The organism is Mycobacterium sp., assembly GCF_035697385.1.
Taxonomy (GTDB): Bacteria; Actinomycetota; Actinomycetes; order Mycobacteriales; family Mycobacteriaceae; genus Mycobacterium.
Map to the genome: position 1 here is coordinate 1 of NZ_DASSCY010000072.1, position 55,933 is coordinate 55,933.

53 protein-coding genes and 1 pseudogene are annotated in these 55,933 nt (G+C 66.5%); 37 read left to right on the top strand and 17 right to left on the bottom strand.

The window, feature by feature from the left end:
- A pseudogene (locus tag VFH65_RS06750) lies at nucleotides 1-141 on the top strand (GNAT family N-acetyltransferase); the annotation flags it as partial.
- Between the two features lie 107 nt (nucleotides 142-248).
- Nucleotides 249-2,054, top strand: coding sequence for a penicillin-binding transpeptidase domain-containing protein (locus VFH65_RS06755; protein WP_353320382.1), 1,806 nt, complete (start codon nucleotides 249-251; stop codon nucleotides 2,052-2,054).
- A gap of 4 nt (nucleotides 2,055-2,058) precedes the next feature.
- Here VFH65_RS06755 and VFH65_RS06760 read toward each other — a convergent pair whose 3' ends face one another.
- On the bottom strand, nucleotides 2,059-3,246 hold the full coding sequence (locus VFH65_RS06760; protein ID WP_353320383.1) for a sulfotransferase family protein: 1,188 nt from the start codon (nucleotides 3,244-3,246) through the stop codon (nucleotides 2,059-2,061).
- Nucleotides 3,243-4,337, bottom strand: a complete 1,095-nt coding sequence (locus VFH65_RS06765; protein ID WP_353320384.1) for a DUF1214 domain-containing protein — start codon at nucleotides 4,335-4,337, stop codon at nucleotides 3,243-3,245. The genes VFH65_RS06760 and VFH65_RS06765 overlap by 4 nt, the downstream gene beginning before the upstream one ends.
- 19 nt (nucleotides 4,338-4,356) lie before the next feature.
- Here VFH65_RS06765 and VFH65_RS06770 point away from each other — a divergent pair, with 19 nt between their 5' ends.
- Both VFH65_RS06770 and VFH65_RS06775 read left to right on the top strand, forming a co-directional pair.
- A complete protein-coding gene (locus VFH65_RS06770; RefSeq protein WP_353320385.1) occupies nucleotides 4,357-4,959 on the top strand; it encodes a TetR family transcriptional regulator in 603 nt (200 codons plus the stop codon).
- Between the two features lie 27 nt (nucleotides 4,960-4,986).
- Entirely contained in the window at nucleotides 4,987-5,577 is a 591-nt protein-coding gene (locus VFH65_RS06775) for a DUF1707 SHOCT-like domain-containing protein (RefSeq protein ID WP_353320386.1), read from the top strand.
- Here VFH65_RS06775 and VFH65_RS06780 read toward each other — a convergent pair.
- Both VFH65_RS06780 and VFH65_RS06785 read right to left on the bottom strand, forming a co-directional pair.
- Nucleotides 5,574-6,020: a nuclear transport factor 2 family protein gene (locus VFH65_RS06780; protein WP_353320387.1), complete on the bottom strand. Its 447-nt coding sequence runs from the start codon at nucleotides 6,018-6,020 to the stop codon at nucleotides 5,574-5,576. The two genes, VFH65_RS06775 and VFH65_RS06780, sit on opposite strands and share 4 nt — an antisense overlap.
- Nucleotides 6,021-6,062: 42 nt before the next feature.
- A complete protein-coding gene (locus VFH65_RS06785; protein ID WP_353320388.1) occupies nucleotides 6,063-6,449 on the bottom strand; it encodes a PaaI family thioesterase in 387 nt (128 codons plus the stop codon).
- An 84-nt stretch (nucleotides 6,450-6,533) separates the two neighbouring features.
- Here VFH65_RS06785 and map point away from each other — a divergent pair, with 84 nt between their 5' ends.
- The 4 genes from map (at nucleotide 6,534) to VFH65_RS06805 (ending at nucleotide 10,246) form a co-directional block, all read left to right on the top strand.
- Nucleotides 6,534-7,391 carry a type I methionyl aminopeptidase gene (gene map, locus VFH65_RS06790; RefSeq protein ID WP_353320389.1) on the top strand — a complete coding sequence of 286 codons (858 nt, stop codon included), beginning with the start codon at nucleotides 6,534-6,536 and terminating at the stop codon, nucleotides 7,389-7,391.
- A 73-nt stretch (nucleotides 7,392-7,464) separates the two neighbouring features.
- The gene (locus tag VFH65_RS06795; protein ID WP_353320390.1) at nucleotides 7,465-8,952 is read left to right on the top strand and encodes a cobyric acid synthase; all 1,488 of its coding nucleotides are present in this window, start codon (nucleotides 7,465-7,467) and stop codon (nucleotides 8,950-8,952) included.
- A 9-nt stretch (nucleotides 8,953-8,961) separates the two neighbouring features.
- Nucleotides 8,962-9,618, top strand: a complete 657-nt coding sequence (locus tag VFH65_RS06800; RefSeq protein WP_353320391.1) for a hypothetical protein — start codon at nucleotides 8,962-8,964, stop codon at nucleotides 9,616-9,618.
- 64 nt (nucleotides 9,619-9,682) lie between these two features.
- Nucleotides 9,683-10,246: an alpha/beta fold hydrolase gene (locus VFH65_RS06805; protein WP_353320392.1), complete on the top strand. Its 564-nt coding sequence runs from the start codon at nucleotides 9,683-9,685 to the stop codon at nucleotides 10,244-10,246.
- Nucleotides 10,247-10,263: 17 nt separating this feature from the next.
- Here VFH65_RS06805 and ngg read toward each other — a convergent pair whose 3' ends face one another.
- The 3 genes from ngg to VFH65_RS06820 are packed head-to-tail and all read right to left on the bottom strand — an operon-like array spanning nucleotide 10,264 to nucleotide 15,419.
- The gene (gene ngg / locus VFH65_RS06810; RefSeq protein ID WP_353320393.1) at nucleotides 10,264-12,033 is read right to left on the bottom strand and encodes an N-acetylglutaminylglutamine synthetase; all 1,770 of its coding nucleotides are present in this window, start codon (nucleotides 12,031-12,033) and stop codon (nucleotides 10,264-10,266) included.
- Nucleotides 12,030-13,835, bottom strand: coding sequence for an N-acetylglutaminylglutamine amidotransferase (locus tag VFH65_RS06815; RefSeq protein ID WP_353320394.1), 1,806 nt, complete (start codon nucleotides 13,833-13,835; stop codon nucleotides 12,030-12,032). Before VFH65_RS06815 ends, ngg begins: the two co-directional genes overlap by 4 nt.
- A gap of 51 nt (nucleotides 13,836-13,886) precedes the next feature.
- Entirely contained in the window at nucleotides 13,887-15,419 is a 1,533-nt protein-coding gene (locus VFH65_RS06820; protein ID WP_353320395.1) for an amino acid permease, read from the bottom strand.
- A gap of 178 nt (nucleotides 15,420-15,597) precedes the next feature.
- Here VFH65_RS06820 and VFH65_RS06825 point away from each other — a divergent pair, with 178 nt between their 5' ends.
- The 6 genes from VFH65_RS06825 to VFH65_RS06850 all read left to right on the top strand — a co-directional run bounded on the left by VFH65_RS06825 (nucleotide 15,598) and on the right by VFH65_RS06850 (nucleotide 21,189).
- Nucleotides 15,598-16,965, top strand: coding sequence for a glutamine synthetase family protein (locus VFH65_RS06825; protein WP_353320396.1), 1,368 nt, complete (start codon nucleotides 15,598-15,600; stop codon nucleotides 16,963-16,965).
- Nucleotides 16,952-17,698: a gamma-glutamyl-gamma-aminobutyrate hydrolase family protein gene (locus VFH65_RS06830; RefSeq protein ID WP_414688371.1), complete on the top strand. Its 747-nt coding sequence runs from the start codon at nucleotides 16,952-16,954 to the stop codon at nucleotides 17,696-17,698. The genes VFH65_RS06825 and VFH65_RS06830 overlap by 14 nt, the downstream gene beginning before the upstream one ends.
- Nucleotides 17,695-19,059, top strand: a complete 1,365-nt coding sequence (locus VFH65_RS06835) for an aldehyde dehydrogenase family protein (protein WP_353320398.1) — start codon at nucleotides 17,695-17,697, stop codon at nucleotides 19,057-19,059. The genes VFH65_RS06830 and VFH65_RS06835 overlap by 4 nt, the downstream gene beginning before the upstream one ends.
- Nucleotides 19,056-19,832, top strand: coding sequence for a 3-oxoacyl-ACP reductase (locus VFH65_RS06840; protein WP_353320399.1), 777 nt, complete (start codon nucleotides 19,056-19,058; stop codon nucleotides 19,830-19,832). The genes VFH65_RS06835 and VFH65_RS06840 overlap by 4 nt, the downstream gene beginning before the upstream one ends.
- Nucleotides 19,833-20,591: a FadR/GntR family transcriptional regulator gene (locus VFH65_RS06845; RefSeq protein WP_353320400.1), complete on the top strand. Its 759-nt coding sequence runs from the start codon at nucleotides 19,833-19,835 to the stop codon at nucleotides 20,589-20,591.
- A 268-nt stretch (nucleotides 20,592-20,859) separates the two neighbouring features.
- Nucleotides 20,860-21,189 (top strand): ArsR/SmtB family transcription factor, encoded by a 330-nt coding sequence (locus VFH65_RS06850; RefSeq protein ID WP_353320401.1) that lies wholly within the window; start codon nucleotides 20,860-20,862, stop codon nucleotides 21,187-21,189.
- 232 nt (nucleotides 21,190-21,421) lie between these two features.
- Here VFH65_RS06850 and VFH65_RS06855 read toward each other — a convergent pair whose 3' ends face one another.
- Nucleotides 21,422-21,931: a hypothetical protein gene (locus tag VFH65_RS06855; protein ID WP_353320402.1), complete on the bottom strand. Its 510-nt coding sequence runs from the start codon at nucleotides 21,929-21,931 to the stop codon at nucleotides 21,422-21,424.
- A gap of 178 nt (nucleotides 21,932-22,109) precedes the next feature.
- Between VFH65_RS06855 and VFH65_RS06860 the strand changes: the two genes are divergently transcribed.
- The gene (locus VFH65_RS06860) at nucleotides 22,110-22,712 is read left to right on the top strand and encodes a sigma-70 family RNA polymerase sigma factor (RefSeq protein ID WP_353320403.1); all 603 of its coding nucleotides are present in this window, start codon (nucleotides 22,110-22,112) and stop codon (nucleotides 22,710-22,712) included.
- 24 nt (nucleotides 22,713-22,736) lie between these two features.
- Here VFH65_RS06860 and VFH65_RS06865 read toward each other — a convergent pair whose 3' ends face one another.
- Nucleotides 22,737-23,198 (bottom strand): ArsI/CadI family heavy metal resistance metalloenzyme, encoded by a 462-nt coding sequence (locus VFH65_RS06865; protein ID WP_353320404.1) that lies wholly within the window; start codon nucleotides 23,196-23,198, stop codon nucleotides 22,737-22,739.
- Between the two features lie 161 nt (nucleotides 23,199-23,359).
- Between VFH65_RS06865 and VFH65_RS06870 the strand changes: the two genes are divergently transcribed.
- From VFH65_RS06870 to VFH65_RS06880, 3 genes are all read left to right on the top strand, one after another.
- Nucleotides 23,360-23,629 carry a hypothetical protein gene (locus VFH65_RS06870; RefSeq protein WP_353320405.1) on the top strand — a complete coding sequence of 90 codons (270 nt, stop codon included), beginning with the start codon at nucleotides 23,360-23,362 and terminating at the stop codon, nucleotides 23,627-23,629.
- A gap of 105 nt (nucleotides 23,630-23,734) precedes the next feature.
- A complete protein-coding gene (locus VFH65_RS06875) occupies nucleotides 23,735-24,571 on the top strand; it encodes a class I SAM-dependent methyltransferase (RefSeq protein ID WP_353320406.1) in 837 nt (278 codons plus the stop codon).
- A gap of 149 nt (nucleotides 24,572-24,720) precedes the next feature.
- On the top strand, nucleotides 24,721-25,821 hold the full coding sequence (locus tag VFH65_RS06880) for a HoxN/HupN/NixA family nickel/cobalt transporter (RefSeq protein WP_353320407.1): 1,101 nt from the start codon (nucleotides 24,721-24,723) through the stop codon (nucleotides 25,819-25,821).
- On the opposite strand, the gene mtr is transcribed toward VFH65_RS06880, so the two are convergent.
- Nucleotides 25,822-27,237, bottom strand: coding sequence for a mycothione reductase (mtr, locus tag VFH65_RS06885; protein ID WP_353320408.1), 1,416 nt, complete (start codon nucleotides 27,235-27,237; stop codon nucleotides 25,822-25,824).
- 4 nt (nucleotides 27,238-27,241) lie between these two features.
- Nucleotides 27,242-28,261, bottom strand: coding sequence for an alpha/beta hydrolase (locus VFH65_RS06890; RefSeq protein WP_353320409.1), 1,020 nt, complete (start codon nucleotides 28,259-28,261; stop codon nucleotides 27,242-27,244).
- 193 nt (nucleotides 28,262-28,454) lie between these two features.
- On the opposite strand from VFH65_RS06890, the gene mqo reads away from it, so the two are divergent.
- The 10 genes from mqo to VFH65_RS06940 all read left to right on the top strand — a co-directional run bounded on the left by mqo (nucleotide 28,455) and on the right by VFH65_RS06940 (nucleotide 39,434).
- A complete protein-coding gene (gene mqo / locus VFH65_RS06895) occupies nucleotides 28,455-29,915 on the top strand; it encodes a malate dehydrogenase (quinone) (protein ID WP_414688372.1) in 1,461 nt (486 codons plus the stop codon).
- Entirely contained in the window at nucleotides 29,912-30,358 is a 447-nt protein-coding gene (locus VFH65_RS06900) for a GNAT family N-acetyltransferase (protein ID WP_353320411.1), read from the top strand. The genes mqo and VFH65_RS06900 overlap by 4 nt, the downstream gene beginning before the upstream one ends.
- A complete protein-coding gene (locus tag VFH65_RS06905) occupies nucleotides 30,355-32,196 on the top strand; it encodes a magnesium chelatase subunit D family protein (RefSeq protein WP_353320412.1) in 1,842 nt (613 codons plus the stop codon). Before VFH65_RS06900 ends, VFH65_RS06905 begins: the two co-directional genes overlap by 4 nt.
- Before the next feature lie 10 nt (nucleotides 32,197-32,206).
- On the top strand, nucleotides 32,207-32,821 hold the full coding sequence (gene cobO / locus VFH65_RS06910) for a cob(I)yrinic acid a,c-diamide adenosyltransferase (RefSeq protein ID WP_353320413.1): 615 nt from the start codon (nucleotides 32,207-32,209) through the stop codon (nucleotides 32,819-32,821).
- A 112-nt stretch (nucleotides 32,822-32,933) separates the two neighbouring features.
- Nucleotides 32,934-34,310 (top strand): cobyrinate a,c-diamide synthase, encoded by a 1,377-nt coding sequence (locus VFH65_RS06915; RefSeq protein ID WP_353320432.1) that lies wholly within the window; start codon nucleotides 32,934-32,936, stop codon nucleotides 34,308-34,310.
- A gap of 36 nt (nucleotides 34,311-34,346) precedes the next feature.
- On the top strand, nucleotides 34,347-34,601 hold the full coding sequence (locus VFH65_RS06920; RefSeq protein ID WP_353320414.1) for a type II toxin-antitoxin system Phd/YefM family antitoxin: 255 nt from the start codon (nucleotides 34,347-34,349) through the stop codon (nucleotides 34,599-34,601).
- On the top strand, nucleotides 34,598-34,993 hold the full coding sequence (locus tag VFH65_RS06925; RefSeq protein ID WP_353320415.1) for a type II toxin-antitoxin system VapC family toxin: 396 nt from the start codon (nucleotides 34,598-34,600) through the stop codon (nucleotides 34,991-34,993). The genes VFH65_RS06920 and VFH65_RS06925 overlap by 4 nt, the downstream gene beginning before the upstream one ends.
- A 55-nt stretch (nucleotides 34,994-35,048) precedes the next feature.
- Nucleotides 35,049-36,245: a uroporphyrinogen-III C-methyltransferase gene (cobA, locus tag VFH65_RS06930; protein ID WP_353320416.1), complete on the top strand. Its 1,197-nt coding sequence runs from the start codon at nucleotides 35,049-35,051 to the stop codon at nucleotides 36,243-36,245.
- A gap of 33 nt (nucleotides 36,246-36,278) precedes the next feature.
- Nucleotides 36,279-37,859 (top strand): MFS transporter, encoded by a 1,581-nt coding sequence (locus tag VFH65_RS06935; protein WP_353320417.1) that lies wholly within the window; start codon nucleotides 36,279-36,281, stop codon nucleotides 37,857-37,859.
- A 69-nt stretch (nucleotides 37,860-37,928) separates the two neighbouring features.
- The gene (locus VFH65_RS06940) at nucleotides 37,929-39,434 is read left to right on the top strand and encodes an MFS transporter (RefSeq protein ID WP_353320418.1); all 1,506 of its coding nucleotides are present in this window, start codon (nucleotides 37,929-37,931) and stop codon (nucleotides 39,432-39,434) included.
- A gap of 6 nt (nucleotides 39,435-39,440) precedes the next feature.
- Here the strand turns inward: VFH65_RS06940 and VFH65_RS06945 are convergent, their stop codons facing one another.
- The 3 genes from VFH65_RS06945 to VFH65_RS06955 all read right to left on the bottom strand — a co-directional run bounded on the left by VFH65_RS06945 (nucleotide 39,441) and on the right by VFH65_RS06955 (nucleotide 43,018).
- Nucleotides 39,441-42,044: a helix-turn-helix transcriptional regulator gene (locus VFH65_RS06945; RefSeq protein WP_353320419.1), complete on the bottom strand. Its 2,604-nt coding sequence runs from the start codon at nucleotides 42,042-42,044 to the stop codon at nucleotides 39,441-39,443.
- Nucleotides 42,045-42,095: 51 nt separating this feature from the next.
- Nucleotides 42,096-42,293: a hypothetical protein gene (locus VFH65_RS06950; RefSeq protein ID WP_353320420.1), complete on the bottom strand. Its 198-nt coding sequence runs from the start codon at nucleotides 42,291-42,293 to the stop codon at nucleotides 42,096-42,098.
- 143 nt (nucleotides 42,294-42,436) lie between these two features.
- A complete protein-coding gene (locus tag VFH65_RS06955) occupies nucleotides 42,437-43,018 on the bottom strand; it encodes a hypothetical protein (RefSeq protein WP_353320421.1) in 582 nt (193 codons plus the stop codon).
- Here VFH65_RS06955 and VFH65_RS06960 point away from each other — a divergent pair.
- Nucleotides 42,984-44,228, top strand: a complete 1,245-nt coding sequence (locus VFH65_RS06960) for a hypothetical protein (protein ID WP_353320422.1) — start codon at nucleotides 42,984-42,986, stop codon at nucleotides 44,226-44,228. The genes VFH65_RS06955 and VFH65_RS06960 overlap by 35 nt on opposite strands.
- 742 nt (nucleotides 44,229-44,970) lie before the next feature.
- Nucleotides 44,971-46,713 (top strand): proline--tRNA ligase, encoded by a 1,743-nt coding sequence (locus VFH65_RS06965; protein ID WP_353320423.1) that lies wholly within the window; start codon nucleotides 44,971-44,973, stop codon nucleotides 46,711-46,713.
- 7 nt (nucleotides 46,714-46,720) lie between these two features.
- Here VFH65_RS06965 and VFH65_RS06970 read toward each other — a convergent pair whose 3' ends face one another.
- Nucleotides 46,721-47,230, bottom strand: a complete 510-nt coding sequence (locus tag VFH65_RS06970; protein ID WP_353320424.1) for a ferritin-like domain-containing protein — start codon at nucleotides 47,228-47,230, stop codon at nucleotides 46,721-46,723.
- Nucleotides 47,227-47,736 carry a hypothetical protein gene (locus tag VFH65_RS06975; RefSeq protein ID WP_353320433.1) on the bottom strand — a complete coding sequence of 170 codons (510 nt, stop codon included), beginning with the start codon at nucleotides 47,734-47,736 and terminating at the stop codon, nucleotides 47,227-47,229. Before VFH65_RS06975 ends, VFH65_RS06970 begins: the two co-directional genes overlap by 4 nt.
- A 171-nt stretch (nucleotides 47,737-47,907) precedes the next feature.
- Here VFH65_RS06975 and rimP point away from each other — a divergent pair, with 171 nt between their 5' ends.
- From rimP to VFH65_RS07010, 7 genes are all read left to right on the top strand, one after another.
- On the top strand, nucleotides 47,908-48,441 hold the full coding sequence (gene rimP / locus VFH65_RS06980; protein ID WP_353320425.1) for a ribosome maturation factor RimP: 534 nt from the start codon (nucleotides 47,908-47,910) through the stop codon (nucleotides 48,439-48,441).
- Nucleotides 48,442-48,443: 2 nt separating this feature from the next.
- On the top strand, nucleotides 48,444-49,481 hold the full coding sequence (gene nusA / locus VFH65_RS06985) for a transcription termination factor NusA (RefSeq protein ID WP_353320426.1): 1,038 nt from the start codon (nucleotides 48,444-48,446) through the stop codon (nucleotides 49,479-49,481).
- 65 nt (nucleotides 49,482-49,546) lie between these two features.
- Nucleotides 49,547-49,915 carry a YlxR family protein gene (locus VFH65_RS06990; RefSeq protein ID WP_353320434.1) on the top strand — a complete coding sequence of 123 codons (369 nt, stop codon included), beginning with the start codon at nucleotides 49,547-49,549 and terminating at the stop codon, nucleotides 49,913-49,915.
- Between the two features lie 67 nt (nucleotides 49,916-49,982).
- Nucleotides 49,983-52,727 (top strand): translation initiation factor IF-2, encoded by a 2,745-nt coding sequence (gene infB / locus VFH65_RS06995; protein ID WP_353320427.1) that lies wholly within the window; start codon nucleotides 49,983-49,985, stop codon nucleotides 52,725-52,727.
- Nucleotides 52,728-53,225 carry a 30S ribosome-binding factor RbfA gene (gene rbfA / locus VFH65_RS07000; protein ID WP_353320428.1) on the top strand — a complete coding sequence of 166 codons (498 nt, stop codon included), beginning with the start codon at nucleotides 52,728-52,730 and terminating at the stop codon, nucleotides 53,223-53,225. It abuts the gene before it with no gap.
- On the top strand, nucleotides 53,218-54,201 hold the full coding sequence (locus VFH65_RS07005) for a DHH family phosphoesterase (RefSeq protein WP_414688373.1): 984 nt from the start codon (nucleotides 53,218-53,220) through the stop codon (nucleotides 54,199-54,201). Before rbfA ends, VFH65_RS07005 begins: the two co-directional genes overlap by 8 nt.
- Nucleotides 54,194-55,528, top strand: a complete 1,335-nt coding sequence (locus VFH65_RS07010; RefSeq protein WP_353320430.1) for an MATE family efflux transporter — start codon at nucleotides 54,194-54,196, stop codon at nucleotides 55,526-55,528. The genes VFH65_RS07005 and VFH65_RS07010 overlap by 8 nt, the downstream gene beginning before the upstream one ends.
- A gap of 97 nt (nucleotides 55,529-55,625) precedes the next feature.
- Here the strand turns inward: VFH65_RS07010 and VFH65_RS07015 are convergent.
- Nucleotides 55,626-55,933 (bottom strand): hypothetical protein (locus VFH65_RS07015; protein ID WP_353320431.1); only part of this gene is annotated, 308 nt, incomplete at its 5' end.

The window sequence follows — 55,933 nt, forward strand, 5'->3', positions numbered from 1 at the left end:
GTCAACGTCCGGATCTGGATACACCCGGACTATCGCAAGCACGGCTACGGCACTGCCGCGCTGCGCAAGTCACGATCGGAGATGGCCGCGTACTTCCCCGCCGTTCCGTTGGTGGTCCGCGCACCCGCCGCCGCGCCGTAATCGCGAGTTCTGCGTGACCGCTGTGGTTGCGCCGAAATCACAACCCTGGAGCAGAAATCGGTGCGCCTCCGCGGACTTGAGGTCTCGAGTTCGTAACATCTGTCTCAATGGCAACTTCAGTCTCACGTGTAGCTGCTCTTCTCGCCGTCGGGGTGGTGGTGGCGTCGTTGAACGCGTGCACGCCGAAACCCAACGGACCCGAACCGGCCGCCGAGAAGTTCTTCGCAGCGTTGGCGACGGGTGACACCGGCGCGGCGGCGGAGTTGTCCGATCGGCCCGCCGATGCCAGGGCCGACCTCAACGAGGCGTGGGCCGGCCTGCAGGCGACGCACCTCGACGCGCAAATCCTCGGCTCCAAGTACGCCGAGGACACCGGCACCATCACGTACCGCTACACCTGGCAGCTGCCCAAGAACCGCACCTGGACATACGACGGCCAGCTGAACATGATTCGCGACGAGGGCCGATGGGAGGTGCGCTGGAGCACCACCGGGTTGCATCCCAAACTCGGTGAGCACCAAACGTTCGCGTTGCGCGCCGACCCGCCGCCACGAGCGTCGGTCAACGAGCGCGGCGGCACAGACGTGCTGGTGCCCGGCCATCTGTACCACTACGCGCTGGACGCCACGGCAGCCGGCAGCCACCTGATGATGACCGCGCGGGCGGTGGCCGATGCGCTGCGTCCGTTCGACCACACGATGGACCCGCAGCGGCTCGCTGAGCAGGCCAGCTCGTCAAAGGAGCCGCTGAGCCTCATCACGCTGCGCCAGGCCGATCACGACCGGGTGGCAGCGGTCCTGGGCGCGCGGCCCGGAGTGGTCGTCACGCCGCAGGCCGAACTCCTGCCCACCGACGACTCGTTCGCGCCCGAAATCGTCAGCCAGGTCAAGAACGCGGTGATCGACGAACTCGACGGCCAGGCGGGATGGCGGGTCGTCACCGTCAATCAGAACGGCGCCGACGTCGACGTGCTCCATGAGGTGCCGGGCGCACCGGCGCCGTCAGTGACGATCAGCCTGGACCGGTCGGTGCAAACTGCGGCCCAGAACGCGGTCAACTTCACCGGCAAGCAGGCGATGATCGTTGTGATCAAGCCGTCCACCGGCGAAATTCTGGCCGTTGCGCAGAACGCGGCCGCCAATGCGGAGGGGCCGCTGGCCACCATGGGCCTGTATCCGCCGGGGTCGACGTTCAAGATCGTCACCGCGGGTGCGGCCATCGAGCGCGATATGGCCACGCCGAACACGCTGCTGGGCTGCCCGGGCGTAATGGATATCGGGCATCGCACCATTCCGAACTACGGCGGGTTCGACCTCGGCACGGTGCCGATGTCGCGGGCGTTCGCCAGTTCGTGCAACACCACTTTCGCCGAGCTGGCCAGCAGGATGCCGCCGCGCGGACTGACGCAGGCCGCCGCTCAGTACGGCATCGGGCCCGACTACCAAATCGAGGGGATCACCACGGTTTCCGGATCGGTGCCGCCGACGGTGAACCTCGCCGAGCGCACAGAAGACGGTTTCGGCCAGGGCAAGGTGGTGGTGAGCCCGTTTGGGATGGCGATGGCGGCTGCGACGGTCGCTGCCGGGAAAACCCCTGTGCCGCAACTGATTGAGGGGCGGCAGACGATCGTTACGGGCGACCGCACGCCGATCTCGCCCAAGATCCTCGACGGGCTGCGGCCGATGATGCGGCTGGTGGTTACCAACGGCACCGCCGACGACCTGCAAGGAGCAGGCGACGTTCGCGGCAAGACCGGTGAAGCCGAGTTCGCGGGCGGCTCGCACTCGTGGTTCGCCGGATATCGCGGCGACATGGCGTTCGCCGCGCTGATCGTCGGGGGCGGAAGCTCGGAGTATGCGGTGCGGATGCTCAAGGGGATGTTCGACGGGCTGCCCGCCGACTATCTCGCCTAAGCCGCTATTTGAGTGGCTCGCTTTCGACGCCGTAGCGATCTTGGTAGGCGCTGACCTGTTCGCGAAGAAGCTCCGCGTCCAGCCCGGTGTCCGCCCACGTGTATCGGCCACCGCCGCCGTCACCGGGATGGGCGGCCAGGTGATCACGCATCCGCTGCTCGGCGACGGGCGTCAACTCACGCTCGAGCCGAGCGTAGAGGGACCTGATCGTCGCGAACGGGTCGCGCACGAAATCGGCGAACTGCACATCGACCACCTGGTCTTTAGCTACCACGGTGTCGCGCAGCGTCATTCCGCGTTGCAGTCCCACCACGATCTCCTCGACCGACTGTTGCGCGCACTCGGCGACACTCGTTTCATCGGACGCCATCCGGCGCAGGTGGTTGGTCAACGCGCTGATCGACGAGATGACGTTCAGAGGGTCGCGGTGCGTTTGCACGATCAGTGCGTCCGGATACTCCGCCACTAAATCGTCGAGGTGCCACAGATGTGCCGGAGACTTCAACAGCCATTGGCCTGGGACTCCGGATTGCAAGTGCTGCAGGAATATTCGGTGATATCGGTATGCGGGCCGGTGGTCGGCCTCGTACAGCAGCCACTTGTAATAGCTCGGTAGCCGGTATTGGACCGAGAAGATCATGCTGCAGAACTGCCCGGCGGTGATGCGCACGCATTCCTGACCGACCAGCGCGCCCATCGGATGAAACGCCATGAACCCCGGAATGATCTGTTCGCTCATCTCGATGCCGGCCTGGGTTTCGGCGATACGCGGGTCGCTGTCGTATGTCTCGGGCTGCGGCACGGGCACCGGCGCGTCGACCTCCCACGTCAGCGGCGGACGCAGCTGCGGGTCCTGGGCGAGCAGGTCGAACAGGATCGTGGTGCCGGTGCGTGGCTGGCCGACGATGAAGATCGGCCTTTCTATCCGTTCCGCTGCGACGGCGGGATTTGCCTTGCGCCACTGGACGATCTGCAGCCGATTCTTCAACGCCCGCACGACATCCAGCGAAGCGATCTCCACACCCAAATCGTTGAGCCGTGCCTCGCTGACAAACCCGTCGAGCAGCCGGTCCAGTCCGTCGCGCCAGGTGTCGCCCGCGTCGAAATCGTTGCCGCCGAAGTCATCACAGCCGGCTAGCTCACACGCCTGCTCGATCAACACGGCAGCGTCGAACCGGTCGGCGGTATTCACCGGGAAGCCTCGCCGCGGCGCACGGTGACCGTCACCTCGGGCGCATCGGGGTTGTCCAGCCAGCGCAACACTACGAAGCCGCGATGCCGGCCGCCGGTGTCCAGCCAGTGGCCGTGACCAAAATCATTGGCGCCGATGGCGATACGCACAAGGCCGTCGGCGCCGGATTCGACGCCCTTGTTGGTGACCGAGCTGTGCCTGCGGCGCGGTTCGAGGCATTCGTGCCAGATGTTCTCCAGCGTCACATTCCAGTAGCGCGTATCCGGCGGCTTGAACTCCAGCACCAGCGACTCGTCGTCCGCCAGCCGGAAGGTCCCGATCATGTACAGGTTGTCGGGCGTGGTGTCGGCACCGCCGAGCTCGGCGGCCTCGGCGGTCAACAGCGTGTTCGGCTGTATCAGCAGCTCGGGCTTGATGGTGCGGTGCAGCGTGGTCAGCTTCATGATCGTCCACGCCATCGCGGTGAACTGTTCGGCCGCTTCGCCATCCGACATGGTGCGTGGCGGATGCGCGGCAAGCGGGTCGATGCGCAGGCTCGCCGGCTCTTCCGTCGTCGCGTCGGCAATGTACTCGCGGACGACGATCGACGATGCGTCCTCCGGAATCCGAACCCACTGCGCACCGTCGAGCTCGGCAGGCGACGGCTCGGCGGACGAGAACACCAACGCGAATTCGCCGGCGCCCAACTTCAGGTCTGTGTCGCTGACGTATGCAGCCATGCGTCGCGGAGTCATGCCGGTGCCGGCAAGCACCTGCACACCGAGATAGGCGGTGGTGCCACGGGTTCCGGTGACGCGGTAGGCGCGGTCGCCGCGGATCATCGCCAGCAGATACTGGCCGTCCGGATTGGGTCCGCCGATCAGCCGGGTGGGGGAGCACATGTCGAAGAACCACGGCAAGTCGGGATCGGCCTCGACGGTGAGCTCCGAGCACAGCGCGGTGACGCGGCTGATGACTCGCAGGCCCTCGAGAAGTTCGCGTTCGTTCTCGGCATCCTCGGTCACGATGCGGGTGATGTCACCGAGCATCTGCTGCACGAAGGCCCAGGCTTCGACTGTCTTCGGGGCCAAGGAGTTGTCAATCGTCGTCATGATGAGACAAAGTATCAGTATGGACGTCGTCTCAAAAGTGGTTTCATCTGATTCCCTGAGCGTGCGCAAACGCAAGGCCACCCGGGATCGCATCGCCACGACGGCTGCTGCGCTCGTCGCCTCAGATGGGCTGGCCCGAACCACGGTGGAACAGATCGCGGGCGGCGCCGAGGTCGGCCGCGCGACCTTCTTCCGGTACTTCAGCTCCAAGGAGGACGCGGTCGCCGAAGGGCTGACGAGGCATTGGCTGGACCACATCACCGCGGCGATCGCGCGGCAGCCTGCGGAGCTCTCCGCGCGGGACGCCGTCGTCGCGGGGTTCACCGATCTGGGCGACGGTTTCGCCGATATCAGCGACCAGGTCCGCGAACTGGCGACGCTGACGCGATCGTCGCCGGCCCTGTCCGCGTGGACGCTGCAGATGTACCTTCGCTACGAGACGGCGATCGCGGACCTGGTGGCGCCCCGCTTTACAGACCTAGCGGCCGACGACCCGCGGCCGCGGCTGCTCGGGGCGTTGGCGATGGCGTCGATCCGGATCGCACTCGATGACTGGCTGCGCCACGGCGGTTCGCTTCCCGATCGTGTGCGCACGGCGCTGGCATCACTGTCGGTCAGCTGACGAACCGGCGGTACCGTTGAAACCGGTATGACGGACATCAACCACGAGTCGGCGGCGCTGCGCATTTCGGATGCGGATCGCAACGGCACGCTGCGCAGGCTGCACAACGCCGTCGCGCTGGGGCTGATCGACATCGACGAGTTCGAGGAACGCTCGGCGTTGGTGTCGCGCGCCCGTTTGCACTCTGATCTGGATGCGCTTGTCGGCGATCTGCCAGGACCGGCTGCCATCGTCACCTCCGCCGCCGACCGTGTCGAGCTGCGCGGCGTGCTCGGCTCGCTCAAGCGTCACGGCGAATGGATCGTGCCGACGCGGCTGGCGCTGCACCGGCGGATGGGTTCCGTCGACCTTGACCTGACCAAAGCCCGGTTCGCCGGGCCGATGGTGGTCGTCGAGCTGGACCTGAAGTTCGGCGGTATTGACCTTCGGCTGCCCGACGGCGCAAGCGCATCGATCGACGATGTCGAGGTGATCGTCGGCAGCGCGCATGACCACCGCAGGGACGCGCCGGCCGAGGGCACACCGCACGTCATCTTGACCGGCAAGGTGGTGTGCGGCTCGGTGGATATCCGGGGCCCGCGCCGGTCATGGCGCCTCGGGCGCTTCGATCGCCGCTAGCGCCTGAACAACTGCGCGCCGGTTCGGACCAGCCGCTCCCAGCCGCTTGGGCGGCCGACGAGCTTGAGCATCAGCGGCGCGGAGTCGAAATACGAAAAGCGCTCGGCGATCAAGCCATTGGTGAACGTGAAGCGGTCGACCGCATCCCATGCGATGGGCTTGCCGCCGTAGGTTCCGCTCAACGTGAATTCGATGAACACCTCGTGGCGGCCGTGGCCGACGCGATGCACATCGGCGCGCAGGTCGGGCACCAGTGCGAAGAGCCGCTGAAACGACTCTAGGCAGGCCTGCTTGCCGCGTAGCGTCCCCATCAACGGCTGGACCAGGACGATGTCGTCACTCCACATCGCTTCGTGCTTGGCCAGATCGGGACTGCGCCAGGTTTCGGCGAACCGCTCGGCGAACTCGGTGGCGAACTGCCCGTCAACCTCGTCGATGGTCATGGCCTGAAATGTAGTCACTCGCCCTGACAACGTTGGGCAGCGTCAGCGCCGATCCAGCACTGCGAAGCTCAACGTCGAGCGTGCCGCCAGCCGGTCGCGGCCGACATCGGTGACGTCGACGGCAGTCACGATGAGCCGCTTGCCGGCGCGGACGATCGTGGCCTCAGCCCGTGCTGGCCCCACAAGGACCGGGGTGAGGAAGTGGACGTTCAGGTCCGCGGTGGTGACATCCTGGTCGGGCCCGACATGGCGGCCTGCCAGCCGTCCGGCGGCGATGTCGATCAGCGTCGCGACCAGCCCGCCCTGCAGCGCGCCGCGGGTGTTGGTGAGATCGGGCCGGTTGTCCATCTCCACGATCAGCCGCTCGTCGGTCTCCAGCACATCCCGGAAGCCCATCTGGCCGAGCAGATGGCCTGGACTGACCTCCATAGGGGTGGACTCGCTTAGCATAGCCACAAGTTAGCATCGTTCTCCGCTACGGAGATTGCCATTCTCCTGGCTATCCTAGGCGTCATGCCTGTTCGCACCGCCCTTCGTCCCGGCGTGGTGTCACCGACGCTGCCAGTGCCCCGCTCCATCGCCCGCCCCGAATACGTGGGTAAAGCTACGGCGCAAGAAGGCAGTGAGCCGTGGATACAGACGCCCGAGGTGATCGAGAAGATGCGAGTCGCCGGTCGCATCGCCGCGCAGGCGTTGGCCGAAGCCGGCAAGGCCGTGGCCCCCGGCGTGACCACCGATGAGCTCGACCGCATCGCCCACGAGTACATGATCGACAACGGCGCCTACCCGTCGACGCTTGGCTACAAGGGCTTCCCCAAGTCCTGCTGCACGTCGCTGAACGAGATCATCTGTCACGGCATCCCGGACTCGACGGTGATCGAAGACGGCGACATCGTCAACATCGACGTGACCGCCTACATCGACGGCGTGCACGGCGACACCAACGCCACCTTCCTGGCCGGTGACGTCGCCGAAGAGCACCGGCTGCTCGTCGAGCGCACGCACGAAGCCACCATGCGTGCGATCAAGGCCGTCAAGCCCGGCCGCGCGTTGTCGATCGTCGGGCGGGTCATAGAATCGTATGCAAACCGATTCGGCTACAACGTGGTTCGCGACTTCACCGGCCACGGCATCGGCACCACATTTCACAACGGACTGGTAGTGCTGCACTACGACCAGCCGGCCGTCACCACGGTGCTAGAGCCCGGCATGACGTTCACGATCGAGCCGATGATCAACCTCGGCTCGCTGGACTACGAGATCTGGGACGACGACTGGACGGTGGCCACCACGGACAAGAAGTGGACCGCCCAGTTCGAGCACACGCTGGTGGTCACCGACGACGGCGCCGAAATCCTGACGTTGCCGTGACGCGGAACGCCAACGTGCATCCACTGCGATTTTTCGGCCGGAATTTCGCAATGGGCGCACGTTGGGCGCATCTATGAGCGGCGCGCTGCTGATTGCAGGCACCACGTCCGACGCTGGCAAGTCCATGGTCGTCGCCGGGCTGTGCCGGTTGTTGTCCCGCAAGGGTATTCGCGTGGCGCCGTTCAAAGCGCAGAACATGTCCAACAACTCGGCGGTCACCGTCGAAGGCGGGGAGATCGGCCGGGCACAGGCGATGCAGGCCCGCGCCGCAGGTCTGGCGCCAAGTGTGCGGTTCAATCCGATACTGCTGAAACCCGGCAGCGACCGCACCTCGCAGCTGGTCTTGCGTGGTCACGTCGTCGACACCGTCGGCGCCGCAGACTACTTCACGCATCGAAGCGAGCTCGCCGCGATCGTGGCCGACGAACTGCAGTCGCTGCGAAGCGAATTCGACGCAGTCATCTGCGAAGGCGCCGGCTCGCCAGCCGAGATCAATTTGCGGGCAACCGATCTGGCCAACATGGGTCTGGCCCGCGCTGCGAACCTGCCCGTCGTGCTGGTCGGCGATATCGACCGAGGCGGGCTGCTGGCGCATCTGTATGGAACGGTCGCGGTTCTCGAACCAGAGGACCAACATCTCATCTCGGGGTTCGTGGTCAACAAGTTTCGCGGCGATCCTGCTCTGCTTGCTCCTGGCCTCGACCAGCTTCAGGCACTGACCGGCCGGCCCACCTACGGCGTCATTCCCTATGTCGACGGGCTGTGGCTCGACACCGAGGACTCGGTGTCGGTGCTGGCCCATCGCGTGGTCGGCGATCCGCAGCCGCCGCGCGGACAACAGTGGTTGCGGGTGGCGGCGATCCGGCTGCCCCGCATCTCGAATTCCACCGACATCGAGGCGCTGGCATGTGAGCCGGGCATCCTGGTGCGCTGGGTCACCGACCCCGCCGACCTTGCCGACGCCGACGTGGTGGTAATTCCCGGCAGCAAGGCCACCGTCGCCGATCTCACCTGGCTGCGTGACCGCGGCCTGGCCGACGGCGTCGTCGCGCACGCGGCGCAGCGCAGGCCGGTGCTCGGTATCTGCGGCGGCTTCCAGATGCTGTGCCGTCGCATCGACGATGCGGTGGAGTCCAAGGCGGGCGGTGTCGACGGCCTCGGCCTGCTCGACGCCGACATCGCCTTCGCGCCCGACAAGACACTGCGGCACCACGACACGCAGCTCATCGGCTACGAGATTCACCACGGTCAGGTCGTGCGGTGCAGCGAAGACGATTGGCTGGGCATCGGAATCCGGCGCGGCGCTATCTACGGCACGCACTGGCACGGACTCCTCGACAACGATGCCGTGCGCCGCCAATGGCTCAGCGACGCGGCGTCGGCGGCCGGCCGGGACGGGTTCGTCGTCGCCGACGACGTCGACGTAGCAGCCCGCCGTGACGCCCAACTCGATGTGATGGCCGACCTTCTCACCGCTCACCTCGACATCGACGCCATGATGATGCTTCTGGAGCAAGGCCCCCCGAAACGACCAACGGTTGCGTCAGCTTTGCGTGAGTAGCCTGGCACCATGACCAGGCGTGTGCTGGCGATCCTTCTCGCTGGGGCACTTACCGGCTGCGCTCACGTGGTCACCGGCAGCGCGACCTGGCCCGGCGCCAGGCTGGAAAGGGCGGTGCTGACGGCCGCGGACTTCCCGCCCGGCGTTCAATACGACCGCGTCGCCAAGAATCCCGGCCAGCCCGAGGGCGGCGGCGGTCCGCCGGCCATGATCTCCGTGCCGGACGGTTGCTCCGATGGCCTCACTCTGGCCATCGCCGACTCGGCCGAGCGCGGCGCAGGAAGCGCAGCCGAGTACGTCGTCGCCTTCGACGGCGCGCGGATGGTCATGACGGTGCTGACGTGGCCGCTGGACCTCGACCGGTTGGCCGCCACTGCCGAGAGGTGCGCGCACTTCGAGGCGTTCTTCGACCGGTCGGGCCCTGGCATTCCGATGACCACGACAAGGCTGGTTACGCCGCGCGAGGACGCTCTGGTCTACCAGCAGACGATGCGGCTGAACAACGTCGACAACAGTGTGTTCTTCTCGTTCGAGAACGTCGACAGGATGGCGGTGTTCGGGATCGTGTTTCCCACGCCGAATCCGTCCATCTCAGTCAAAGCATCGCTGCCGCAGACGTTTCTGGACATCGCGGCAAAGCAGGCCGACCGAGCGCGGTCGCCCTGACGTGCGCGTTAAGACCACATCAAAATGGCCCCGCCAAGAGCCCAATTACCTGTAGCGTGACCAAATGCCTTCCACCATGCTCACTGTCGACGGGTACTCCATTCCCGTCGATGTGGCGGGTCCCGAAAACGGATCCGTCGTGGTGGTGCTCGGCGCCGCACACCACGCGCCAACCGCATATGAACCCGTATGCCAACGACTGCACACCGCATCACTGCGAACCGTCGTCGTCGGACCCGATCCGCGGTTGACCGCCAAGTCGGTGGTCGGCATCCTCGATGCGCTCGAGATCAAATGGGCGCTACTGGTGGGCGATCGCATCGGTGGTGAGCTGGCGTGGGAACTCGCCGCCACCCGGCTGGACCGGTTCATCGGGTTGGTGGCGATCGACCGCGGCCATCCACGTGTCGCTGACCTCACCGGGGTGATCCGCGACGAGCACTGCCCGCCCGTCGAGATGAACACCACCGCCCTCGTCAGCACGCCGGCGGCGCGCGCTGTGGCCAAGGCCAGCCAGCGCTATGTGTACGGCGACTTCCGGCTGGTCGATCTGCTGGGGCGGCGCAACGCGCAGGAGTCCACCGCGCAATTGGCCGCCGAGATCGTCATGCGCACCAGCACCTGGTAGGGCCTTCGCGCAGGCGCTCAGTCAGGCACCTCGGAAGGCGTCCACGCCGTCGGCAGGCCAGGACTTTGCGGGAACAGAAAATCGACAAAAGCCTGCGCGGTGGGCTGCGGCTCGTGGTTGGCCAAACCGGGACGCTCGTTGGCCTCGATGAACACATACTCCGTACCGGTGACGTCCGGAACGAGCAGGTCGATGCCCGTTACCGGGACGCCGATCGCATCCGCGGCGGTGACCGCGACGGAACACAATTCCGGGTTCACCTCAGCGGTGACGTCATGGATGGTGCCGCCCTGATGCAGGTTCGCAGTCCGACGAACCCGCAGCCGGGTGCCCTCGGGCAACACGTCGTCGAACGACCAGCCGGCCTCCCGGATCGTCGCTTCGGTGACGTCGTCGATCGGAATGCGCGATTCACCGCCGGTCGCCGCCGCGCGGCGCCGGCTCTGCGCGTCGATCAGCTCGCGAACGGTGTGATGCCCGGTGCCGATGACTTCCGCGGGACGTCGAAGCGCGGCGGCCACCACCTTGTGGTCGATCACGACCAGCCGCAGATCGTCGCCAGCCGCTCGCTGCTCGATGAGCACGTCGGGATGTTGCTCGCGGGCCCGCGCCAGCGCCGCATCGAGTTCGTCGCGAGTGGTGACCCCGACCGTGATGCCCTTTCCCTGCTCGCCGCGGGTGGGCTTGACCACGACGTCGCCGACCTCTTCGAGGAATGCATAGTCCGGCTCGTCGAAGGTGGCCAGCCGTCCGCGGGCCACGACGATGCCTGCCTCAGAGACGAGTCGTCGGGTCAGCCTCTTGTCGTCGCATCGGCTCATCGCCACCGCGGACGTGTACTCCGACAAGGATTCTCGGGTGACGACACTGCGCCCTCCGTGTGACAGCCGCATCTCGCCCGCTTCCGCGTCGAGCACCTCGACCCAGATGCCCCGGCGCATGGCCTCGTCGGCGATGATGCGTGCGTAGGGGTTGAGATCCTCGACGGTTTCCGGCGGGTGGGTGAACAGCGGTTCGTTGATCGCGTTCTTGCGCTTGAGGGCCATCACCGGCACGCGCTGAAACCCCAGCTTCTCGTACAGCGCGATGGCGGCCGAATTGTCGTGCGCCACCGACAGATCCATGTAAGCCCGGCCGCGGTCTCGGTAGATGGCCGCGAGCGAGTGGGTCAACGCCGCGCCGACTCCCGGCAGGCTCGTGGTCGGGTCTACGGCCAACGTCCACAGGCTCGATCCGTTCTCCGGGTCGGAGAACAACTTGACGTGGTCCACGCCGGTGACCGTGCCCACCACGGTGCCGTCGTCGTCGCGCACCGCGACCAGATAGTCGACAGGCTCGCGATCGACATGGTTGTCCCAGATGACCTCGACGGGAGCCGGCACCATTCCGCACCGGACGTAGACGCGGTTCATCGCGTCGGTCTCGTCGGGGTCTTTGAGCGTGCGCACGCTGAAGCCGCTGGGCGGCGGGACCTGCTTGTCGTCGTCGGAAAACCTCAGCCGGTAGGTGTGGCTGGGATCGATGAACAGCTCGGCAGGCGCCTTGGCCACGAGGATCTGCGGTTCCCGGGCATAAATACAGATGTCGCGCCGGCCTTGGCCCTCATGCCGTAGCACCTCGGCAAGCTTCTCGGGGTCGGCGAATGTCTGGCCGAAAATCAGTCGTCCCCAACCCATTTCGAGCACGACATCGTCGGCCATGGCCTCCACCATGTGGGCGGGCGACGCGTGATGCAGGCCCAGCGTGATGGCTTCGGGATGATCCTCGTCGGGATCGAGAACGGTCATGCCGCGGCGCCCGTGATGCCGTGCCGCTGCAGCCACAGCTCGAGAAGCGCGATCTGCCAGAGCTCGTTGCCGCGCAGCGGGGTCAGGCGACCGTTCGGGTCGGCGAGTAGCCGGTCGACGGCTTCGGGCCGGAACAGGCCGCGCTCCTTGGCTGCGGGCGCATAGAGAGCGTCGCGGACCAGGTCGAGGTAGGGCCCTTCCAGGTGGGTCAGCGCGGGCACGGGAAAGTACCCCTTGGGGCGGTCGATGACGTCGGCGGGGATGACGCGGCGGGCGGCCTGCTTGAGCACGCCCTTGCCCTGCTGGGCGGTCTTCAGCTCGGGCGGACACGTCGCGGCCAGCTCGACCAGCTCGTGATCGAGGAACGGGACCCGGCCTTCGAGGCCCCACGCCATGGTCATGTTGTCGACGCGTTTGACCGGATCGTCGACCAGCATCACCGTGGTGTCGAGGCGTAGCGCGCGGTCCACGCCCGTCTGAGCGCCTTCGCGCGCGAAGTGCTCGGTGACGAATCGCTCGCTGGGATCGTCGCCGGTGGCGAAGTTGGGTGTGACGATCTGCTCGTAGCCGGATTGGTCGCGGTCGAAGAAGGCCTTGCGGTAGCTGGCGACCGAGCCCTCCAGTGAGGCGGCGTTGGGCTCACCCATCGGCGGATACCAGTGATAGCCCGCGAACACCTCGTCCGCGCCCTGGCCGGACTGCACCACCTTGACGTGTTTGGCCACCTCCTGGGACAGCAAGTAGAAGGCGACGCAGTCGTGGCTGACCATCGGCTCGCTCATCGCGCCGATCGCCCCGTCGAGCGCGGGCAGCATGCGGTCGGTGCCAATGCGGATCTGATGATGGTCGGTGTCGAAGCGCTTCGCGATCAGGTCGGAGTATTTGAACTCGTCACCCGCGACCCCACCGACCGACTCGAATCCGATGGAGAAGGTGGCCAAGCCGTGCTGGCCCGCTTCGGCGAGCAACCCGACGATCAAGCTGGAATCCACGCCGCCCGAGAGCAGGCACCCCACCGGCACATCGGCGACAAGGCGCCGCTCGACCGCGAGTCGCAACGCCTCGAGAACGGCGTCCTCCCAATCACGTTCGGACCAATCGGCCCTGTCGTCGCGGCGGGTGAAGTCCGGTGCCCAATACGTCGTGGTCGTTCGACGGCCGTCCGGCTCGATCGCCACCAGCGACGCCGGCGGTACCTTGCTGACCCCGCGCAGGATCGTGTGCGGCGGCGGCACGACCGAATGGAAGGTCATGTAGTGGTGCAGGGCGACGGGGTCGATCCTGGTGTCGACGCCGCCACCTGCCAGCAGGGCAGGGAGCGACGACGCGAAGCGGATGCGCTTCGCGTCTTCGGTGAGGTACAGCGGTTTGATGCCGAGCCGGTCGCGGCCGAGGAGCACCCGGCCGCTGTCACGCTCGACGATCGCGAAGGCGAACATGCCCTTGAGCCGCTCGACGAACCGGTCGCCCCAACGGTGGTACGCCTTGAGCAGCACCTCGGTGTCGCTGTGGGAGAAGAACCGGTAGCCGTGCCCGATCAGCTCGCGGCGCAGCTCCTCGTAGTTGTAGATGCAGCCGTTCCAGCAGACGGCCAGGCCCAGTTCCGCATCGATCATGGGCTGACCGCCGGCTTCGGACAGGTCGATGATTTTCAGGCGGCGATGACCCAGCGCGACCCTGCCCTGCGACCACACGCCCGCCGAGTCAGGACCCCGGGGCGCCATCGCCTCGGCCATCGCCGAGACCGCGGTGACGTCAGGTGTTTGGCCGTCGAGGCGCACCTCGCCGGTGGCTCCACACACCTGTTTGACCCTACAGCGTCGTCCGCTCCCCGTTTCGGCGACGCTGAGACGTCAGTCGGTATGGCCCTTGAGGATCTCGTCCTCGATCGTGCCGCCGAGCCCTTCAGCCTCAGGGTCGAAGCCGTGCAGGCCGCCGGTGACCGCGTACTCCTCTTCGGGGGAGAGCACCAGGCGGTGGCGGGTGTACAGCCCGAACACCAGCAGGCCGATGACGTAGAAGATTGCGATTGCAATGATCGCGGGCCTATACGTCGGGTTGAGCAGCACGCCGATGAACGTGATCGCGGCGATGACCAACGCGACGATCGCTCCAGCGTTCCCGGTTGGGCTGACCCACGGCCGGCGGGCGTTCGGGAACTTCCGGCGCAGGATCACGAAGGAAATCATCTGCAACCCGTAGGCCAGCACCGCGCCCCACACCGCGATGTTTAGCACCACGTCGCCTGCGCCCTCGTTGTAATTCACGACGACCAGTGCGACGAACCCGATCACCGCACCGGCGATCAGCGCGACGTACGGAGTTTGCCGGGTTCCGGTGAGCGACAACGGTTTCGGGTAATAGCCCGCCCGGCTCAACGAATACATGTTCCTGGCGTAGGCATACATGATGCCCTGCAGGCTGGCCAGCAGGCCGATCAGAGCGAAGCCCGACAACACGGCCGCGGCGCCCGCCGGCATGAAAGCACGGAAGCCATCGAGCAGAGGTTCTCCGGATGCGCCGAGAGCCTCCGAGCCGGTCACCGCCGGGTTGAGGAAGAACACGATCGCCCCGGTGGCCACCAGCGTGATCAACCCCCAGATGCCGGCCTTGGGGATGTCCCTGCTGGGGTTGTGCGACTCCTCGGCCGCGAGCGGCAACTCCTCGATGCCCAGGAAGAACCAGATCGCGAACGGCAGCGCGTACAGGATGCCGAGAATGCCGAACGGCAGGAACGAGCTGGAACCGGCCGCGGCCGGATCGGGTGCGATGTCCAGAAGCTTGCTGAAGTCGACCGCGCCGTTGGCGAGCGCCAGCACGCCAAACAGCACCAGGATGCCGATCGAGATGACCGCGACCACGATTGCGAACTTGAACGACACCTCCGCGCCCACTGCGTTCAGGCCGACGAAGACGGCGTACAGGATGATCCACCACACCCAGCTCGGCATGGAGAGCCCGAACAACTCATTGGTGACGGCGTCGGCGTAGCTGGCCGAGAAGTACACGATCACCGCAGTGGTGAAGACGTACTCGATGGTCTCGGCGAATCCGGTGATGAACCCGCCCCACGGGCCCATCGCCGCTCGCGCGAACGAGTACGCGCCGCCGGTGTGCGGCATGGCCGCCGCCATCTCACCGATGGAGAACAACATGCCGAAGTACATGATGATGATCACGACCGAGGCGACCGCCAGGCCGCCCCAACCGGCTTCGCCGATGCCGAAGTTCCAGCCGGAGAAGTCGCCGGAGATGACCGCGGCGACGCCGATGCCCCACAGCCCCCAGAAACCGGCGGTCCGCACCAGCTTGCGCTTCTCGAAGTACCCTTCGCCTGCCTGGTGATAGGTGACGCCGCCCGAGCTCTTCTTCGTTTCGTCTGCCATGACGGTTTCGCTCCTTTGCGATGTGCGGCCGGGGACAGCACGCGCCGCATAGGGAGAATAGAATGCCCAAAGGTCTGGTGTCCTACCTTTGGGAGTGACAGTTTGGTGAAACACCGCGGCGAACGCCCGGCTCCGGCGCGGTTCAATGGTCGGCTTTCGTGACAAAGGAAGGCTCCACATGAGCGCCACTACAGGGATGTTGTCGCAGGCCGAGCTCGAGGGGCTGGTGTCCGCAGGTGACATCGACACCGTGATCGTCGCCTTTTGCGATATGCAGGGCAGGCTCACCGGCAAGCGGGTGTCGGCGCGGCTGTTCGTCGAAGATGTCGCCGCGCACGGCGCCGAATGCTGCAACTACCTGCTGGCCGTCGACGTCGACATGAACACCGTCGACGGCTACGCCATCTCGAGCTGGGAGACCGGCTACGGCGACATGGTCATGACGCCGGATTTCTCCACGCTGCGGCGCATCCCATGGCTGCCCGCCACCGCATTGGTGATGGCGGATCTGTCATGGACCGACGGCAACCCCGTCACCCAGGCGCCGCGCAGCATTCTCAACCGCCAGATCGATCGGCTCGCGGAGCGCGGCCTGGTGCCTTATGTCGGCACGGAGCTGGAGTTCATGGTGTTCGACACCGGATTCCGCGAAGCGTGGACGGCCGGATATCGCGGGCTCACGCCGGCCACCGACTACAACGTGGACTACGCGATGCACGCGTCGACGCGGATGGAGCCGCTGCTGCGCGACATCCGGCTCGGAATGGACGGCGCGGGCATGTACTGCGAAGGCGTCAAGGGTGAATGCAACCTCGGTCAGCAGGAGATTGCATTCCGGTACGACCACGCGCGCGTCACCTGCGACAACCACACCATCTACCGCAACGGCGCCAAGGAGATCGCCGACCAGCACGGCAAGAGCCTGACGTTCATGGCGAAATTCGATGAACGCGAAGGCAACAGCTGCCACATCCACATCTCGCTGCGCGGCGACGACGGCGGCGCAGTGTTCGCCGATCCGGACGACGAACTCGGCATGTCGCCGATGTTCCGCAGCTTCATCGCAGGGCAGCTGGCCACGCTGCGCGAGCTGACGCTGTGCTACGCGCCGAACATCAACTCCTACAAGCGTTTTGTCGAGGGCAGCTTCGCGCCGACCGCGGTCGCGTGGGGGATGGATAACCGCACCTGCGCGGTGCGGGTCGTCGGCCACGGGCACGGCATGCGGATGGAACTGCGCGCACCCGGCGGTGACGTGAACCAGTACCTTGCGGTGTCGGCGCTCATCGCCGGTGGCCTATACGGCATCGAGCGGGAGCTCGAACTGCCAGAAGCGTTGGAGGGCAACGCCTATACCAGTGGAGCGGAACGGCTGCCGACGACGCTGGCGGAGGCGGCGGCGCTGTTCGGCAAGTCCGAAGTGGCACGTGAAGCGTTCGGCGACGACGTCGTCGAGCACTACCTCAACAATGCCCGCGTCGAGTTGAACGCATTCAACGCCGCGGTAACCGACTGGGAAAGGGTGCGTGGCTTTGAGCGGCTCTAGACCCGTACTGGGCTTGACCACCTACTTGCAGCAGGCGCAGACCGGCATCTGGGATGTACGCGCCAGCTTCCTGCCTGCGATTTACTTCGAAGGGGTGAACCTGGCCGGCGGGGTCGCGGTGCTGCTGCCACCGCAACCAGTCGACACCGAAGTGGCCTCTCGCGTGCTCGATGGACTCGACGGCTTGATCATCACCGGCGGGCGAGACGTCGATCCGGCAAGCTACGGCCACCAACGTCATCCGGCCACCGACGAGGCCGTCGGCGACACCCGGATGCGGGACGCATTCGAATTCGAGCTGGTGCGCGGTGCGATGCGGCGCGGCATGCCGGTGCTCGGCATCTGCCGTGGCGCGCAGGTGATCAACGTCGCGCTCGGCGGCACGTTGCACCAGCACCTGCCGGATGTCATCGGCCACACTCACCATCAACAAGGCAACGCCGTGTTTGCGACGTCATCGGTGCGCACCGTCCCAGGGACGCGACTGGCCTCGCTGATCGGCGAATCCTCGGATGCGCAGTGTTATCACCACCAGGCCATCGACAAGCTCGGCGACGGCCTGATCGTCAGCGCCCAGGACCCCGACGGAGTGATCGAGGCCATCGAAATCCCGGGCAACCACTTCGTTTTGGCCGTGCAATGGCACCCCGAGGAACGGCTCGATGATCTGCGGTTGTTCGCCGCGGCGGTGGAAGCGGCCTCCTCGTTCGCGACGCAGAAGGTAGGAGCATGACTTCCTCAGAACTGATCAACCCCGCGACCGAAGAGGTACTGCGCACCGTCGAGCAGACCGACGAAGCCGGCGTCGACGATGCGGTGGCGCGCGCGGTTGTGGCTCAGCGCAGTTGGGCTGGGCTGGCGCCGGCCGAGCGGGCTGCGGCGCTGCGAGCCTTCGCCGCCGCGGTCGACGCGCATACCGATGAGCTGGCCGCGCTGGAGGTCGCCAATTCCGGGCATCCGATCAGTAATGCGGAGTGGGAGGCCGGTCACGTTCGCGACGTTCTGCAGTTCTACTCCGCTAGCCCGGAGCGCTTGTCGGGCAAGCAGATTCCCGTCGCTGGCGGTCTGGATGTCACGTTCAACGAGCCGCTGGGCGTCGTCGGCATCATCACTCCGTGGAACTTCCCGATGACGATCGCCTCATGGGGATTCGCGCCCGCACTGGCCGCTGGCAACGCGGTGCTGGTGAAGCCTGCGGAGTGGACGCCGCTGACCACGATCCGGCTGGGTGAGCTGGCGGTCGAGGCCGGCCTGCCCGCGGACCTGTTCCAGGTGTTGCCTGGTAAGGGCTCGGTGGTGGGAGAGCGGTTCGTCTCCCATCCCGATGTGCGCAAGATCGTGTTCACCGGTTCGACGGAGGTCGGCACGCGGGTGATGGCCGGCGCCGCCGCGCAGGTCAAGCGGGTGACGCTGGAACTCGGCGGCAAGAGCGCGAACATCGTGTTCGACGACTGCGATCTGGAGAAGGCAGCAGCGACAGCCCCGTACGGTGTCTTCGACAACGCCGGTCAGGACTGCTGTGCGCGAAGCCGAATACTGGTGCAGCGCAACGTTTACGACCGGTTCATGGAACTGCTGGAGCCCGCCGTCAAGGCTCTGGTGGTCGGCGACCCGCGGTCCAAGGACACCGAAATGGGGCCGCTGGTGTCGAAGTCGCACTGGAGCAGTGTCGCCTCGTATGTGCCCGACGATGCACCTGTCGCGTTCCGCGGCGACGCACCGTCAGGACCGGGCTACTGGTTCCCGCCGACCGTGCTGACGCCCGCCCGCAGCGATCGCACCGTCACCGAGGAGATCTTCGGGCCGGTGGTGACGGTGCTCCCGTTCGACGACGAGGCCGACGCCATCGCGCTGGCCAACGACACCCCCTACGGCCTGTCCGGCTCGATATGGACCGATAACCTCTCGCGCGCGCTGAGGGTGTCGCGGGCGGTGGAATCCGGGAACCTGTCGGTCAATTCGCACTCGTCGGTGCGATACAACACGCCGTTCGGCGGGTTCAAGCAATCGGGGCTTGGGCGCGAGCTCGGGCCCGACGCACCGCTGTCGTTCACCGAAGCCAAGAACGTCTTTATCGCGATCGGAGAAGCTTGATGGATCTGACCCAGAGACTCGCCGGCAAGGTCGCGGTGATCACCGGCGCTGCGAGCGGAATCGGTCTCGCCGCCGGCCGGCGCATGCATGCCGAGGGCGCGACGATCGTCGTCGGCGACATCGATCCGACCGCGGGCAAGGCGGCCGCCGACGAACTCGAGGGATTGTTTGTGCCCGTTGATGTCTCGGACGAAGCCGCCGTCGACGCGTTGTTCGACAGTGCGGCCGAGGCCTACGGGTCGGTCGACATCGCCTTCAACAACGCGGGCATATCGCCGCCAGAGGATGATGTCATCGAGAACACCGAGCTACCCGCGTGGCAGAAGGTTCAGGACATCAACCTCAAATCGGTGTACCTGTCGTGCCGGGCCGCGCTGCGGCACATGGTGCCCGCCAAGAAGGGCTCGATCATCAACACCGCGTCGTTCGTGGCGGTGATGGGGTCGGCGACATCGCAGATTTCCTACACCGCCTCCAAGGGCGGCGTGCTGGCCATGTCGCGTGAGCTCGGTGTGCAGTACGCGCGCAGCGGGATTCGCGTCAATGCGTTGTGCCCTGGCCCCGTGAACACCCCGCTACTGCAGGAACTGTTCGCCAAGGACCCGGAGCGGGCAGCGCGCCGGCTCGTGCACGTGCCGATCGGCCGCTTCGCTGAGCCAGAGGAGCTCGCCGCCGCGGTGGCCTTCCTGGCCAGCGACGACGCATCGTTCATCACCGGCTCGACGTTTCTGGTCGACGGCGGCATCAGCGGCCACTACGTCACGCCGATCTAAATGTCTGCAGCACCGGAGGGCAGGAGCGAAGCGACCCGGGAATTGGTTGCGGATGTCCCGCTGGCCAGCGACGCCCTGCTGCGCCCGGTGCGACCCGGGAACGCCTTCGAAGACACCGTGGGGCGGCTGCTGCAGACCATTCGGCTCGGCTTGCTGCAGCCCGGCGAATCGCTGCCGCCGGAGCGGGAATTGGCGTCCCGGCTAGGCGTCAGCCGCGACACCGTGCGGGAGGCGATCAAGTCGCTGTCGGACGCCGGGTATTTGGTGTCGCGACGAGGCCGCTATGGCGGCACCTTCCTCGCCGACGAACTGCCACGTCACACCGAAGACGGCCCCGGTGTGACCCGCGCCGAGATCGATGATGCGTTGCGGCTCCGCGAAATCCTCGAGGTCGGTGCGGCGAGAATGGCGGCGAGTCGCACGCTGACCGCCCCGGAGCGGGAGGTGCTGTGGTCGCGGCTGACCGACGTCCGAGGCGCAGCGCCCGATGCCTACCGCCGGCTGGACTCGCGGCTGCACCTGGCTATCGCGGAGGCGGCAGGGTCGCCGTCACTGGTGCCGCTGGTCGCCGAGAACCGGATGCGGCTCAACGGCCTGCTTGACCAGATCCCGTTGTTGCCACGCAATATCGCGCACTCCGACGAACAGCATGAGTCGATCGTCATGGCGATACTGGCCGGCGACGGTGATGGCGCCGCGACGGCAATGCGGGCACACGTCGCGGGATCCGCCGCACTCCTGCACGGCTTCCTGGACTAGCGACTTCCCGCGAGCAGACGCAGAATCGCCTTCTGCGTTGACGGTCAGGCGCGGGGCACGCCACTCGGCGAAGACAGCGGCATTGGCCATGGTGCGTCGGGGTAGGGATGGCCCGCCGTCACCAGCCATGAGCGGAACTCATCGAGCGCACCAGGCTCGGAGGCGGTAGTCGGCCAAGTGCGTCCCCATTCGCCGACCTTCACGGTTGATTTCGCGTTGAAACCTACGCCTGCGCCCTCCTGCGCGGTTTCTGGATTACATTCGAAACGTGGACGAGCCTGGGAACCTGACGCAGGTCAAGCGTGCGACATCGGCATTGGCCGACGTCGACAGCGCAACCTGGACCCAGCGGTTCGACCTGTTATCGGACCCCAACCGCCTAGAGATCTTGCTCGTCTTGCACCGCGCTCCAGGGATCTGCGTCGGCGACCTCGCCGCTGCGCTCGGCCGCTCGGAAAACGCCGTGTCCCAAGCGCTTCGCGTACTCCGTCAGCAGGGCTGGGTTAGCTCGACGCGCGTTGGACGGGCCGTCAGCTACCGGTTGGATGACGAGATTGTGCACGATCTGCTGCACTGGATCGGCGCACGGCACGGCTGACGCCGTGACAGCGGCCTTCGATTCAATGATCTTGGCGCCGGCCGATATCCATCCGTGGCGAATCCGCGAGCTTTCTTGTTGAGTTCGTCGCCGCGCTTCGCCACAGCGCCAAGATCCAGCGCGGTCGTCACCACGAGCAGCCACGGGCGCGTGACAGTTCGCAGCGGTATTGCTAACGCGAAACGGGCCCGAGGCACGCATTTGGTGCCCGGGCCCGAACGGTCGCCGGGGGTCAGAATCGACGGCTGACAACCTGGGTGTACTGGATCCTGTGCCCGCAGTCGGCGTCAACGAAGTACACCTCGGCATAGATTTCATCGACGTCTCCACCTCTGTCCTCGTCGAGGAAGCCCTTCTGGATGGGAATTGCACGGCTGTACTCGAGACCTCGAGGAGTTGCGGAAAGGTGGCCCTGTCCCGGGTACTGGCGGACGGCGATGTTCTGCCTATTGCCGTCGTCGCCGAGGATGGAATAGGTCAAGCCTGAGTAGCCCCGTTCGCCGCACGACCCGCTGTTGATGTTGTTGATGTAACCCTGGGCGTCGGGCTGCTCCATCGGATACGCGCCGTTCACGACCAACACGTAGTTGCCGGTGTTGCTCGAGTCTTCGACGATGTCCAGCGTTGCGCCGTCTTGCTGTGGAGCCGCTGTGGCGGGCGCCAGTCCCGCGGTCAGCCCGACGACAGTGGTGATCATCGCCGCACCGGCGAGCATCGAGCCGATGTGGTTGAACGTCTTCATTTCGTATTCCTTCGGTTGAGGGGCGATCGTGTGGCCAAGCGGTGGAACGCTTGTTTCAAGACACCAAGACAGACGCCGCGTGGGCACGTGGGACGCAATTTGCTGGTTGTTGCGTCCACAGGGGGCTACCGTCGTCAGTACTGTGGGGCGCCCGCGCGGGTGCCGAAAGGACACAGCCATGAGCACCGACATGACGAAGACCAGCCCGGCTGCGGTCTTGCAGCCGACGGAGCAGATGTGGCGCGAGATGTTGCCGCAACTGCAGACATTCGTACGCCGGCGGATCGCGAACCCCGACCGCGCCGACGATCTCGTCGCCGAGATCTTGCTGCGCATACACCAGAACGTGGGCTCGCTCGACGATCGGGAGCGCCTGCCGAACTGGGTGTTCCGGATCGCGCGCAACGCCATCATCGACGAGTACCGTCGGGCGGCCCGGAGCCGCGAACAGCTGACGGCCTCCCTGCAGGAGGAGCCCGTACCGCCGGAGGAGGACGAGCCGGGCGTGGTGCAGGAGCTCTCCATGTGCCTGCGTCCGATACTGGCTGGGCTGCCGGAGGAGCAGGCGGCGGCGGTGCAGATGATCGATCTCGATGGGGTGAGCCAAGCCGACGCCGCGAAGCAGGCCGGAGTCTCGTTGTCCGGCATGAAGTCGCGGGTCCAGCGTGGCCGCCGCCGACTCGCCGAGCTACTCGGACAGTGCTGCGCGCTCACCCTCGATGGCCGGGGCCAGCCGATGGACTACGAGCCACCGCCGGACTGCGGGTGCGCTGGGCGCTGACCCGCAGCCCGGTTCGGCCTTCGGTTAGGCGCAGCAGGTGCTCTCGGCGTCGTCCTGGGCAGCGCAGCTGGCCTCGCACACCGACGTGGTCGCGGCGTCCGGGTTGGCGGGGTTGTCATCGGTAACGGCGTAGAACTCCCACCATCCGAGCGGCACATCCGGCGCGGTGACAAACACCTTGTCCTGAGTCGCATGGCAGCAGACATCGCGCTCGGCGACCGTGGCTTCGAGACCGGCGGCCTCGAAACGCTGCAACGCTGACACGACTTGATCGGAACTGGCCGCCTCGACGCCCAGGTGGTTGAGTCGCTCACTGGCGCCGGGCTTTTCGATGAGCACGAGCTTCAGAGGCGGGTCTTCGACGGCGAAGTTTGCGTAGCCGTCGCGCACCTTGTGCGGCGGCACCCCGAACAACTTCTCGTAGAAGGCGGTCGCAGCGGAGACGTCCTCAACGTTGAGCGCGAGCTGAATTCGTGTGGTGGACATGGTGACTCCTTTCAGGGTCATTGATTGACACCTGTATTGACGACTGCGTGGTCGTTGGGACGCACATCGATGCGATCGTGCGTCCTTCTGAAGGTTCGGCGTCAATACATGTGAGCCACACCGGATCGACCGACAGGCTAACAACTCGAAGGAGAACCATCATGAAGAAACACACGCTGCTCAAACGAGCGACTGCTGCGGCACTGCTGTCAGCGACCCTCGCGGCACCGGCATTTGCGGGACTCACCGCAGCCACTGCCAGCGCCAGGCCGATTGAGAGCCCAAATTGCCAGGCCATCTTGCAGTCGTTTGAAAGCAGCTTGATGGTGGCCAGGGCGGCACGGCAGCAGGGCGACATGAAGGCGTATAGGGAGTACATGACGGATGCCGGCCAGGCGAAGGCGAACTACAACAGGCACTGCCTGGGGTAAGCGTTGAGCCAGGCGGGTTGTCTACTTCCCGCCTGGTTCTTCTCGTCATACCGGTTCCGATGCACGCACGACATCCGAGACAAAACCATCGAAGGAGAAGAAATCATGGCAACAGTTGCCGAAGCAGAATTCGACCGCGAGCTCAAAGCTAGGCATCGTGCGCTATGGGCGTCCGGTGACTATCCCGCCGTCGCGGCGGAACTTATCCCCGAACTCGGCCCGGAGCTGGTGCGCGCCTGCGGGATTCGAGCGGGAGACCGCGTCCTGGACGTCGCCGCAGGATCAGGCAACGCCGCCATTCCGGCTGCGGACGTCGGCGCCATTGTGACGGCAAGTGATCTGACCCCGGAGTTGTTCGGTGCCGGGCGTCAGATCGCTGCCGAGCAGGGTGTCGACCTGGAATGGGTCGAGGCTGATGCTGAGGCGTTGCCGTTCACGGACAACAGTTTCGACGTGGTGATGTCGTCTGTCGGTGCGATGTTTGCACCGCACCACCAGGCGACGGCAGACGAGCTGATCCGCGTGGTTCGGCCAGGAGGAACCATCGGAATGATCAACTGGACACCCGAGGGATTCATCGGCAACCTGTTCGCCACCATGAAGCCGTATGCGCCGCCGCCTCCACCCGGCTCCAGCCCACCGCCACTGTGGGGCGACGAGGATCACGTCCGGACATTGTTCGGTGATCGGGTCTCCGACCTGTCCGCTCGGCGCCAGATGGTCCAGATGGATCATTTTGCCGACCCGACGGAGTTCCGGGAGTACTGGAAGCGCAACTACGGCCCGACGATCAGTGTCTACCGGTTCAACGAGGATCAACCGGACCGTCTCGAGGAGCTCGACCGGGACTTCCTGGCCTTCCTCACCGAGTGGAACCGAGGCGCCGACGGCCACGCCGTATGGGACGCTGAGTATCTGTTGGTTACCGCAATCAAGCGGTAGGGCGACACCGGCACCGACCCGGAGCGCGAACGTTCCTTACCGCTCGAAAGATCGCCGAGATATCGGGCGGTACGGAACGTTCGCCGGGTCATTTCGCCTGAATATCTGTTCATCTAGACAGATGAGATGTGCCCGCATAGGGTCGACCCGTGACCGTCGTCGAGCTGCCCGAAGCGACCGTTTCCAAGCGACTCGACCGAACCGACTGGACGACGATCGCCGCGATGGGCGGAATCGTCCTGGCGCTCCACATATTCGGGTGGGGAGTACTGGTACTCGGGGTGGCGCCACAGCACATCACACTCGGATCGGCGGGTGTCTTCGGCGTCGGACTCGGCGTGACCGCCTACCTGCTCGGCGTCCGGCACGCCTTTGACGCCGACCACATCGCGGTCATCGACAACACCACCCGCAAGCTGGTCGGGGAGGGAACACGCTCGCTGTCCGCCGGATTCTGGTTCTCGCTGGGCCACTCCAGCGTCGTGTTCGGGCTGGCTTTCCTGTTGGCGATCGGCGTGCGGGCAGTCGTCGGACCCGTGCAGGACGAGGGCTCGCCCATGCTGCAGACGCTCGGCCTGGTGGGCTCTCTCGTCGCAGGCACCTTCCTCATTCTGATCGGGTTGACCAACCTGTTTGCGGTGGTGGGCATCGCCAAGGTGTTCCGCCGGATGCGCAGCGGCGACTTCGACGAGGCCGAACTCGAACGGCAACTCGAGAACCGCGGCTTTCTCGCGCGGCTACTCGGGCGGGTCATGCGCCGCGTCAGCAAGCCGTGGCACCTCTACCCGGTCGGGCTGCTGATGGGCCTGGGGTTCGACACGGCCACGCAAGTGGCACTGCTGGTGCTGGCCGCGGGAACGGCCGCGTTCACACTGCCCTGGTACGCCATCCTGGTCCTGCCGGTGCTGTTCGCGGCCGGCATGAGCCTGTTCGATGCGCTCGACGGCATCTTCATGTCACGGGCCTACGGCTGGGCGTTCCTCAAGCCGATCCGCAAGGTGTACTACAACCTGACCGTTACGGTGCTGTCGGTGGTCGTCGCCCTGGTCATCGGCGTCATCGTGCTCGCCGGCCTGGTGGCTGACCGCCTCGGCATCGACTCGGGTCCACTGGCTGCCATCGGATCAGCGAACCTGGAGTTCGTCGGCTTCATGATCGTCGGGATATTCGTCGCGGCGTGGGTGATCGCCATCGCGGTTTGGCATTTCGGGCAGGTCGAAAAACGCTGGGCGCCAGAGGCTTCCAGCTAGCTAGTGCCTGCGAGACGGTGGCCAGGGCGGCTCGCCGCACAGCGCCAGTAGGGCGTTCTCGATCACCTCGGGCAGCGCCGGATGGATCCAGTACTGGCCACGGGCCATGTCCTGCGCGGGCAGGTCGAAGGCCATCGCCTGGATCACCGGCTGAATCAACGACGACGCCTGATGGCCCATGATGTGCGCGCCAAGGATCAGCCCGGTGTCATCATCGACAATGATCTTCGCGATGCCGGTGGTGTCCTCCATCGCCCAGCCATAGGCGACATCGGCGAAGTCCTGGATCTTCACCTTGAGGTTGAAACCTTTTGCCCGGGCCTCGTTTTCGGTCAGCCCAACGCTGGCGATCTGCGGGTCGGTGAACACCGCCGACGGCACATAGCGGTGGCTCGACGGCATCAGCGCCTCGGTGTCGTCCCAATCCTGCAGCAGGTTGTGCCTGACGACGCGAGCCTCGTGGTTGGCGACATGCTTGAGCTGGTAATCCGACGACACGTCGCCGAGCGCGAAAATGCCACGCGCCGTAGTGCGCTGGAACTCGTCGACGACCACCTGGCCGCCTGCCGTCACCTTGACACCCGCCTGGTCGGCGTCGAGGAGGTCGCCGTTGGGCACGCGGCCCGTCGCCACCAGTAGCGTGTCACCCCGCAGCGTCGAGCCGTCGTTGCACCGGATCTCGACACCGTCGCCAAGCTTGCGGGCGTCGACCACCTCGTGGTGACTGTGGATCTCCCACTTCTTGGATGCGATGTCGGTGAAGCGCATCGCGATGTCGTCGTCGTGGCCACGCAACAATGCGCTGCCCCGGATCATCAGCGTCACATGGCTTCCCAGCGCCGAGAAGATGTGTGCGAACTCGCATGCCACGAACCCGCCGCCGACGATGATGAGGTGCTCGGGCACGTCGGCGATCCGCATTATCGTGTCGCTGGTGTGGTGGGGAACCCCGCATTCGGCGATGGCGTTGGGAACCACGGCGCGGGAACCGGCCGCGATGACAACCTGGTCGGCGGTGAACTCGTCGCCCTCATCGGTGCGCAGCGTGTAGCGGCCATCGGAGCGAGTGGGCCCGAATCGCGCGTGGCTGGCGAACACCTCGACGTTCGGGGAGGAGCGCCGATAGTTGTCGCCGCCCACCGAGAGCGGGTCGATCCTGCCGAAGACCCGCGAGACGATGTCACCCCACCGGACACCGTCGACGTGGGCGTCGACCCCGTATTGCGCTGAACCCCTGGCACTTTGAGCCACTTCAGCGGCGTAGACGAACATCTTGGTCGGTATGCAGCCGACGTTGAGGCAGGTACCGCCGAACACACCCTTTTCGCAGACCGCCACCCGCTTGTCGACGTAACGTTCGTCGAGGATGGAGTTGCCCGAGCCCGTGCCGATGATCGCGATGTCGAAGTGGGTCATGTGATCATCCTCGTTCGGGTTGTGGTGCGGCGCCTGCGGTTTCGGTCTCGGCAAGGTAGGAATCCAACCAGCGGCCTAATTCGCGATAGGCCATCTGCCGTGCATCCGCGATGGACAGGAACACGTCATGCTTGGCATCGGCGATCGGCACTATGGTGCTGCGGTTTCCGATGCATCCGGCCCACCGCGCGATCTGTTTGACATCGAGCACCGCGTCGCCACGCTGGATGATGTCCGGATCGCTGACTTCGCGCACGCTGCGGTCCGACCGGAGGATCAGATTGGGCACGCCGACGTCCAGGCCGCGATGCAGTTTGGCGTGGCCTCGCCGGATCGCATGTATCCAGCCGAAGGTGACGGGAAAGCCGCCGATCGGCTTCAGCTTCAGGTCGTAATCGAAGTCGCCGGCATAGTCGCGGTGCAACGTCGCGCCGTAACCCCCACCTTCGGTGGGCGGGCGCACCACCGAGCGTTTGCGGAATCGCGACATCGCACCGATCGCGGCCGCGGCGGGAGGGGTGCGCAGTATCGCGGGGCCCTGCAAATCCAGCCACGGGCTGTTGAGCACCAGGCCCGTGACGTGTTTGCGCTCCGTCGCCCCGCGACTGCGTAACCGGTCCAGCCACAGCGACACGATCAGTCCGCCTGCGGAGTGCCCGTAGACGAGGACCTTCGCCGAAGACACGCCGGCGATGACGTCGAGGGCTCGCTCTAGCTCGGCGTCGTATCGCGCCAGGTCGGTGGTGAAGTGCGGGGTCTGGTCGTCGCGCCATGAGCGACCACATTTGTGCAGGTCAATCGCATAGAACGCAAAACCGCGGGCCGCGAACTGGTCGGCCAGTTCGGTGTTGAAGAAGTAATCGGTGAACCCGTGCACCATCAGGACTGCGCGGGTTGCGGAGGGATCGGGCTCACCGCGACGCACCAGCGTGGCGACGAGTTCGCCTTCGCCGTCGGGATCCGGTCCGAGCGCAAAGATCTGCTGCCAGTAGCCCGGCAGCACGTCAGGCTCCCATTCAGGCACGATAGCTACCTTAATCGGCGCTGCGGCGGGGATGGACGGCAGAGGCGGTCGGACGGTTAGGTCCGACGACGGCGGGATAACCTGGGCATCGGTAGGCCGTGACAAGCGGACCGCTCGACCCCGAAGGACCAACGATCCGGTGCCAGACGTAGCCACGACCAGGACCGACGTCGTGCTCGTGGGTGCGGGCATCATGAGCGCCACGCTGGGGGCGCTGTTGCGGCTGGTGGAGCCGGACTGGTCGATCACGCTGGTCGAGCGCCTCGACGGCGCGGCCGCCGAGAGCAGCGATCCGTGGAACAACGCCGGCACGGGACATTCGGCGCTTTGCGAGCTGAACTACACCCCCCAGCTACCCGACGGCTCGATCGACATCAGCAAGGCCGTCCGAGTCAACGAGCAGTTCCAGGTCTCCCGGCAGTTCTGGGCATACGCGGTGCAAAACGGGCTGGTGTCCGACCCGCGCAGCTTCCTCAATCCGATTCCACACGTCAGTTTCGTGCACGGCCCCGCCAACGTCGACTATCTCAAGCGTCGCCATGAGGCGCTGGTGGGCAATCCGCTATTCGCATCATCGGAGTTCATCGACGACGAAAACGAGTTCGCTCGACGGCTTCCGCTGATGGCTCAAAGGCGCGACTTCTCGGACCCGGTGGCGCTGAACTGGACACACGATGGCACCGACGTCGACTTCGGTTCACTGACGCGCCAATTGATCGGCTACGCGGCGCAGCGAGGCATGACCACGCTGTTCGGCAACGAGGTGCGCAAGCTCCGTCAGGAAGCCGACGGCACGTGGACGCTGAAGGTCGTCAATGGCCGCACCCGGCAGACGCGCAAGCTCAACGCGAAGTTCGTGTTTGTGGGGGCCGGCGGCGGCGCCCTGAACCTCCTGCAGGAAGCAGGCATGAAGGAGGCCAAGGGCTTTGGCGGATTTCCGGTGGGCGGCAAGTTCCTGCGCACCGACAACCCCATGCTGACCGCAGCGCATCAGGCCAAGGTGTACGGCCTACCACCTTTGGGTGCGCCGCCGATGTCGGTGCCGCATCTGGACACGCGGGTGATCAACGGTAAGCCCTGGCTGCTGTTCGGACCGTTCGCCGGCTGGTCGCCGAAGTTCTTGAAACAGGGCGACATCACCGACCTGCCGGAGTCGGTGACCCCGAACAACCTCGCATCGATCGTCAACGTCGGGCTCACTCAATGGGGTCTGGTGCGATACCTGATCGGCCAGCTGCTGCTGTCGGATGCCGAACGCGTCGCCGCGCTGCGCGAATTCGCCCCCAGCGCAGATGATTCCGACTGGGAATTGAACGTCGCCGGGCAGCGGGTTCAAGTCATCTGTAGCGCCAAGGGCAAGGGCGTACTCGATTTCGGCACGACGGTGCTGTCCGCCGCCGACGGCAGCATCGCCGGACTGCTTGGTGCCTCGCCAGGAGCATCGATCGCGGTCCCCGCGATGCTCGAGGTGATGGAACGTTGCTTTTCCGACCGCTATCGGGCGTGGCTGCCCAAACTCAAGGAGATGGTTCCGTCGCTGGGCACCGAACTTTCCAATGAGCCGTCGTTATTCGAGGAGGTGTGGTCCTGGGGCACCAAGGTGCTCAAGCTGGGCCAGCCCGCCCATGACCGTGCGGCGGTGGCTTCCGAATGACGGTCGCGCTGCGCCGCAGCTGGGCCAAGGACCTCGACGCCGCGACGCTCTACGAGCTCCTCAAGCTGCGGGTCGAGGTGTTCGTTGTCGAGCAGGCCACCCCATATCCGGAGCTGGACGGTCGTGATCTGCTGGCCGAGACCCGCCACTTCTGGCTCGAAGGACCCGACGGCGAAGTCATCTCGACGTTGCGGCTGATGGAAGAACATCCCGGGGGGCAGAAGGGGTTTCGCATCGGGCGGGTGTGTACCAAGCGCAATGCTCGCGGACACGGTCACACCACCCGGCTGATGCAGGCCGCGCTGGCCGAGGTCGGCGATTACCCCTGCCGCATCAACGCGCAGACCTATCTGGAGGAGATGTACAGCCACCACGGATTCGTCCGTGACGGTGAGGAATTCCTCGACGACGGAATCCCGCATGTGCCGATGGTGAAGCCATGAGTGCTGCTTATCCGTTCAGCGCGATTGTCGGCCATGACCGCCTTCGGCTGGCGCTGCTGTTGTGCGCGGTGCGGCCCGAGATCGGTGGAGTGCTGATCCGCGGCGAAAAAGGCACCGCGAAATCCACTGCGGTGCGCGGGCTGGCCACGGTGTTGCACGCGGTCGACGGCGCGTCGTTGGTCGAGTTGCCTATCGGGGCCACGGAGGACCGGGTGGTCGGGTCGCTGGACCTGCAGAAGGTGCTGCGCGACGGCGAACATGCCTTCTCGCCTGGACTGTTGGGCCGCGCCCACGGCGGCGTGCTCTACGTCGACGAGGTCAACCTGCTGCATGACCATCTTGTCGACGTGCTGCTTGACGCCGCGGCAATGGGCCGGGTGTATGTCGAACGCGACGGTGTCTCGCACAGCCACGAGGCCCGCTTCGTGCTGATCGGCACCATGAATCCCGAAGAGGGCGAACTGCGCCCGCAGCTCTTGGACCGGTTCGGGCTGACGGTCGACGTGCACGCATCCCGCGACGTCGATGTCCGGGTCGATGTCATTCGGCAGCGGATGGCGTTCGAGGCCGATCCCGCTGGATTTGCCGAGCGATACGCCGAGGTCGATTCGGAGCTGGCTCGCCGCATCGCGGGAGCCAGGGCATCGATCAGCTCGGTGGTCTTGCCGGACAGCGAGTTACGGCGAATCGCGGCTCTGTGCGCGGCCTTCGACGTCGACGGGATGCGGGCTGATCTGGTGGTGGCACGCACGGCCGTCGCGCACGCCGCCTGGCGTGGCGTGTCTGCGGTGGAGGAGGAGGACATTCGGGTGGCCGCCGAACTCGCGCTGCCGCACCGGCGTCGCCGAGACCCATTCGACGACCCAGGGCTTGATCAGGACCAGCTCGACGAGGCGATGGCTCAAGCCGGGGAATCGGCCGACGACCCGCCGCCGGAACCGGACCCGGAACCGGACCCGCCAGGCGGCGGTGAAGCTTCCGGGAATGGGGCTGATGGCGCTGCAGCGCAACATAATTCAAGCTCTCACTCGAGGCCGAGCGCGGCGCCATCGCCGGTGTTTCGGACGCGGGCGCTCGTCGTTCCCGGGGTGGGGGAGGGTGCGCCGGGTCGCCGGTCGCGGGCGCGCAACCGCACCGGAAAGGCGATCTCACCGACCGTCGACCCTGGCGCCGGCCATGGCGTGCACATCTTCGGGACACTACTGGCCGCCGCCGGTCGCCAACGGCGCGCCGGCCGGCCGCGTCCTGAACCGGACGACGTGCGTCGCGCGATAAGGGAAGGCCGCGAAGGCAATCTGGTGATCTTCGTCGTCGACGCATCGGGTTCAATGGCGGCGCGCGACCGAATGTCGGCGGTCAGCGGTGCGGCACTGTCACTGCTGCGCGACGCGTACCAACGCCGCGACAAGGTGGCTGTGATTACGTTCCGTCAGCAGGAAGCCCAGCTGTTATTGCCGCCGACTTCGTCGGTGCATATCGCGAGCCGCCGGCTGGCCCGATTCGACACCGGCGGGAAAACACCTCTGGCGCAGGGACTTCTGGCAGCCCGTGATGTGGTGCTGCGCGAGAAGGCGCGTGATCGGGCGCGGCGAAGCCTGGTCGTCGTGCTCACCGACGGGCGCGCGACGGGCGGGCCGGACCCGTTGGGGCGGGCGCGGATGGCCGCCGCCCGGCTGTATGCCGAAGGCACCGCAGCCGTGGTCGTGGACTGCGAAACCTCGTATGTGCGACTCGGTTTGGCAGAGCGGCTCGCTGACCACCTCGGTGCTCCCTCGGTGCGGCTGGCGCAGCTGCGGGCCGATGGCCTGACGGCCGTCGTCAAAACACAAGCGGCGTAAGGGGAGTCCGATGCCACAGGGCCAACCGCTGACCGTTCCCGAAGACGGCCTGACCACGCGTGTTCGTCGTAACGCCCCACTGCTCGCGGTGCATACCGGCGCCGGCAAGGGCAAGTCGACGGCAGCGTTCGGAATGGCATTGCGCGCCTGGAACCAAGGATTCGACGTCGCGGTGTTCCAGTTCGTCAAGAGTGCCAAGTGGAAGGTGGGCGAGGAGGCGGTATTCCGCGAACTCGGCCGTCTGCACGACGAACACGGAGTCGGCGGTCCTGTCGAATGGCACAAGATGGGTTCGGGCTGGTCGTGGTCGCGCAAGCACGGCACCGACGTCGACCATGCAGGCGCCGCCGCCGACGGCTGGGCTGAGATCAAGCGCAGGCTGGCCGAGCAGCGCCATGACTTCTATGTGCTCGACGAGTTCACCTATCCGATGAAGTGGGGATGGGTCGACGTCGATGACGTGATCGCGACCTTGACGGGTAGGCCCGGAACTCAGCACGTCGTCATCACCGGCCGCGATGCGCCGCAGTCGCTGGTCGACGCCGCCGACTTGGTCACCGAGATGACGAAGGTCAAGCACCCGATGGATGTGGGCCGCAAGGGCCAGAAGGGTATCGAATGGTGAGTACGCGGACCGTCGATCGGCGCGTGGGCCCACACGTCAGTAGGGGACGGCCGCAAGATGACAGTTTTTGCGGCGTGTCGGCGTACAAACACGGTCGGTGGCGGAGGTTCGGGTGAGCGTGCCTGCGGTGGTGATTGGCGCGCCGGCATCGGGCAGCGGAAAGACCACCGTCGCAACGGGTTTGATGGGTGCTCTGCGTCAGGCCGGGCACACGGTGGCGCCGTTCAAGGTCGGGCCGGACTTCATCGACCCCGGCTACCATGCGTTGGCGGCGCGCCGGCCGGGTCGCAACCTCGACCCCGTCATGGTGGGCGATCGGCTCATCGGCCCGCTCTACAGGCACGGGGTCGCGGGCGCCGACATCGCGATCGTCGAGGGTGTGATGGGGCTTTTCGACGGCCGCATCGAGCAGGAGGCGACGGGTACCGCGCGTGGATCCACCGCCCACGTCGCCGCATTGCTTGGCGCACCGATCATTCTGGTCGTCGACGCGCGTGGCCAGAGCCACAGCATCGCCGCGTTACTGCACGGATTCTCGACGTTCGACACGTCGGTGCAGATCGCCGGGGTGATCCTGAACCGAGTCGGCTCGCAGCGCCACGAGGTCGTACTGCGCCAATCCTGCGAGCATGCCGGTGTCCCGGTGCTCGGCGCGATCCCACGCACCGCCGAATTGTCAGTTCCATCACGCCATCTCGGCCTGATCACCGCAGTCGAGCATGGGCGTCAGGCCCACGCCGCGGTCGAGGCGATGACCGCCCTCGTAGGTCAGCACGTCGACCTTGCCGGGATCGTCGCAGCCGCTGGCAGCCGCGTCACCGACGAGCCGTGGGATCCCGGCGCGGCCGCACCCGTGGCCGGCGATGTCACGGTCGCTTTGGCGGCAGGAAAGGCGTTCAGTTTCGGCTATGCCGAGCACGGCGAGCTGCTGCGCGCCGCGGGAGCCCAGGTCGTCGAATTCGACCCGTTGACCGATCCGCTTCCCCCGCAGACCACCGCCCTGGTGCTGCCCGGCGGGTTCCCTGAGCAATTCAGCACGGAGCTGTCGGGCAACGACGTTGTGCGCCAGCAGATCAATGACCTGGCTGCGCAGGGCGCGCCAGTGCACGCCGAATGCGCGGGACTGACTTACCTGGTCGACGAACTCGACGGGTATCCGATGTGTGGCGTGCTGTCGGGGTCGGCACGCTTCACCGATCGGCTCACTCTGGGATATCGCGATGCGGTGGCGGTGGCCGACTCATCACTGCACGCCGTTGGAGATCGCGTCGTTGGACACGAATTCCATCGCACAGCAGTCACTTTCACCGACAGCTATCAGCCGGCATGGGCCTATCGCGGCAGTGAAGTGGACACGGTGCGCGACGGAGCCATCCATCGCGGTCTGCACGCCGGCTACCTGCACACCCATCCCGCCGCGCACCCGCACGCCATCACCCGCTTCGTGGCGGCGGCTGCTGCATACCGGGACGCGAGAATTACGCACTGATCGCTACACGTGTCGCAATCTCGCTACACTTGTCGCATGGCTACTGTTCCAGCCCGTGACCTGCGGAATCGAACGGCCGAGGTGCTTCGGCGTGTCGAGGCGGGCGAGGAAATCGAAGTGCTGAAGGACAACCGCGCCGTCGCGAGGATCGTTCCAATCAAGAGTCGTCGTGAGTGGGTGCCCGCGACCGAGATCGCGCACGAACTGGCGCGGCTCGGGCCAGATACGACGGGGCTGAATGAGGAATTGCGCGCCACCCTCACCGACACCACAGATGACTTGCCGTGGTGAAGACGCTTAGGCGCGCGCTGGCCGACACCTCTGTCCTGATCGGTGTCGAGGCGGACCGCTTCGATGCCGATTTCTTGACGGGTTACGAACTGGGAGTTTCGGCGGTGACGCTCGGTGAGTTACGACTCGGCGTGCTGCAGGCGCGCGAACCCGCTATCGCGGCCCGGCGGTTATCCACTTACCAAATCGCGCAGCGATTCGAGCCTCTCGTCGTAGACGGAGCCGTGTCTGAGGCCTGGGCGCTACTCGTTTCGCAGCTTCGCGCCGCTGGTCGCAAGGCGCCGATCAACGACACGTGGATTGCCGCGACAGCAATAGCTCACAGCGTCCCAGTCCTCTCTCAGGACTCCGACTATGACCACATGCCCGACGTCGACGTCATCAGGATCTGATGCGCACCAAAGCCGGCATCGTCGTCGCCGTACCTGCAACCTCTAAGCTCGCCGAGTGACCGAAAGCGCCTACCTCGTCGGCCTGCGCCTCGCCGGCAAAAAGGTCGTCGTCGTCGGTGGGGGCACCGTCGCGCAGCGCAGGCTGCCGCTGCTGGTTGCCAACGGCGCGGACGTGCACGTCATCACCCGCACCGCCACCCCGGCCGTCGAATCCACCGCGGGAATCACCTTGGTGCTCAGGGAGTTCCGCGACGGCGATCTCGACGGCGCGTGGTATGCGATCGCGGCCACCGACGACCCGGACGTCAACGCCGCCGTCGTCGCGGAGGCCGAGCGCCGACAAGTCTTCTGTGTGCGCGCCGACATCGCCCGCGAGGGCACCGCGGTGACGCCCGCTTCATTCGAGTACGAGGGCCTGTCCGTCGGCGTGCTGGCCGGCGGCGAGCACCGTCGGTCGGCAGCGATCAGGTCGGCCATCCACGAGGCGCTGCAGCAGGGGCTCATTACGGCCGAGACCCCTGGTGTCGTGCATGGCGGCGTGGCGCTGGTCGGCGGCGGACCGGGCGATCCGGAGTTGATCACAGTCCGCGGCAGGCGTCTGCTGGCCCACGCCGATGTCGTGGTCGCAGACCGGCTGGCGCCACCGGAGCTTCTCGCTGAGTTGCCGCCGCATGTGGAGGTCATCGACGCGGCGAAGATTCCCTACGGCCGAGCAATGGCACAGGACGCGATCAACGAGGTCCTCGTAGACCGCGCCAAGGCGGGCAAGTTCGTGGTGCGGCTCAAGGGCGGCGATCCGTTCGTGTTCGCGCGGGGCTACGAAGAGGTGCTCGCATGCGCGGACGCCGGGATTCCCGTCACTGTCGTGCCGGGTGTGACCAGTGCCATAGCAGTTCCGGCGCTGGCCGGCGTTCCGGTCACGCATCGGCACGTGACGCACGAGTTTGTGGTGGTCAGCGGTCATGTTGCGCCCGGGCACCCCGAATCGTTAGTCAATTGGAATGCGCTGGCCGCGATGTCAGGAACGATCGTGTTGCTGATGGCCGTGGAGCGCATCGAACTGTTCACCAAAGCGCTGCTGGATGGCGGCCGACCAGCGGATACGCCGGTCCTGGTGGTGCAGCACGGCACCACGGCGTCGGAGCAGACTTTGCGCGCGACGCTCATCGACGCGCCCGAGCGGATCCGTTCCGAGGGCATCCGACCTCCGGCGATCATCGTCATCGGGGCGGTCGCCGCCTTCGGCGGTTAAAGGATTCTTAAGATTACTGTAAGGTAACCAGTCATGACGGCTCTCAATGATGCAGAGCGCGCCGCCATCCGCCGTGACGCCGAGGGCGGGGCTAACCGGTCGCTCCCGGTGCACGTGGAACACACTGCGGTAGAGCAAACCGGCAGGTACCCGGCTTGGTTGCCGTCGCGGCGGTTCATCGCCGCGGTTGTCGCTATCGGTGGCATGCAGTTGCTCGCGACCATGGACAGCACCGTCGCGATCGTCGCGCTTCCTAAGATTCAGGACGAGCTGAGCCTGTCCGACGCAGGCAGGAGCTGGGTCATCACGGCCTACGTTCTGACCTTCGGCGGACTGATGCTGCTGGGCGGCCGCCTCGGCGACACCATCGGCCGCAAGCGCACCTTCATCGTCGGCGTCGCGCTGTTCACCATCGCCTCGATCCTGTGCGGTATCGCATGGGATGAGGCCACACTCGTCGTTGCGCGGCTGTTGCAGGGCGTTGGCGCCGCAATCGCGTCACCGACCGCTCTGGCACTGATCGCGACCACCTTTCCGAAGGGACCCGCTCGTAACGCGGCCACCGCGATCTTCGCCGCGATGACCGGTATCGGCTCGGTGATGGGCTTGATCGTCGGCGGTGCGCTGACGGAGGTGTCCTGGCGGTGGGCGTTCCTGATCAACATCCCGATCGGCCTGCTGATGATCCACCTCGCGCGCAAGACGCTGCGGGAAACGCACCGCGAGCGGCTGAAGCTGGACGCCGCAGGCGCCCTCCTGGCCACGCTCTTCTGCACGGCGGCGGTATTCGGCTTCTCGATGGGCCCAGAGCAGGGCTGGCTGTCGCCGGTGACCCTGGGTTCGGGCGTTGCCGCGTTGGCCTTCCTGATCGCGTTCCTCTACGTCGAGCGCACGGCGGATAACCCCGTCGTCCCGTTCGACCTGTTCAAGGACCGCAACCGGGTCGCGACGTTCGCCGCGGTCTTCCTGGCCGGCGGTGTGATGTTCACGCTGACGGTGCTGATCGGCCTCTACGTCCAGGACATCATGGGCTACAGCGCATTGCGGGCCGGTATCGGCTTCATCCCGTTCGTCATCGCGCTGGGCATCGGGCTTGGCTTGTCGTCGCACCTGGTGTCGCTGTTCCCGCCGCGGTTGCTGGTGATCGCCGGCGGTGTCATGGTCCTCGGCGCGATGATCTACGGCTCGACGCTGCACGGCGACATCCCGTACTTCCCGAACCTGGTGCTGCCGATCACCATCGGCGGCTTCGGTATCGGCATGATCGTCGTGCCGCTGACCGTGTCAGCCATCGCCGGTGTGGGCTTCGACCAGATCGGCCCGGTGTCGGCGATCGCGTTGATGCTGCAGAACCTCGGCGGACCCGTGGTGCTGGCCATCATTCAGGCCGTCATCACGTCGCGGACGCTGTATCTGGGCGGTACCACCGGCCCGGTGAAATACATGGACAGCACGCAGTTGCACGCGCTCGACCAGGGCTACACCTACGGCCTGCTGTGGGTGGCCGCGGTCGCGGTGATCGTCGGCCTGGCGGCGTTGTTCATCGGCTACACGGCTCAGCAGGTCGGGCACGCGCAGGAAGTCAAGGACGCGATCGACGCCGGAGAGCTTTGATTTCGGCGTGAGCGGTTGCGCTGAGCGCGACCAGTCACACCGAAATCACTCTCGGTAGGCTGGCTATCCATGTCCAGCCTGGGGGGTTCTTCGGACGCGACCGCGCGCACCACGGCACCGCTGTCCTCGTCGGTGTTGGGCATCGCGATCGTCGCGATCACCGGCATGCAGTTGATGTCGACGCTCGACGGCACCATCGTCATCGTCGCGCTGCCGCGGATGCAGGCTGACCTTGACCTGTCCGACGTCGCGAAGAGCTGGGTCATCACCGCGTACGTGCTGACGTTCGGCGGGCTGCTGCTGCTCGGCGGGCGCGTCGGCGATGCGATCGGCCATAAACGCGCGTTCCTTTCCGGTGTCGGGGTGTTCACGATCGCCTCGCTGGTATGCGGCCTGGCCACCGACGGCATCACACTGATCGTCGCCCGTGCGGTGCAGGGCACTGGTGCCGCGGTAGCCGCGCCGACCGGCCTGGCCCTCATCGCGACGACATACGCCGTCGGGCATGCACGCAATCGCGCGATGGCGATCTCGGTCGCCATGCAGGGCATCGGTTCTGTGATGGGCCTGGTGCTCGGCGGCGCACTCACCGTCGTCTCGTGGCGGTTGGCATTTCTCATCAACGTCCCGATCGGCATTGTCATCATCGCGATCGCGGTCTATCGAGTTCGCGAGACCCATCACGAGCGACTCAAGCTCGACATCACCGGTGCGCTGCTGGCCACTCTGGGCTGCACCGCGGCCGTGTTCGTGTTCACCCAGGGCCCGCCGCGGGCATGGGTCGATCCGTGGGTGATCGGTGCAGGCATCGCCGCGGTGGTGTTCTTCATCGCCTTTCTCTTCGTCGAGCGCACGGCTGCCAACCCGCTGGTGCCGTTCTCGGTGTTCGACAACCGCAACCGGGTGATGACGTTCGTGTCGCTGTTCATGGCCGGCGGTGTGATGCTGACGCTGAGCGTGATGATCGGGCTGCTGGTGCAGGACGTGCTCGGGTACTCGGCATTGCGGGCGGGTATCTGTTTCATCCCGTTCGCGGTCGCGTTCGCCATCGGCAGCGCGCTCGCGGCCCGGCTGGCCCCACACATCGCACCCCGCTGGCTGATCATCGGCGGCGGGCTGTTCGTGTGGGGCGCCATGCTGTACGGCTCGACGCTGACCCGTGACATCCCGTACTTCCCGGACCTCTTCGCGCCCATCGTGGTGGGCGGCCTCGGCATCGGCATGATCGCGGTGATCCTGCCGCTGTGCGCCGTGGCAGAAGTCGGCCCGAAGGAGATCGGCCCGGTGTCGTCGATCACGCTGATGGTGTACAACCTCGGCGGGCCGGTTGTGCTTGTCGTCGTCCAGGCCGTGCAGACGTCGCGCACGCTGTTTCTGGGTGGCACGACGGGGCCGGTGAAGGACATGACCCCGGCTCAGCTCGATGCACTGGGTTACGGGTACACCTATTCGCTGCTGTGGGTCGCCGGTATCGCGGTGATCGTCGGTGTCACGGCGTTTTGGATCGGCTTCTCGGCGCGACAGATCGCGGCAGCCCAGCACACCCGTGAGGCGGTGGAGGCGGGGGAGCTGTGAGGGACTCTAGGACCCTTGCAGAATGCAGATCAGCTGCTCGCGGCTGTTGGCTCCGACGCGTTGCGAGGCGCGGAAGAGGTGCCCTTCGACAGAGCGAGTCGACATGGTGAGCCGGTCGGCAATCTCTTTGTTCGAAAGCCCTTGTGAGGCAAGCGATATGATTTCGCGCTGACGGGCAGTGAACGGCTGTGGCGCCGCAGCGGCCCGCAACGCGGGAGTTTGGGCGCCTGGGCATTCCGCGGCGAGACGGTCGACGGTGGCGGACGCGTTCATTGCCGCGCCTCGCAATCCGGCTTGCTGGTATGTCACGACGGCTTGGGCCGCGGCATCGGCGGCGGCAAGTCGGTCACCGAATTCCTCATAGTGGCGGGACGCACGGATCAACGCATCACCGTCTCCAGCGGCCAGCGCGGCGGCGTGGCTTGCGGCGGCGGGCGCGCGTGGTCCTTGAACGTCATGAGCCAGTTCGGCAAGCCTAGGGGCGGTGGTCGGGTCGCCAAACTGTGTCGCCGTCTGCAGAAGCACGACTTCCCAGGCAGGTCGGCCGCGCTCAGATTCTCTTGCCGCCGCGTCACGGACGATCGAGATCGCTTGCGACGTGGCACCTTCGGCGGCGTACGTCCAGGCCTCGGCAATGAATCGCTCGAGGTCCCACACTCCGGCTTCGGCGTCGTGCGCCGACCACTCAATGGCTGCGAACTCGCGTCGCGCATCGACTGCTCGGCCAGCCATACCGGTCACTGCCGTCAACCACGATCGCGCGAAGGTCTTCGTCATCCGCCCGCCCCCGCCGGTTTCCAGATGGGCGATCGTCTCTTGCAAGGATCGTTGCGCCGCAATGAGATCGCCGCGACTCATCGCCGACAGGCCGGTGAAAAAGCTGTGCCATGCTTGCTGAAACGGAACGTCGATCGTTTCGCGCCGAATGCGCGCGATCAGTGCGTCCAAGGATGTCAATGCACCGGCGAGCCGGTACGCGATACCTTGCACCTCCGCCATCGGCAGGCGCAGATGCGAGGCTTCGGCGGACGTCTCGGCGAGTCGGTAGCCGGCGTTTGCCGCCGGTTCGATCTCGTCTATCCGGCCGAGGTCGCCCAGCCCGCTGACCAAGACCCAGATCGACAACATTTGTGCGATGTCGTTGGTCGGTGTACTCGCGAGGATGGTGCTGGCTCGATCGGAGGCCCTGGAGTGGCCGCGCACCAGATCGATCAGTGCCCGCAGAGCGTTGACAAGCGGTTGCGCCGCTTCATCGTCGGCGGATATTTCCTCGTCGAGTTCTCTTTCGGCACTGGTCGTATCACCGAGGCTGAGGGCGAAATTCATCGCACGCAGGATCGCGATCTGACCACGGGTCGGGCCGCTCGTCTCGCCGGCGAGTTCGGCGAGGACGGCCTCCGCGTCGGTTCCGCGCTCCTGCCAGGTGATCGCCATCGCCTGGATGATCTTCGCCGGCAGATCGCCACCTGCCGCAGCATGCTGGGCCAGGGTCTCTGCAAGTCGCAGATCACCGAGCTGCAAGGCGGCCGACGCCCCGGCGACAAGTACTCCAGCGTCAGGCGTGAGGTCGGACTCCATCGTGAGCGCCGCCCGTCGCACCAGGTGTCTGGGATCGGTTGAGTCCCTTCGGGCGAGTTCGGTGGCTATGCGCCCGCGAAGCCGCCTCAACTGTAGGGCGCCCGTGTGCGTGACCTCGCCAAGCATGGGGTGAGCAAGCCGCACCGACGCGGGCCGCACGCTGGGGTCAACGCTTATCAGGCCGAGTGATTCGGCCTCGGCCACCGCGTCGGAATCGGCGATCGACTCCAAAATGTCGGTCTCCAACGGCTCTGCCACGGTGAGTGCATCGAGAACATCGCGGACGGACCTCGGCACGTGGGCGATCCGCGCCGCGAGCAACTCTGCCAGCGTTGGCGAGAGCCGAGGATGCCCGTCCCACAGCCACACGCCCGAGCGCTGTGTCATCCGACCGGCGTTCGCCTCATTCTCGAGCAGGTGACGCAGATAAAGCGCGTTGCCTTGGGTGTACTGCCAAAGTCGTTGTGCGCTAAAGGAGTCCACCGGGCCACCGAGCACGTGCTCCACCAAGCTCTCGATTTCTGGCAGTGAGAGTGGTTGTAGTTCAAGGCGTTCCAGGTGTTGATCTTTCCAGATCGCGGTGATGGCGTCCGGCGTCGGTTCGCCCGACCGGATCGTCAAGATGACCGTGGCAAGCCGACGGGTACTGAGCTGGTGAACCGTGAATGCCGACAAGTCATCGAGCAGATGGGCATCGTCGACGCCGACGACCACCTCGCCGTCGCGAGCTGTGCCGATGAGCCCGTCGAGCACCTCACGCACCCGTCGCAAGGGATCGGGGCCGAAGTCACTGGCGATGTCGGCGAATGCGCCCAGCGGAACGCTGCGCGCCGATGCGGTGCCGACGATCCAGTGCCGACGCGTGTCACGGCTGCCGCAGCCGGCGACGGCTTCGCGCGCCACCCGCGTCTTGCCGACACCGGCGGAACCGGATAGCACGATCCCGCGGGCGCGGTCGTCGCGGGCCCGCGTGGCGTCGGCGATCACTTGAAGCTCCTCCGATCGCCCGATAAGCGGCCACCGGCGGATCACTGGCAAATTCTAACTAGTAGCGGCGCCCTGTCTCCGCTTTCAAGCAAGCACTTAAGTCGGTGACTCCTTAGACGCGGCCGCGAGCTTCGCCTCGGCCACCCGCATGAACGTTGGCAACGCCGCGAGGTCCACGCCGACACACTCAGCGATCACGTCGTCGGCGATCCCCGCGCCGCGTAACCGCAGCGCGGTCGCATACGGCAACGGCAACCGTCGCAGGGACTCATCCCAGCGAGCGTCGGTGGCCATAGACGAAAGATGCACGCTGTCGCCATCATTCGCTGGGGTATTCCACTACCCCAATCCGGATCCGGCTCCGATACCTCATGCGGCTTGGTCCACCCGACGAGAGTGGGGTAGTCAACTACTCCAGCCGGCCCGTCTCGGCGGACTTAGGTTTTGGCAAACATACCGCGAACCAGTAACCGTTCCTTTTCGCGAAAGGGCCCTCCCATGTCGAAGCATGCACGGAAGTCTTCCCCGGCCCAGCTCCGGATCCTCACCGCGGCGATGGCTACAGGCACGGTGGTTGCTGCCAGTGCCGCTCTGATCGGGGACCAACCGATGTCCGCCGCGCCATTGAGCACGGCCACAGCGCTGGCCGGGCTGCAGGTTCCCACGCCGAACAGCCTGCTGACGGCATCGACTGTCACCACCGCCTTGGCCAGCGTCAGCGGCAGTTCCTCCGAAGGTGGAGCGCTTGCCGAGCCCAGCGGGCTGGTGCCCACTGCGCCCAGCGGGCTGGTGCCCACTGCGCCCAGCGGGCGCGGGCCGACGCTCGTGAACGCGTCGATCCCCTTGGTCGGTCGGGCTCCTGCGAGCGTGCCGTCGTCATCGAGCGCGTCGGTGCCGATCGCGTTGACCGGCCGGGGATCCTCCCGCGTGCCCAGCTCGCCGAGCGCCCTAATCGGAGGCGGCGGCGTGCTTACCGGGTTGCCGGTGGCGCCGACACAATCCCAGGCACTCGTTGGCACGTTCGACCTAGTTTTCGCGCGCCTCGTCAGCGCACCGTTCCAGATCCTGGCCAACCCGCTAAATGTGATCGGGCCGGGCGGCTGGCTCATCGGTGACGCTGTCATCGCCGGAACCAACGGCGGCCTACTCATCGGCAACGGCGCCGACGGTGTGGCACCAGGTCAGAACGGCGGCAACGCCGGCCTGTTCAGCGGCACCGGCGGCGACGGCGCCGACGGCGGTCCGGGGCAGGACGGCGGAAACGGCGGAAGCGGCGGCCTGTTGCGCGGCGATGGCGGGGACGGCGGCGATGGTGGCGACGTGACCTCGAGGACCGGCGGTGTAGCGGGCGACGGCGGCGCTGGCGGTTACGCGGCCAGCGGCCTTGGCGGAGACGGCGGCGACGGCGGCGACGCTGGCACGATCAGAATCGTCAACGGCGAACGGGTCGACAACTCCCTTTCAGGGCCCGCGACCGGCGGCAACGGCGGTGACGGCGGCGACGGCGGGCTCGGTGGCGGCGAGGGTGGCAACGGCGGCAGCGCCGCCACCACCAACGGTGACGCCACCGCAGGCAATGGCGGCAGCGGCGGCGACAGCGCCAATGGCGACGGTGGCAACGGCGGAGACGCCGGCCTGATCGCCGGGACTACCGGCTTGGGCGCCACCGCGACGGGCGGAAACGGCGGGGACGGTGGCGACGGCGGCATTCGCGACGGCATGGCCACCCAAGGCGGCAACGGTGGCAACGGCAGCAACGACGTCGTCAGTACGAGGGGTGACGCGGTCGGCGGCGACGGCGGCGACGGCGGCGATGCCGTGCGCGGTAGCGGCGGCGATGGTGGGAACGCGTCCGCGCCTGGTGATTTCGCAGAAGGGGTTTTCGCGGATGGCAACGCCACCGGCGGCGACGGAGGCGACGGCGGCAACGCCAATGGCGGGTTCGTCGTAGCGGGCGACGGCGGCGACGGCAGCCGGGCAGGCGCCGGCGGCTTCGGCGGCGGCAGTGGCGTCAGCGATCCCGTTGCTATCGGCGGCAACGGTGGCAACGGTGGCGACAACGGCATCGGCGGCGACGGCGGCGACGGCGGCGATGCCATGAATCCAATCGGGCAGGCGTTTGGCGGCGACGGCGGCGACGCTGGTACACCGGGCGGCGACGGCGGCGCCGGCGGCACCGCGACCGGCACGGCGGGCAGCGCCGATGGCGACCCCGGCGCTGACGGGTAACGGTCCATGCTTATGACGGTTGCCGGGTGTAGGGCTGGGGGACCGTTGTGTAAGGCTCACGACCCGACGGGGAGTATCGAGACGGGGCGTAGCCGTTTACGCCCCGCCTCGCCGTCACCAACGTCCGTGGTCAGCAAGCCAATTAGAGAGTCGGCCCCTGGACTCCCTGGGGGCACGGCCCTGGAAGGAACATCGCCCAGCACCAGCCCGGCGGAAGGGGCGGGAACCGCCAGTGGTGGGGGCGGCGCTGGCGGATTCGGTCCGTCCCAGATGTTCTGCGCGACATTGCCCTGCCCGTGGTAGACGAACCAATACTCGTGGCAGATGCTTTTCGTCCCAGCGCACCGGGTTGTACCTCTTGTTTCCGGTCTCCACCGGCGGATCCCCGGGGCACCAGGTATGTGGCCCGCGCGGAGGGACTGTGGCATCGGCGACACCGGTGGACAAACCCAGACCGGTTATAGCCAGGCTGGCGGACATCAGTGCTCCGGCGATGATCCGCTTTCGGTTGTGAGTGGTCAAGTTGTGCTCTTTCCGGTTTGCGCGCCGCTCAGTCCGGCGTCGTTGAGGCAAGTTCACAAGGGAGCCCGCGCTGCCGATCCCAAGAATTCTCTGCTGTCTGAATGCAGTGCCTGCGGACGCGATGTCGATAGTTTGCGAGGCCGACACCTGCCGGCGCATGGCCGCGCACCGACATCGGCGCAACGAAACCCATTTCGACACCCGGCTAAGGTTGTCGGCTGTGATCACCCGCATGTCCGAGCTGTTCCTGCGCACGTTGCGCGACGACCCGGCCGACGCCGAGGTGCCAAGCCACAAGCTGCTGATCCGGGCCGGCTACGTCCGCCCGGTTGGGCCGGGGCTGTACAGCTGGCTGCCGCTGGGGCTGCGGGTGCTGCGCAAGGTCGAGAACATTGTCCGCGATGAGATGAATGCCATTGGCGGACAAGAGATTCTGTTCCCCGCGCTGCTGCCCAAGGCGCCGTATGAGGTGACCAATCGCTGGACCGAGTACGGCGATGGCGTGTTCCGGCTGCAGGACCGGCGAAAGAACGATTACCTGCTGGGGCCGACGCATGAGGAGCTCTTCACGCTGACGGTGAAGGGGGAGTACAGCAGCTATAAGGACTTCCCGCTGCTGGTGTACCAAATCCAGACCAAGTACCGCGATGAGGCACGGCCGCGCGCCGGGATCCTTCGCGGCCGCGAGTTCCTCATGAAGGACTCGTACTCATTCGACGTCGACGACGACGGGCTCAAGGCGCAGTACCAGGCGCACCGCGACGCCTATCAGCGGATCTTCGGCAAGCTGGGCGTGCGCTACGTCATCGTCTCGGCGGTTTCCGGAGCGATGGGTGGCAGCGCGTCCGAAGAATTCCTGGCCGAGAGCGACATCGGCGAGGACACGTTCGTGCGGTGCCTCGAATCGGGGTATGCCGCCAACGTCGAAGCCGTCACCACCGCGGTGCCGCAAGCGCGCCCGATCAAGGGACTTCCCGAAGCCAAGGTCCACGACACGCCCGGCACCCCGACGATCGCCACACTGGTCAAGTGGGCCAACTCAGCCCTCGATCGTGAGGTCACCGCCGCCGACACCCTGAAGAACGTGGTGCTCAAGGTCCGCAGGCCCGGCGGCGACTGGGAGTTGCTCGCGGTGGGTGTGCCCGGGGACCGCGAAGTCGACGAGAAGCGACTTGCGGCTGCGCTGGACCCGGCCGAGTACGCGCTGCTCGACGAAACCGATTTCGCCAAGCACCGCTTCCTGGCCAAGGGCTATATCGGCCCGAAAGCGTTGCTGGCCAACGGCGTTCGCTATCTCGTCGATCCGCGGATCGTCGACGGCACGTCGTGGATCACGGGGGCCGACGAGCCGGGCAAGCATGTGGTGGACCTGGTTGCCGGCCGTGACTTTGTCGCCGACGGCACCATCGAGGCCGCCGAGGTCCGCGACGGCGACCCTTCGCCCGACGGTGCGGGCCCGCTGGTGTCGGCGCGCGGCATCGAAGTGGGCCACATCTTCCAGCTGGGCCGCAAGTACACCGACGCTTTTGCCGCCGACGTGCTCGGCGAAAACGGCAAGCCGGTGCGGCTGACCATGGGCTCCTACGGCATCGGGGTGTCGCGGCTGGTGGCGGTGATCGCCGAGCAGCAGCACGACGAGCTCGGGCTGCGCTGGCCATCGTCGGTGTCGCCGTTCGACGCGCACGTGGTGATCGCCAACAAGGACGGCGCCGCACGCGCCGGCGCTTCAGAGTTGGCCGCCGAGCTGGACCGGCTCGGTCTCGAGGTGCTGCTCGACGACCGGCAAGCCTCGCCGGGCGTGAAATTCAAGGACGCCGAGCTGCTCGGGGTGCCGTGGATCGTCGTGGTGGGCCGCGGCTGGGCCGACGGCGTCGTCGAGTTGCGCAACCGGTTCACCGGCGAGACCCGCGAAGTCGCCGTCGACAACGCGGCGGCGGACATCGCGGCGGCGCTGGCCACCTAGCTCGCGGCTACTCGGAACCGCCGGGGAAGGCGACGGTGATCGGCGAGACGCCAAGCACGCGGCTCCATCGCGCGGCCGTGACGGCCGATTGCGTCAGCGCCGTGACCGCGAAGGCTCGGTCCTGCTCGTCGGTGGCCTGCTCGAGCACGGCCCGCCACGCCACGGCGGAGTCCTCCTCCATGCGCACCGCAAGGTTCGCGGCGTCCGTCGGGTTGTCGACTTCCATCGGAAGCTCGTAGCCGGCGGCGGGCAGCGGTTCGTCGACGGACCGGGCGCCCAGCATCGCGATCGCCGCTTCGCGCCGCTCCCTGTGTTCGGCCATCGACGAGGCGACCAGGTCGTTGACGTCAGGAGTCGAATGCGCCGACACCAGTCCGTACCCGTAAATGGTCGCGTGCTCGGTGGCGATCGCGTCGTACAGGGCACCGTCGGCGGCGTCCGCGGGCCGCGCCGCACTCGTGGGTTCTGCCGCCCGCGACGACGTGGTTGTCGTCGGTGTTGGCTCGGGAGACGTCATCGCGCGGCCTCCGGTGTAACCAGGGCGACGGTGTAGGCCGCGGTGCACGCGGCCGTGATCGAGCCGAGCAGCCCTGCGCGATATCCGGAGAATGTGGCCGCCAACTCTGCGGCGCTCTCCGCCGACGCACGCAGCGCGCCGATCACGTCCTGGACCGTCGGCGCTTTCGCGGGCTCGGCGGTGGTACTTGTCGGCGTTGCCGTCGGCGTCTCGTGGCCGACAATCCGGACAAGCTCGTCCGACAGCGCCTGGGCGTGCGCCGACCGTTCTGACGCGACGGCGTTGAGCGCCTGCGCGACGTCCGGCCTTGCGGACGTCGCGGCATCGGTCGCGAGCTGGCTGTCGGCGCGCGCACGGTCCAGTTGGGCGGTCAGCTCGCCGACTTCCGGCGGTGGTGGCGACGACCCGCACGCGGCGGCCGTCGCACCCAGCAGAGTCAGGGCCGCCGCTGACAGGAGCACTCGGCGTCTGTTGAGAGTTGGCTGGGGGCTCGGCACGAGCAACATCCTGCCATCGCCGAACTTGGGGTTACACATCGACGAATGGCAGTGTGTATTCGCTGGACGTCGCCGCGCGTTTGCCGCTAGCCACTGCGGCGCTGGCGTATCGTTGAAGGTCGGTTCCAACTTGCGCCGCGCAGGAATCGTGCCCGGACAACTCAAGATGAGGAGCTCGCCGTGACGGAGCGTTCTGCGGGATTACCGTCGCAGAAACAGGTGATCGAGCTACTCGACGGCGAGTTCGCGCGCGCAGGTTACGAAATCGAGGACGTGGTCATCGACGCCGCCGCGCGTCCGGCCCGAATCACGGTGGTGGCCGACGGTGACGAACCCCTTGACCTGGACTCGATCGCGTCGCTGTCCCGTTCCGCGTCGGCGTTGCTCGACAGCGTCGACGACCCCGCGACACCTTACGTCCTGGAAGTCACCTCGCCCGGCGTGGACCGGCCACTCACCACAGAGAAGCACTACCGTCGCGCCCGCGGTCGCAAAGTGGAGCTGACGATGTCGGACGGTTCGCAACTGACGGGCCGCCTCGGCGAAACCGACGGCGGCACACTGCGGCTGGTGGTTCGCGAGGGGGCAAGGGCCAACTTCTCGATACGTGAACTTGCTTTGGGCAATGTTGCGAAAGCCGTTGTCCAGGTTGAATTTTCGCCTCCCAATCCGCGGGAGCTGGAGCTGGCTGGGCAATCTGGGAAGGAGGCCTGAGCGTGAACATCGACATGGCGGCGTTACACGCCATCGAGGCCGACAAGGGCATTACGGTCGACGTCGTCGTCGAGACGATCAAATCGGCGCTGCTCACCGCATACCGCCATACCGAGGGCCACGAGGCCGACGCGCGTATCGAGATCGACCGCAAGACCGGCGTCGTCAAGGTGATGGCGCGCGAGACGGACGAAGACGGCAACGTGATCTCCGAATGGGACGACACGCCAGAGGGTTTCGGCCGCATCGCAGCGACAACTGCACGTCAGGTGATCCTGCAGCGACTGCGTGACGCTGAGAACGAGAAGAACTACGGCGAGTTCTCCGCGCGCGAGGGTGACATCGCTGCCGGGGTCATCCAGCGTGACGCCCGTGCCAACGCCCGCGGCCTTGTCGTCGTCCGGATGGGCAGCGAGACCAAAGGATCCGAGGGCGTCATACCCTCCGCCGAACAGGTCCCCGGCGAACGCTACGAGCATGGTGACCGGTTGCGCTGCTACGTCGTCGGTGTCTCCCGAGGCGCCCGCGAGCCGTTGATCACGTTGTCGCGGACGCATCCGAACCTGGTGCGCAAGCTGTTTTCGCTGGAGGTGCCCGAGATCGCCGACGGTTCCGTCGACATCGTCGCGGTCGCCCGCGAGGCCGGTCACCGGTCCAAGATCGCGGTCACCTCGCGTGTGCCGGGCCTCAACGCGAAAGGCGCCTGTATCGGGCCGATGGGGCAGCGGGTGCGCAACGTGATGAGCGAGCTGTCCGGCGAGAAGATCGACATCATCGACTACGACGAGGACCCGGCCCGTTTCGTGGCCAACGCCCTTTCGCCGGCCAAGGTGGTGTCGGTGAGCGTCATCGACGAGGCCGCGCGCGCGGCCCGCGTGGTGGTACCCGATTTTCAGCTGTCGCTGGCGATCGGTAAGGAGGGCCAGAACGCCCGCTTGGCGGCCCGGCTCACCGGCTGGCGGATCGATATTCGAAGCGATGCCGCGCCGGTGCCCAAGGCCAACCCCGATGCTGCGCACGGGGCGATGCACGACCGCTAGTCCCCAGCGCGCGGGGCGACTCATAGCCGTTTCAGTTCGCAAGCAGAGTGACGGTAGACTCAGCTGTGATCCAGCGCGAGACTTCGGCTCGGATGCATCGACGCCCGGACGGACCGGTGCGGACCTGCATCGGGTGCCGGAAGCGAGAGCTGGCCGTCGAACTGCTTCGAGTGGTCGCCGTCGACGGGAATGGCGGATGCGCCGTGACCGTTGACCCAGCGAGAAAACTGCCGGGGCGGGGCGCCTGGCTGCACCCCGATCAGGAGTGTCTAGACGCAGCAATTCGGCGGCGAGCGTTCGTACGAGCGTTGCGCATCACCGGTTCACCGGACATGACCGCGGTAATCGAGCATGTCAGTGCTGCTGACAAGCAAGAAAAGCCCGGCGAGAGAACAGGTAGCGAAGAACATGAGCACACCGTGAAGTCCCGATGACCATGCGTCATAGTTAACCCGAGGCGCGGCGCCTACCACCGCTGTCGCCTCTAGAGATGGAGATGTAGTGGCAGGCAAGGCCCGCGTACACGAGTTGGCAAAGGAACTCGGTGTAACAAGCAAGCAAGTTCTCGCCCGGCTTAGCGAACAAGGCGAATTCGTCAAATCCGCGTCCTCCACAGTGGAGGCCCCCGTAGCGCGCCGGTTGCGCGAATCATTCGGTGGACCAAAGCCCGCCGACAAGGTCAAGTCCGGCGGCAACGGCTCACCAGCCAAGGCCGCGGCGACCCCGGCCGCGCCGGAGAAGGCGCCCGTCGCCAAGCCCGCAGCGCCGGCACCACCCGCGCCCCCTGCGGAGCCGCCTGCCGCTGCGCCCCCCGCGGCCGCAGCTGCACCAGCCCCTCCGGCCGCGCCAGCTGCGCGGCCCGGTCCGGCACCGACTGCGACCCCCGGCGCTACGCCAGGTCCGCGTCCCGGCCCGACGCCGAGCGCACCCAAGCCCGCCGCGCGCACCCCACGCGTCGGCAACAACCCGTTCTCCTCGGCGCAGCCGGTTGACCGGCCGATTCCACGTCCGCAGGCGCCCCGTCCGGGGACGCCACGGCCAGGGATGTCGCCGGGCAACATGCCGCCGCGCCCCGGCGGTCCTCGTCCGGCCCCCAGCGGCCGTCCCGGTGGCCCCCGGCCAGGTCCGGGCGGCGCCAGGCCCGGCCCAGGTGGTCGCGGTCCCGGTGCAGGCACCGGCGGTCGTCCTGGTGGCGGTGCCGGCGGTAACTACCGCGGCGGCGGCGCCGGTGGCGGTGCAGCCGGCGGCGGCGGTGCTCCCGCAGGTGCCGGCGGCGGCTATCGCGGCCGGCCAGGCGGAGGTGGCGGACGGCCAGGCCAGCGCGGCGGAGCCGCAGGCGCCTTCGGTCGTCCCGGCGGAGCGCCCAAGCGTGGCCGCAAGTCCAAGCGGGCGAAACGCGCCGAATACGAGAACATGCAGGCGCCGGTCGTCGGTGGCGTTCGGTTGCCGCACGGCAATGGCGAGACCATCCGGCTGGCCCGCGGCGCGTCGCTGAGCGACTTCGCCGAGAAGATCGACGCCAACCCGGCCTCGCTGGTGCAGGCGCTGTTCAACCTCGGCGAGATGGTCACCGCGACCCAGTCGGTCGGCGACGACACTCTCGAACTGCTCGGCAACGAGATGAACTACGTCGTGCAGGTCGTGTCCCCGGAGGACGAGGACCGCGAGCTGCTGTCGTCCTTCGATCTCACCTACGGCGAGGACGAGGGTGGCGAGGAAGATCTCGAGACCCGTCCGCCGGTGGTGACCGTCATGGGCCACGTCGATCACGGCAAGACCCGATTGCTCGATACCATCCGCAAGGCCAATGTCCGCGAAGGCGAGGCCGGCGGTATCACCCAGCACATCGGCGCCTACCAGGTGGCGGTCGACCTCGACGGCAACGAGCGGTTGATCACCTTCATCGACACCCCCGGTCACGAGGCGTTCACCGCCATGCGTGCCCGCGGCGCCAAGGCCACCGACATCGCGGTCCTGGTGGTTGCCGCCGATGACGGTGTGATGCCGCAGACGGTGGAGGCCATCAACCACGCGCAGGCGGCCGATGTGCCAATCGTGGTGGCGGTCAACAAGATTGACAAGGAAGGTGCCGACCCGGCGAAGATTCGGGCGCAGCTCACCGAATACAACCTGGTGGCTGAGGACTTCGGTGGCGACACGATGTTCGTCGACATCTCCGCCAGGGAGAACATCAACATCGAGGCGCTACTGGAAGCGGTCGTGCTGACCGCCGATGCCGCCCTGGACCTGCGGGCCAATCCCGACATGGAGGCCCAGGGTGTCGCGATCGAGGCGCATCTGGACCGCGGCCGCGGTCCGGTCGCCACCGTGTTGATCACTCGCGGCACGCTGCGGGTCGGCGACTCGGTGGTGGCAGGCGACGCGTATGGCCGCGTCCGCCGCATGGTCGACGAACACGGCGAGGACGTCGAGGCGGCGCTGCCGTCGCGACCGGTGCAGGTCATCGGCTTCACGTCGGTGCCGGGTGCCGGTGACAACTTCCTCGTCGTCGACGAGGACCGCATCGCCCGCCAGATCGCCGACCGGCGCAGCGCGCGTAAGCGCAACGCGCTGGCCGCACGCACCCGAAAGCGGATCAGCCTGGAGGACCTGGATTCGGCGCTGAAGGAAACCAGCCAGCTGAACCTGATCCTCAAGGGCGACAACGCCGGCACCGTCGAGGCGCTGGAGGAAGCCCTGCTCGGCATCCAGGTGGACGACGAGGTCGAGCTTCGCGTCATCGACCGCGGCGTCGGTGGTGTCACCGAGACCAACGTCAACTTGGCGTCGGCCTCGGACGCGATCATCATCGGGTTCAACGTCCGCGCCGAGGGTAAGGCCACCGAACTGGCCAACCGCGAAGGCGTGGAGATCCGCTACTACTCGGTGATCTACCAGGCCATCGACGAGATCGAGAGCGCGCTCAAGGGCATGCTCAAGCCGGTCTACGAGGAGCGTGAGCTCGGCCGCGCCGAGATTCGCGCCATCTTCCGGTCGTCGAAGGTCGGCAACATCGCCGGCTGCCTGGTGCAGTCAGGTGTCATCCGGCGCAACTCCAAGGCACGGCTGCTGCGTGACAACGTCGTGGTCAGCGAGAACCTCACCATCTCGTCGCTCAAGCGTGAGAAGGACGACGTCACTGAGGTTCGCGACGGCTATGAGTGCGGCTTGACGCTGACCTACTCCGACATCAAGGAAGGCGACGTCATCGAGACGTACGAACTCGTGGAGAAGGCGAGGGCGTAGATGGTTGATGTGGGCCGGGCACGCCGGCTCTCCAAACGCATCGGCACCATCGTCGCCTCGGCGATCGAGTTCGAGATCAAGGATCCCCCGTTGGCCTTCGTGACCATCACGGACACGAAGGTGACGGGCGACCTGCACGACGCGACGGTGTACTACACGGTGCGCGGTCAGACCCTGCAGGACGAACCCGACTACGCGGCCGCGGCCGCTGCGCTGGAACGTGCGAAGGGGACCCTGCGAACCAGGGTCGGCGCAGGTACCGGCGTGCGGTACACGCCTACGTTGTCGTTTGTCCTCGACAAAGTGCCTGATACCGCCGCCCACATGGAGGAGCTGCTGGCCCGCGCCCGCGCCGCAGATGAGGATTTGGCGAGAGTTAGGCAGGGTGCCAAGCACGCAGGCGACGCTGACCCGTACCGTGTTACGGGGGTGGAGGACGCCGGGGACAACGAGCTCGATGCTGAGGACGCCGGTGACCGCGATCGACAAGATGATTGACGCCCCTGTAATCCAGGGCGCGCGGGTCGACGCACGCAATGCGGCTGACCTATTGGCCGCCTCGGCCACGGTCAGCGTGGTGTGCCACGTCTATCCCGACGCCGACACGATTGGCGCGGGCCTCGCATTGGCGTTGGTGCTCGACCACGCCGGTAAGAGCGTCGAAGTGAGTTTCGCCGCACCTGCCGATCTGCCCGAATCCCTGCAGTCGCTGCCCGGTGGTCACCTGCTGGTGGAACCCCATGCAATGCGTCGCGACGCCGATTTGGTCGTCACCGTCGACATTCCCAGCGTCAACCGGTTGGGCGCGCTGCGTGAGCTCGCCGATCCCGGTCGGGAGGTGTTGGTGATCGACCACCATGCCTCCAATCTGCTGTTCGGCACCGCCAATTTCGTCGATCCATCTGCGGACTCCACCACCATGCTGGTCGCGGACTTGCTCGACGCCTGGGGCAAGCCGATCGACATCGGCGTCGCGCACTGCCTGTATGCCGGGCTGACTACCGACACCGGGTCGTTCCGCTGGGCCAGTGCCCGCGCGCACCGGCTGGCGGCTCGGCTGGTCGATATCGGCGTCGACAACGCTTCGATCAGCCGCGCGCTGCTCGACACTCATCCGTTCGCGTGGCTGCCGATGCTGTCGCGCGTGCTGGCTTCAGCACAGCTGCTGCCCGACGCCGCGAGCGGTCGAGGACTGGTGTATGCCGTTGTGGGACACCAGGAATGGGCCAACGCTCGGCCGGAGGAAGTCGAGAGCATCGTCGACATCGTGAGGACGACGCAGCAGGCCGAGGTGGCCGCGGTCTTCAAGGAGATCGAGCCGGCGCACTGGTCGGTGTCGATGCGTGCGAAATCTTATGACCTGGCAGCCGTAGCAAGCGCATTCGGCGGCGGCGGGCACCGGTTGGCCGCAGGCTATTCGGCGACCGGATCCGCCGACGAGGTCGTTGCGGCGCTTCGCGCGGCCCTTGGCTGAACCAGAAGGCGACTTTCCCGTAGCGCAGGCCACCGGCAGGCGCATCGCGGGACTCGCTCTGCCAGCGCTCGGCGTGCTGGCCGCCGAACCGATCTATCTACTCTTCGATCTCGCGATTGTCGGACGTCTGGGCGCCATGCCGCTCGCCGGGCTTGCCATCGGCGGCCTGATCCTGAGCACGCTCAGCTCGCAGATGACCTTCCTGTCGTATGGCACGACGGCGCGCTCGGCCCGCTTCTTCGGCGCCGGTGATCGGGCGTCGGCCGTCGGTGAAGGTGTGCAGGCCACCTGGCTGGCACTCGGACTGGGCGCTCTGATCGTGATCGTCGTGCAGGCCGCGGCGGTGCCACTGGTGTCCGCGCTGGCCGCTGGCGGCGACATTGCCGAGGCGGCGATGCCGTGGGTGCGGATTGCGGTCGTGGGTGTGCCGGCGATTCTGGTCTCGGCGGCGGGTAACGGCTGGATGCGCGGTGTGCAGGACACGGGCCGGCCGCTGCGCTACGTCGTCGTCGGCTTCGCGGTGTCGGCAGTGCTGTGCCCGCTAATGGTGTACGGCTGGCTCGGCATGCCGCGGATGGGATTGGCCGGATCGGCGGTCGCCAATCTGGTGGGGCAGTGGCTTGCCGCGCTGCTGTTCTGCCGTGCGCTGTTGATCGAACGGGTGCCACTGCGAGTGCAGCCGCCGGTGTTGCGCGCTCAGGTCGTCATGGGTCGTGATCTGGTGTTGCGGACGCTGGCATTTCAGGCCTGCTTCGTGTCGGCCGGAGCCGTAGCCGCCCGATTCGGTGCGGCGGCCGTCGCGGCACACCAAGTGGTTCTGCAACTGTGGAATTTCCTTGCGCTGGTGCTCGATTCGCTGGCGATAGCCGCGCAGTCGCTGGTGGGTGCGGCGCTGGGGGCTGGGCAGCTGGCGCACGCCAAGTCGGTCGCGTGGCGGGTGACGATCTTTTCGGCGCTGGCTTCCGCGGTGCTTGCGGGCATCTTCGCCGTCGGCGCATCGGTGATCCCCAGTGTGTTTACCGACGACCGCTCGGTGCTTGATGCGATCGGCGTGCCGTGGTGGTTCATGGTGGCCCAATTGCCCATAGCGGGAATCGTTTTCGCGCTCGACGGCGTGCTGCTTGGCGCAGGCGACGCCAAGTTCATGCGCAACGCGACGCTGATCAGCGCGCTGGTCGGGTTCCTGCCGTTGATCTGGCTGTCGCTTGCGTTCGGTTGGGGGCTGCTCGGGATCTGGGCGGGGTTGAGCACGTTCATGGTGCTGCGGCTGGTGTTCGTCGGCTGGCGCGCCGTGTCCGGTCATTGGCTGGTGCCCGGAACGGCTTAGGGGCTGGGACGCCGTCGAGACTGCAGCCATGCAGAAGAAGTTCGAGTAACCGCCTGCCGGAATACAGTTTCGGCGACGGACAGTTCGCCTGAGCGACTCAGCTCGTGATCGGTGTCGGCTCCACCGTGCCCAAGCCGCCGATTTCCACGTCGACCGTGGTGACGTCTGCCGGTGGCGCTGTGTAGAACGCCCAGAGCTTCACTGACGCGCCGGGCGGCAACGTACCGGTCGGCGCGTAGTCGCCCGACGGCGGGCCGGCGAGCATCCGGAAGCCCTCGAGCAGTTCGCTACCGGAGTGGCAGGCCTGAGCGCGACGCTGAGAGGTGTTGTTCGCCACGGTGATTCCGATCGGTCGGTCGGTTGATTCAGTGAGACCGCTGCCCGGCCCGACCTCGATAGCCATCG

Excerpts from the sequence above, each read along its gene's own strand:
- VFH65_RS06755 (WP_353320382.1), top strand. The coding sequence starts at position 249 with ATGGCAACTTCAGTCTCACGTGTAGCTGCTCTTCTCGCCGTCGGGGTG.
- VFH65_RS06765 (WP_353320384.1), bottom strand. The coding sequence starts at position 4,337 with ATGACGACGATTGACAACTCCTTGGCCCCGAAGACAGTCGAAGCCTGG.
- VFH65_RS06770 (WP_353320385.1), top strand. The coding sequence starts at position 4,357 with ATGGACGTCGTCTCAAAAGTGGTTTCATCTGATTCCCTGAGCGTGCGC.
- VFH65_RS06775 (WP_353320386.1), top strand. The coding sequence starts at position 4,987 with ATGACGGACATCAACCACGAGTCGGCGGCGCTGCGCATTTCGGATGCG.
- VFH65_RS06780 (WP_353320387.1), bottom strand. The coding sequence starts at position 6,020 with ATGACCATCGACGAGGTTGACGGGCAGTTCGCCACCGAGTTCGCCGAG.
- VFH65_RS06785 (WP_353320388.1), bottom strand. The coding sequence starts at position 6,449 with ATGGAGGTCAGTCCAGGCCATCTGCTCGGCCAGATGGGCTTCCGGGAT.
- map (WP_353320389.1), top strand. The coding sequence starts at position 6,534 with ATGCCTGTTCGCACCGCCCTTCGTCCCGGCGTGGTGTCACCGACGCTG.
- VFH65_RS06795 (WP_353320390.1), top strand. The coding sequence starts at position 7,465 with ATGAGCGGCGCGCTGCTGATTGCAGGCACCACGTCCGACGCTGGCAAG.
- VFH65_RS06800 (WP_353320391.1), top strand. The coding sequence starts at position 8,962 with ATGACCAGGCGTGTGCTGGCGATCCTTCTCGCTGGGGCACTTACCGGC.
- VFH65_RS06805 (WP_353320392.1), top strand. The coding sequence starts at position 9,683 with ATGCCTTCCACCATGCTCACTGTCGACGGGTACTCCATTCCCGTCGAT.
- ngg (WP_353320393.1), bottom strand. The coding sequence starts at position 12,033 with ATGACCGTTCTCGATCCCGACGAGGATCATCCCGAAGCCATCACGCTG.
- VFH65_RS06820 (WP_353320395.1), bottom strand. The coding sequence starts at position 15,419 with ATGGCAGACGAAACGAAGAAGAGCTCGGGCGGCGTCACCTATCACCAG.
- VFH65_RS06825 (WP_353320396.1), top strand. The coding sequence starts at position 15,598 with ATGAGCGCCACTACAGGGATGTTGTCGCAGGCCGAGCTCGAGGGGCTG.
- VFH65_RS06835 (WP_353320398.1), top strand. The coding sequence starts at position 17,695 with ATGACTTCCTCAGAACTGATCAACCCCGCGACCGAAGAGGTACTGCGC.
- VFH65_RS06845 (WP_353320400.1), top strand. The coding sequence starts at position 19,833 with ATGTCTGCAGCACCGGAGGGCAGGAGCGAAGCGACCCGGGAATTGGTT.
- VFH65_RS06855 (WP_353320402.1), bottom strand. The coding sequence starts at position 21,931 with ATGAAGACGTTCAACCACATCGGCTCGATGCTCGCCGGTGCGGCGATG.
- VFH65_RS06860 (WP_353320403.1), top strand. The coding sequence starts at position 22,110 with ATGAGCACCGACATGACGAAGACCAGCCCGGCTGCGGTCTTGCAGCCG.
- VFH65_RS06865 (WP_353320404.1), bottom strand. The coding sequence starts at position 23,198 with ATGTCCACCACACGAATTCAGCTCGCGCTCAACGTTGAGGACGTCTCC.
- VFH65_RS06870 (WP_353320405.1), top strand. The coding sequence starts at position 23,360 with ATGAAGAAACACACGCTGCTCAAACGAGCGACTGCTGCGGCACTGCTG.
- VFH65_RS06875 (WP_353320406.1), top strand. The coding sequence starts at position 23,735 with ATGGCAACAGTTGCCGAAGCAGAATTCGACCGCGAGCTCAAAGCTAGG.
- mtr (WP_353320408.1), bottom strand. The coding sequence starts at position 27,237 with ATGACCCACTTCGACATCGCGATCATCGGCACGGGCTCGGGCAACTCC.
- mqo (WP_414688372.1), top strand. The coding sequence starts at position 28,455 with ATGAGCGCCACGCTGGGGGCGCTGTTGCGGCTGGTGGAGCCGGACTGG.
- VFH65_RS06900 (WP_353320411.1), top strand. The coding sequence starts at position 29,912 with ATGACGGTCGCGCTGCGCCGCAGCTGGGCCAAGGACCTCGACGCCGCG.
- VFH65_RS06905 (WP_353320412.1), top strand. The coding sequence starts at position 30,355 with ATGAGTGCTGCTTATCCGTTCAGCGCGATTGTCGGCCATGACCGCCTT.
- cobO (WP_353320413.1), top strand. The coding sequence starts at position 32,207 with ATGCCACAGGGCCAACCGCTGACCGTTCCCGAAGACGGCCTGACCACG.
- VFH65_RS06920 (WP_353320414.1), top strand. The coding sequence starts at position 34,347 with ATGGCTACTGTTCCAGCCCGTGACCTGCGGAATCGAACGGCCGAGGTG.
- VFH65_RS06935 (WP_353320417.1), top strand. The coding sequence starts at position 36,279 with ATGACGGCTCTCAATGATGCAGAGCGCGCCGCCATCCGCCGTGACGCC.
- VFH65_RS06940 (WP_353320418.1), top strand. The coding sequence starts at position 37,929 with ATGTCCAGCCTGGGGGGTTCTTCGGACGCGACCGCGCGCACCACGGCA.
- VFH65_RS06950 (WP_353320420.1), bottom strand. The coding sequence starts at position 42,293 with ATGGCCACCGACGCTCGCTGGGATGAGTCCCTGCGACGGTTGCCGTTG.
- VFH65_RS06970 (WP_353320424.1), bottom strand. The coding sequence starts at position 47,230 with ATGACGTCTCCCGAGCCAACACCGACGACAACCACGTCGTCGCGGGCG.
- VFH65_RS06975 (WP_353320433.1), bottom strand. The coding sequence starts at position 47,736 with ATGTTGCTCGTGCCGAGCCCCCAGCCAACTCTCAACAGACGCCGAGTG.
- rbfA (WP_353320428.1), top strand. The coding sequence starts at position 52,728 with ATGGTTGATGTGGGCCGGGCACGCCGGCTCTCCAAACGCATCGGCACC.
- VFH65_RS07005 (WP_414688373.1), top strand. The coding sequence starts at position 53,218 with ATGATTGACGCCCCTGTAATCCAGGGCGCGCGGGTCGACGCACGCAAT.